The following is a 57671-nucleotide window of genomic DNA, read 5'->3' as shown; positions in this document are numbered from 1 at the left end:
TTCCCATCTCCACTTCTTTCCTCCCTTTCCAACACGATTACTTTATGACTTTTCACCCTGTTTCATGACTTAAAATTTGTTACAAAAATGTAAAGTCCGCAAAAAGCTGAATATGTTAGACTACCAATAGTGACAAAATTCGGAGAATTTTTTATGCATCAGGGGGGATATGTCGATATGCGACGGAAGTTGCTTTTGGCGATGCTCATGTGCGGGGGTGTTTGGTGGATGGGCCATTCTCCGGCGCACGCGGCGGTGAATTATGACAAAATTATTCCCGCCTCCAAGAAATACATCGGCGTTCCGTATCAATGGGGCGGCACGACGGCGAAAGGCTTCGATTGCTCCGGCTTTATCCGCCATGTGTACAGTTCGCTCGGCATTGACGTTCCACGAACGACGACGGAGATGTACCGCATGGGGACAAGCGTGAAGAAAAGCGATTTGCGCACCGGGGATCTCGTCTTTTTCAACACCAGCGGCAGCGGCGTGTCCCATGCAGGAATATACATAGGCGACGGCCAATTTATCCATTCCGCGTCCTCGAAAGGGGTTATGGTTTCCTCGGTGAATGATCCGTATTATTGGGGAAAACGATATGTCGGCGCCAAGCGGGTGCTCGCGTATCGCTTGCAGCCGGGACGGTTTCAAGACATTCCAAGCTCGTATTGGGCCTATGACGAAATTCGCACGCTTTCCGAGGACGGGCTGATCCTCGGGTATGAAAACAGCTACTTTAAGCCGAACGAACCGATCACCCGCGCGGAGGTCGCTTCGTACCTAGGGGAATATTTACAGCTCGACCTTTCGAACCGTTCCGCCATTTTCCGCGATGTGCCTTTGGAGCATTGGGCGGTCGGGGCGATTAACGCCATGCAGAAAAAAGGCTATATTACCGGCAGCGGCGGCAGCTTCCGTCCTGAAGAAACATTGACGCGCGCCCAGCTGGCGGCCATCTTGACAAGAGTATTTGACTTAAAGCAGCCGGCTGTCGATCAGTCCTTCACCGATGTCTCGCCCTCGTTTTGGGCTTATAAGGATATTCAGGCGCTCGCTGCTTCAGGCATTACGACCGGATATGAAGACGGCACGTTCCGTCCTGAAGATACCGTCACGCGCGCGCAGTTTGCCGTCTTCCTCTATCGCGCGGCTCACGAATAAGCGGCAAACGGCCGCATTGTTCTTTTCAAAAAGGCAGATGAGGCTGGGTCCAAACGTCATTTTTTCATGACCTTTGGACTCAGCCTCTTTTTCATTGTTCTTCCTTTTTGTCGAGCGTGCGCTTTAAAAATAAAGCAAATTGCCCTCGCGTGACGTTTTCATTCGGGCGGAAGGTGTCCACGACGGTAATGCCGTTATAAGCGAGCGTGTTAATATCATTGTAGTTCCAGAAATGGAGCGGCACATCTTTAAAGGCTTTCTGCGTTTTCGGCGCATCGTAATAAGCGCGATAGGCGCGAACTAAAATCGAAGCCATTTGCGCCCTTGTCAAATACTCGTTTGGTCGCAGCCTTCCGTCTTGGCCCATGAATCCATAGGCTTCGGCAATGACCATTTCTTTATAGCCAGGATCACTCGGCTTCATATCCTTCGCCTTTGGAACATAGCCTTTAGGAAGCTCCAAGCCTAGCTCATTGACGAGCATTTTTGCGGCATGGCGGCGAAGCAGCCGGTCATTTGGGCGAAAGGTCCCATCCTCATACCCGGTAATCACGTTCTTTAGATAAAGATAGGTCACAGCTGAGACGACCTCGCGATCCGATAGATCGGAAAAGATTTTCACATCGGCTTTCACTACATTCGAGGAAGCGACATAGCCGTCGATTCCATTGCCCTTTACGCGGTAAAAGACATAATGATTGGCCGGATTGGCCGCTGATTCATAAGGGCCGCCGACGATTTCAAGCGGCGTATAGTGAGGCGCTTTGAGAATAATCGGGCCATCGACTCCGTTGCGGATGTTGGAATACGATGCTTGGCTGTTCCATGTATATAGCTTGTCTCCCGCATGGTAATGCTGGGTTGTCTTCGTATCCAGCTGCGGCCAGTGATATTGTTTCACAGGAAAGTACATAATATCCGGCTGGTTTTCATCCGAATACTCGGCCTGAAAGCGGGGAATCCTTTTCACATCGACAAGACTATGGTCGCGAATCACATCAAACACCCGGTCTTGGTACGGTTTTTGATCATGCGGCAAGTTCGGGTCGTTGCGCTTCGATAAACCGTTATAGGCCATCACCGCAAAATACCAATTCTCGATTATATCCGGGTTTTGGTCATTGATTTTCGGAATTCGCGTGCCCGCCCAGTTCCATTTCTCCTTTAAAATTTGCGCGCCGATGTCGATATTGTATGCCGTGTCGTACAATAGCTTTTCTTTATCGATGTTTCTTGCCCGCATTTCCTCATCCGTTAATGTCACCTGCATGATGCCGATGCCGCCATCGCTTGTCACAATCGGGTTGCCGTTTTCGTCAAATTGCTTCATGCCCGTTTCGACATAAGCCATCGCCTTTAAAATTTCCCCCGGAATGCCATAGCGGTCCGCCGCTTCATGCAGACGCTGCTTGATTTCCGCCGTTGTCAGCTCCTTCACCGCATCAAGAGCGGCGGCCGGCTTCACCGGATCGCTGGACTCGGCATGGGCGGCTGCTTGCGGAACAAGCAAAAGGCTAAAAGCGGCGCCTATTTGGATGAACGCACGTTTCATTTCTATTTTCCTCCTCTTCGCGGTTTCATAGATTCATAGATCGCCAGCGCAACGGCTCGCCTATGCGCTTCAGCAACGTCTAAAATCAGATGTCTTTGCCCTACGGATGCCGGTTTTCCGTTCGTCTTTGCGCTGGGTGCATAGGGGCTACGGTGCAGGTCTTTTGTAGATGGTTCGTTTTAAAAATAGCGCCATTTGACCTCGTGTGACATACTCGTTCGGCCGGAATGGATTGGCGACGGTGATTTGATTATCGGCGAGTGTATTGATTTCCTGATAAGCCCAAAACGACGGAGCAACATCCGCAAAGGAATGGTTCGCCGCCGGCTTTTGATAGAGATTTTCATACGCGCGAACGAGCACAGCCGCCATTTGCGCCCTTGTCAAATACTCGTTTGGCCGCAGCCTTCCGTCTTGGCCCAATAGGCCGTAAGCTTCAGCGATCGCCATGTCTTCATAGCCGGCGTCGCCCGGCTTCATGTCGGTCGCCTTGGGCTGATAGCCTTCTGGAAGCTTGAGCCCCAGCTCCTTTACGATCATGCGCGCGGCATGGCGGCGAAGCAGTTTTTCATTTGGGCGAAAGGTTCCGTCAGGATAGCCGGTCACGATGCTTCGCTCATATAGGCGCTGCACCGCCTGCTTGAGTTCTTCATCCTCAAGATCCGGGAAAAGCGGACGGGTGCGGACCGCCGAGTCGATGCTGCCATAGCTGATTTTTAGCGTGGTCGAGCCGCGGTTGAATCCTTTTTGCGCATGTTGGACGGCGCGGAATAAAACGCTGTCGTTCCAGTTCTTTTCGAACAGCCAAGAAACATCATCACTCAGCTTTTGCGGGTCGTACCATTTTTCCGTCACCCCGCTGGAAAGCGTGTCTAAATAGACGGAAGCGTACTGGCCCTTTCCATCCTGCGCATTTATATAGGCGCTCGTTTTCGGGCTGTATAAATAAAGACGTAAATGATAGTACGAAGGATCCAATGTATCGGCTGCATATCCCGTTAATAAAAGAGAGAGAGGCGCTTGAACCGTGTAGTCGTTGCCCAATTGCTGATGCCAGTAGTTTTCCACTCCCGACAGCTCGAACGGAGTCGGCAGCGCCGGATTCATTTGCATATGTCCTTTTAGCGCAAGGTTGGAGCCGAATAGTTGCACATAATCCTCGGCTAAAATTTCAGGAAGCAGCCATTCATACGCTCCGTCGTCATCGGCATGGACAGACGGATAGCGGAACAGCTCGCGCGCAGCCGCGTATTTCGAGCGAAGCCAGGCATTTGGCTGCAGCTGCTCCTTATTAATCAAATAATAATAAGTAAAATGGTGGCCGTACTCATGGGATAGCGTGGTCGCCAGCTGCTCGACGGTCGTGAACTCATTGCCGCCGTATAGCTGAATGACGCGATTGGGCGAAAGCGACAGTTTCGTGCCGCTGATTTGATATTCGGCCAAATATTGGCCAAGCACATTGGCGCCCGCCGGATAATCAGGAAAAATCATCACTTTTCCAAGCAGGGACAGCTCAGGGCCGTGCTTATTCGCGAGCAATTCCGCTTCCAGCGCCTTCAACTGCGCCGTTGTGCGCCATTTGCTGCTGTAGCTTTCGATCGTTACGCCGCTGGCTCCTTTGTAGCGGGCAATCAGTGGATAGAAGTCTTCGTAGCTTTGGATTTGCGCTTTGTTCGTTAAATCAATCACATGGGCATCGGCTGTTTTTCCGCCGACAAGAAACATCGCAAAAAGTAAGAAAACCGCGACCGCATATTTACGCATTCTCTTTTTCTCCCTTATCTATATTTTCTATTTTTATAGTATCATAGATTGCCAGTAGAATGTGACCCATTGATTTCCTAGCCATGTAACGGTTAAACGTCAGCAAGCAAAATGAGCTTTCCTAGCCAGGACTTTCGAATGATGGCTGTTCGTCAGTCGAACAAAAAATAGGCGTTGGCGGACTTTTGTTTTAAAAATGCCTATCAGCCTGCGTCCACCAAACATCAACCGCTGTTGCGATTTCTAACAAAAACGCGCTGAATGAATCAGCGCGTTTTCATCGATTATTTTTGAGGGGAAATGGACAGTGTGTACGGCTGGGTATTCGGACGTGCGAACGAATCCTCCACCGCAAAATAATATTTTCCTTTTTTCAGCGTTACCGTTGCCACTTCGCTGTCGCCTTCGCCGTAATAATCGATTGTTTGCACAAGTCCGCCCTTTTCGTTATAGATGGAAATCATGCCATCGAATGTGCTGGATCCGTCTAATTTCAGCGTAAATGCGCCTTCCTTTGTCACGGTCAATGTGTAATAGTCCTTATCGCCATAATCGACACCCGCGTTTAAGTAGCCGGTTGCTTTATAGGCGCGGCCTTCCTTCTTGAAGCCGAGCGGCTTGGATGGCACGTTGTTTTTCACGACAGATCCGGCATCTTCATCTTTGGCTTGGAACGATTCGATGCCAAAGCGATACGATTGCAGTGACAAGCCGTCCCAAAGGATGCTGCTGGTAATAAAGAAGTAGCCCGTGTCTTTTTTCGCCTTAAACGAACCGTTCACATCGTACAGCGGGCTCCAGCCTGTCGGCCAAAAATCGATCGCTTTTCCTGCTTCACTTTCATCGATGTTCATATTGCCGTTAGTATCTTCCACCACTGTCACGTACGGAATTAATGTGCCGCGCAGCGCCGCTGGCAGGCTTTCCGCGTGATCCAGCTTGTTCGGGCGCGCAAAGAAAGAAAAGACTTCATCGGCTTTGCGATGTTTGTAATAGTAAATGTCCGTATCGTTCGGAAGGACAAAATTGCCGGTTACCGCTTTATTTGGCTGAACCACTGTTGCGCGGATCGGCTCGTTATTATTCTCATTGGCGTCTTTTGGCGCATCCATTTGTTTTTTCCCTGTAAATGTATATGGATCAGAAACCGGTTGGTAGCGGTCGTTGGCAATCGATAAATAATACTCCTTGCCTTTTTCTAGAACGGTTGTGAATTCCGACGTTTTTTGGCCGGTGAAATAGTCATAGCCGTAATACTCGGCAATCGGCAATAAATCATTTTGCTTCGCATCATATTCATAGATCGTCGCCCACGGAGCCATTCCGTCCGGCGTATGAAAAGTAAATTGATAAATTGCCGTTTCGTTCACGGCCACTTTATAAAAATCGCGATCATCACTGAATTGAATATATCCGGACTGCTGGCTGCCGAAATGGTAAGGAAGGGCTTGTTCTCTAATTTTTTGGATATCCTCTTTTTCAAAATAGCGCCATGTCCCATCTTCCACGATCATCAAGTCGGTCCGCTGCTTCGCATTTTGGCTGCGCTGCTGCTGGATCGCTGCTTCTTTGCCCTCTTGTGTCTCTCCCTTTTCTCCTGAATCGTCAAAGGATGGATAGCCGTCTTCATCGGCCGGCAGTTTGACTGTCTCCGCCGTTACATGATACGGGATCGCGGAAGCAGGCAGCCCGCCTCCTGTATTGGCGCTGCTCATTGGATCATAGAAATAAAAGTCATTGACAGGCTCACTGGAGGCTTCCAGCACAAATTCCATCCCCGGCTGCGCTTCAAACGTCAGCGTTTCTCCCTTTCCGCTTCCATTGTTGTTTGCCGCGACAATCGGCATAGGCGGCTCCTGTTTCGTTGCGTTCGTGGAGCGATTTAAATCATCCGCAAGGTAGACGCTTAGCTCCGAATCAACGCCTGGAACAGCGGAAAGCTGAAACTTCACAATGGTTGGTTCGGCAACCGTAAATTTGAAATAGTCTTTATCGGCTTCTTGGGCATTCTTGTCGGGAACAAACGTTAATGAACCGCTGTCAAATGGGAATTGGCTGATGTTGAACGGTTCTGTTTTGGTTGCTTCATCGCCCGGAAGCTGTGCGAGCTTTTGCAGTTTCAGCGTATAATTTGATTTTCCTTCCAAATTATAGTGGCCGTTGACATCCTTGACCCCAATGACAAGCGTGCCGTCCGTCTCAGCTGTGAAAAGCTTTCCTTCCGTTTCGCCAGCGCGGGTAGCATTGACGTTGATCGGCTTGTCCGATTGTTTTTTCCCTTCCGGATAGAAACGAAGAATGAGCTTATAATCGTAATCACTCGCTCCATCCAGAACGGATTGCACGCTTTCGCCCGCCTTCAGGCTGACTTTCACCCAATGAATTTCATCAGGCGTTGTAAAGCTGCCTTTTTTCGTTAACGGCTGAGCGCCCAATTGCAGCGGAGAAGCCTTCGCTAAAATCGTTTCATCCGTCCATTCTTGTTTGGTCGGCAAGTTTTTGATATTGTATTGCAGCGCGGCTACTGGATTCACGAGGCCGTTCGCGTATTTGAGATCATACCCCTTCGCTCCTAAGTCGGTCGCCGTCCGCTCCAAAATCGCTTCAACCTGATACGGCTTTAAGTTTGGATGTTTTGATAAAATAAGCGAGGCCACACCGGCAACAACCGGGGAAGCCATCGACGTTCCGCTTAACTCCGCGAAAGAAGCTCCTTTTGCCGGATCATAGATGGAGCTGTACACATCCACTCCAGGCGCGACGATGTCCACGGAAGGACCGTAGTTTGAAAAGTCCGCCAACTGTTTTTTGCTGTCTGATGCACCGACGCTGATCACCCCTTCGTAAGCGGCAGGAATGGAATATAGATCGGTTGCGTCGTTTCCTGCGGCGGCAACGACCGTTACGCCGGCAGCGATCGCTTTTTCCACCGCTTCTTCGAGAATCGGTGAACTAAAATAGCCGCCAAGGCTCATATTAATGACTTTTGCGCCTTTTTCGATCGCGTATAAAATTCCTTGGGCGATCGTATAGTCGCTCGCTCCTGAACCGCCATTGAATACATCAATCGGCAAAATTTTCACATTTGGATTGATGCCATGCGCACCGATGCCATTGTTCGCGGCCGCGCCAATAATGCCCGCTACGTGTGTTCCATGGGTGTCTTTCACGCCAGGACTTGCCGGATTGACTGCGTTATAGGATGGAAGCAGCTGCGCTTGTAAATCCGGATGCTTCATATCCATTCCTGTATCAATGACAGCGACGGTTACGCTATTTTTTCCGGCAAGCTCGAGCGCTTTATCGATTTGCAGCAAAGAGAGCGGGTACATTTTTTCATTTTTCGGATCGTTTGTTCCAAGCTTTTGATATGTAAAGCTCGGCGTTACGCTTGCCACCGCCTTAAGCTGGGCATAGTTTCTCGCCACTTCCTGCAGCGCCTTTCCTTTTTGCACGGTCACCACATCATAGCCAAGCACTGGAAATGACTTTTTCACATTCGCGCCTAGGCTGCGGTGAACACTCGCAGGGATTTTTTCTTTGTACTTGACGATGAGCGTATCCGTGCTGATTTGTTTTTGTGCTTGTTCTAGCTGCTTGTAAGCCAGCGGCGCTTTCAACACATGGCGCGGCTGCTTTTTCCATTGCTCAAGCGGCGGTGTTGCGGCCGCTTGGGCAAAGCTCGGCAGGACGACCATCGAGGCTAGTCCAACCGAAAGTGCGGTTTTTGTCCATTTTTTCATTAGCATTTCCCCCCTGGAAATTCTCTTCTTTTCTCGTAAAAAAAGAAGCTACGTTTCTATAGACGATCGGATCAAAGAAAAAGTTTCATAGTTTGAAAAATTTATCCTGATAATTACATTATAATCCATATAAGAGAAAAAGGAAGAAATATTTTCCGCGCAGGTGAAACCAAAAACGAACGATGCTATACTGTATGAAGAGACTATTCGACAAGCTTGGAGGAGACTTGCAAATATGTTGTCTTATATTAAACGATTGGTCAATCACGATGAACGGAGACTGAAAAGCTATCAGCAAATCGTCTCTCGCATTAACGAACTGGAACACGAGATTTCTCGTTTATCTGATGAAGAATTAAAAGCCAAAACGCCTTATTTTAAGCAATTGCTGCAGGATGGCAAAACGGTGTTTGACATTCAAGCGGAAGCGTTTGCGGTCGTGCGCGAGGCTGCCAAACGCGTGCTGGGTATGCGCCATTTTGATGTACAGCTGATCGGCGGTTTAGTGCTTGCGGAAGGAAACATCGCCGAAATGCCGACTGGTGAAGGAAAAACGCTGGTCGCTTCATTGCCAAGCTATTTGCGCGCACTGGAAGGAAAGGGCGTGCATGTAATTACGGTGAACGAATATTTGGCGAAGCGCGACCGCGAGCTGATCGGCCAAATTCATGAATTTTTAGGGCTTTCGGTCGGATTGAATCTGCCGATGATGGATGGGGAAGAAAAGAAAAAAGCCTATCGCGCCGATATTACATACGGAATCGGCAGCGAGTTCGGTTTCGATTATTTGCGCGATAATATGGTCTACGATGTGTCACAGCGGGTGCAGCGTCCCTTTCATTACGCGATTATTGATGAAATCGACAGCGTGCTGATCGACGAAGCGAAGACTCCTCTTATCATCGCCGGCAAAACGGAGACGAGCTCGCAATTAAGCTATTTATGCGCGCGCATCGTGAAATCGTTGGAACGAGATGTCGATTACTATTTCGACGAAGAAACGAAGGCGACGAATTTAACCGAAGAAGGCATTGCCAAAATTGAACGAGGATTCGGCATCGACAATCTTTACGATTTGCAGCATCAAACGCTGTATCATTATATCATTCAGGCGCTCAGGGCCCATGTCCTGTTCCACCGCGACATCGACTATATCGTCAAGGATGGAAAAATCCTTTTGATCGATATGTTCACCGGACGGCCAATGGAAGGACGCAGCTTAAGCAATGGATTGCATCAGGCGATCGAAGCGAAGGAAGGACTGGAGCTCACGGAAGAAAATAAAACGCAAGCATCAATCACGATCCAAAATTATTTCCGACTTTACCCGGTTTTATCCGGCATGACGGGAACAGCCAAAACGGAAGAAAAAGAATTCCAAACGTTATACGGCATGGACGTCGTGCAAATTCCGACGAATAAACCGGTTATCCGCGTCGATGAACCGGATCGCGTCTTTATGACCATCGAGCAAAAATATACCGCCGTCGCCAAAGAGGTGAAGCGCGTTCACGAAACCGGACAGCCGGTTTTGATTGGGACGACTTCTATTTTGCAGTCGGAAAAAGTAGCGGAATATTTGCGAAAGGAACATTTGCCGTTTCAATTGTTAAATGCGAAAACGATTGAGCAGGAAGTGCAAATGATTTCATTGGCCGGACAGAAAGGGCAAATTACGATTGCGACGAATATGGCCGGGCGCGGAACGGATATTATGCTGGGAGAAGGGGTCGCGGAATTGGGTGGCTTGTTCGTGCTCGGAACGGAGCGGCATGAGTCGCGGCGCATTGACAACCAGCTGAAAGGGCGGGCTGGGCGCCAGGGCGATCCGGGACGGTCACAATTTTTCATTTCTCTTGAGGATGACATGTTCCGCCGGTTTGCCAAAGAAGAGGTCGAAAAGCTACAGAAGAAGCTGAAAACGGACGAACACGGCCTGATTCTCGACAAGGATATTCATGCGTTTGTCGATCGCGTGCAACGCATTTGTGAGGGCAGCAGCTTCTCCATTCGCGAATACAATCTCAAGCTTGATGATGTGTTGAACGATCAGCGCAGCACGATCTATACGTTGCGAAATCAAGTGCTGGAAACAGAGGATTCGCTCTCGATTGCCGTCCGTATGCTTCGCTCCTATATTCCATATGAAATTGAACAAATGTGTCCAATGGAAGTCGATCCAGAGGAGTGGAACATGCAACGGCTAGCGGCGCAGCTGCGGGAGCTCATTCCGACATCTCAGCTGCAATGGAACGCTCCTGCTGATGATGTGGAAGAAGTGAAACAAACCGCTAACGAAGCAGCGGAAGCCTATATTGAAACACTTCAGCTGTTTGAAAGTGAGCGCGGGCTGCACCAGCAATTGAAGCCGTTCCTTCTTTCCACGATTGACCATCATTGGCTCAACCATCTCGACGCGATGGAGCGTCTGAAAGAGGGCATTGGGCTGCGCTATTATAGCCAAGAGGATCCGATTCGCCAGTTTCAACGGGAAGGATATGAATTATTTGTGCATATGTATCGGCAAATTGAGCGTGATGCTTGCCGCCAGCTGGCTTACTATGTGTCTGATAAAATCCAAACAAACGGAGGACAATAAACATGCTGTCATTTTTTCGAAAGGGAAAATCTAAACAAGACGGATTAGATACGGTCGTCGATTCCAGCGAGCTGTTCGACACCGACGAAACCTCTTCGGCCGACCAAGACATTCATCCGCAGCTTTCCATTCATCCATCCTGGTCGATCAGTGCCGAAGAGCGCTATTATTATCAATTTTTAAACAATGAACAGCAGCCGCTCAAGGAAAACCAGATTTCCCTGTCCGGCATTGAATTAAAGCAGACGGAAAAAGGATATGTCGTTACCGCGTTTGTGCGCAGCAGCTTGGCAAAAGCCATCTCCTTTTCCGACACTACGCTGCTCTTGATCGGACCGAACGGGGAAATGCTGGCGCGCAAAACCTTTCCGCTCGCGGAGCTGGGCGAGCTGCCGCCGCATAGCAGCCGGCCTTGGAAATTCTTTTTCGAGCGCGAGACGCTGCGGGTAGCCGAACTGCCGGCGGTCGACTGGAAAATCGCCTTCGAACTGCGCAAACCAACCGCCCACTCTCTTGATTTATCGGAGAGCTGGGAGAAAAGCTTGGCTGATGAGGATAAAGAAAAACTGCGAACGCTCGTCCAGTCGATTCAACCGCCAAAGCCGGGAGAGATCAATTTCATGGGTCTGCAAATTCAACAGGCTGAAAACGGTGATATCCATGCAACGCTGCTCATTCGCAACGGCAGCGATAAAAACATCCGAATCCAGCAGCTGCCATTGCAAGTGGAAGATGCGGCAGGAGATCTTGTCGCCCAAGGAGCGTTTACGCTCCAAGAGTTTGAAGTAAAAGCCAATACAAGCAAGCCGTGGACCTTTATTTTTCCTAAGGCGCTTGTCGTCAAGGAAAATCCGGATTTCCGCGCATGGAAGGTCATCGTTCCTTCCGGCCAATAAACGCAGAAAAAAACCACCTAAAAAGCAGGTGGTTTTTTTTCTGAGGCTACCAACCGAGGTCCTTGCATTATATTGCTACAGAAGGAAATAATATATTTCTTTCAAGTATATTTTACCATCGGTAGTTTTATATAACAATTGTTTTTTCAAATGTTTTGTTTTCTTTCGATTCCACCGGACACAAGCGCATAGCCAATCATTAGTAAAAACACTAAATCAAGCAAGCCTGTATGGATGGAAATCATAAAAATCGTCGTGATGAACGCATACGGAATAATGGAATACGACTTAAATCCAGACTGCTTCATTTGATTGTACAGCATGGATAAAATGATTCCATATAGCGCAAATCCGATGATAATCGCGATATAACCGCCTTCCACATAAAACTGTCCAAGCAAGGTCGGCGTCGTGGTGCGCCCAGGACGGGTGACATATTTTCCTGTTTCCACTGTAATCGAATTGACCATTTCCGTAATTTCCATGCGCGGAGACAGCTGCTCTCCCGGCAAAATGGTCGAGAAAATGCCTTTATGGAGCTTGCCGTATAAATAGCCATGCTCATCTGTATATTCCATTAATTTGCTTAATACAATTTTCCCGGTGACGCTGGCTTCCGTTAATCCGCGCACCCACTTAGGCGTTTCATTGATCTTGCGGACAAGCATTAAATCGCGGTTCATTTCTTTCTCGCTTAATTCCACATCCGGCCCTTCATGCGTATTAAATTGCTTCGTCTGATCTTCTGTCACCATGCGGAAAAAGCCGAAAAGCGACAAGGCAAGCCCGACGACAAATAAAAAAGCCAGCAGCCAAGAGATCTTAATTCGTTTGATCGTATAGTGGATAACGATTAAACATGTAAAGCAAATGATCGCAATCGGTGTGCGATACCCCATCAGCACCAATAGACAAAGAATCAAAAACAGCACGAACGCATAAATCTGCTTTCGTCTGCGCGTCAGTTCTTTTTCTTTGACAACGCGGTCACAAATTAAAAACAACACCGCGAACCATAAGAAAGAGCTTAAAAAGTTCAGCTTCGGATCTAAGTGGCGGCGGACCGACTCATCAGCGATCCCCACTTGGCCGGTAAACAACATAATCATATAGCTGACAAGCCCGATCAATCCGAGCACATACAAGAAGTAAGTCGTTTTTCCCCGCAGAAATTTCAAGCCGAAGGAAGGGAACGACCAGTTTCGCCTCTGCACGAAATAGACGGCGGCTAAATAAGACGCCAGTCCGACTAAAATGGGCCATAGAACATTTTTTTTCACTTCAAAATACTCTATTTTCCCAAAATCAAATAAACTAACAAAAAAATACAAGATTAAGATAAACGGAAAGAAAAAATAAGGAGAAAACGTATCAATCTTGTTATTCCAATTCTGCAATATTCCTAAACGCTTCATAACGAATTCAGTTTCTACGAATCAGAAACTTGTTTAATCCTCCCTTTCGCTACAATTTCCTTAAATGATTCCACTCGGAAGAGCCAAGCCGCCAGAAAATAAATGACCGCTCCAAGTATAATCATGATGACTAAATACGGAACAACGGAAAGGTGATCCGCATGGAGGCCATGCTTAACAAAGAGAAGAACCGCGCACATCACAAGCGTACTTATCGTGATCTTCGCGTATTCTTTGCCAATGACGCTCAGGCTAAACCCTCCGGCTAGCTTGTACAAAGTCGTAAACGTAATGGCAGAATACACAAATCCGACCAGAGAGGTCGATAAAGCCAATCCGATCGCTCCGATCACATTCGATAAAATCGCGTTAAAAATCGCATTGGCGATGATGGATACCACGCCGGCCCGCAGGATGTAATGGCCCTTTTCAAGCGTATAAAATCCTTTGGCAATGACGGCTTGGATGCTATAAAACAGCACCGATCCCGTGAAAAAGATCGCATATTCGCTTGTCTGGGCGGTCGCAGCGGCGGTAAATGCTCCCCGTTCATAGACGACCTGCACCAATTCCCTCATCAGCACAATCATTCCAGCAATGGTCGGAGCAAGCAGCAAAAACATATAGTTCAGCCCTTTTTCAATTCCCGTTCGAAACAGCTGCATGTCCTCTTTTACTTTCGCTTCCGCAAGCAATGGGAAGACGAGCGTGGCAATGGTCACGCCAAAAATCGCCTGTGGAATATTCACAAGCCGGAACGCATAGTTTAAGTTAGAAACAACCCCTTCTCCAAGTCTTGCGGAAAATAGCGTGTCGATAAATAAATTAATCTGGCCGACAGCGATCGTCAGGCCGATTGGCAAAAATACCTTATAGAAGGAAAAGATTTCCCGCCAATCCGCCGGCTGACTCCACATTAAAAAACGGCGCGGCCTTAAGTACACCAATTTGATGATGAACGAAAGCACGGTGCCGACAAAATAGCCCAACGGAACGGAATAAATCCCCATTTGCCGATACAATAAAATGGCTCCACCAATCGTGCATAATACGACAACCGTTTGTGAAAAGGTTGAAAACGAAAACTTCTTTTGTGAATCAAAATAGCCTTCATAGACCGCATTCACACCGACAAGCGCTACCGATAGAAAGTAAATGACAGCTGTCCAAACGGCAATCTCCGCCCCATGTCCTGTAAAGCTTGGGTAAAGCCAGCGAATAAGGAGCGGTGAAAGAACCGCTCCGCATACAGCGATCACCGAAGAAATCCAAAAGGTCCCTTTGACGACATTCGTTAAATGAGAAAAGCCTTTTCCTAGCTTTTCGTATTTATAATAACTAGGCAAAAAGGCATCCTTCATTCCTGTCAACATAAACAAAATAATGGCATTAGGGATCGTCATGGCGGCAATATACGCGTCGACGACATAGGAATCGCCGAATAAATGAGCGATGGCGATATCGCGCAGCATGCTCGAAAATTTCAAAAAAAACGTAGACAGTAAAAACAAGATGCTCGCTACTCGTAACTTTGACATACAATCCCTTCTACTCTCTAATGGCTTTAATTAGAAATTTCGGAAGGACAAGCTGTCGTTTCCAACGCCAAGGCTCCTTCACCAGACGATAGAACCATTCCATTCCTAATTTTTGGAACAGTAACGGAGCCCTTTTCAAACGGCCCGATACGACATCAAACGATCCGCCCACCCCTTGGTACACTTTAGGGGCGAGCGAATCCATATGCTTCACAATCCAGTATTCCTGCGCCGGGCTCCCCAACGCTACAAATAAAATATCTGGATTGGACGCATTAATCGCGTTGACAATCACATTTTCGTCCTTTTCGTATCCGTGCATCGTGCCGACAATTTGAATGCCAGGAAACCGCTCCTCCAGCTTTTTCTTCGCCTCATCAGCCACCCCAGGTTTGGCGCCATATAAAAAGACCTTTTTCCCATGGAGGGCGGCTTCTTTACAAAGGCGCATCATCATATCAATACCTGTGACACGGGAGCGGATTTTCCCTCCTTTCATCATCGAGGCTAAAATCACACCAATGCCATCAGGAATTTGATAGGTCGCCTTATTCAAAAGGTCGCGAAGCTCCATGTCTTCTTGCGCCTTCATAATTTTTTCCGGATTAATCGCCACAATAAAAGACTTGCGGTTATGGTTTATATCATCTAACAGCTTCGCAGCCAGCTGATCATACGTATCTGTACAAACATCAATCCCTAAAAACTTTTCTTTCATATTGTAATCACCTAATTAGAAAAGGTATGCTTTTCATACTTGGAGCGGTGTTTGGCATCTCCGAGCACATGCACGTCAAATCCGTTTTCCTCCCAGAGGCCGCGCTCGATACAATGTTTTGTATCAAAAATCATGGACGTGCGCATGTGAGCGCCTACTTGCTCAGGCTGCAAATATTTAAACTCTTGATGGTCTGTTAAAATAACGATCATATCGGCATGCGCCACCGCTTGTTCCAGCTCCTGCGTCTGCTGGCTTAACTGATTCTCCTTAATATGCGGGTCATACGCTGTGTAGTCGATTCCCAGCTTCTCTAAATGATGGATGACCTCCAGCGATGGACTTTCGCGCATATCGTCCACATTTCCTTTGAACGCCAATCCGAACACCGCCACTCGGCCGTGCTTAATTCCTTTTTCATTTAAAATTTGCTTAATTTTCAAAGCGGTATATTCTGGCATGCTGTCGTTCGTCTGACGGGAAAGGTGAATCATTTTCGCTAATTCCGGCTGCAATTCTACTAGGAACCATGGATCGACTGCGATGCAATGGCCGCCAACGCCGGGCCCTGGAAAATGGATATTGACGCGCGGATGAAAATTAGCTAAGCGAATCGCCTCCCACACATCAATGCCAATTTTTTCGCTGATTTTCGCTAGTTCATTGGCAAAAGCAATGTTGACATCACGATACGTATTTTCCATGACCTTTACCATTTCGGCCGTTGTCGCGTCGGTTAAATGGATCGTTCCTTTTACGAATGTTTTGTATAATTCAGCTGTTAAACGGCTTGATTCTTCATTGATGCCGCCGATAATGCGGTCGTTATTGGTTAATTCCTCAAAAATTCTCCCTGGAATGACGCGTTCAGGGGAATGGGAAACATAAAGCTCTGTGCCGATTTCCAAACCCGTTTCCCGTAAAATCGGCAGCATGACATCCTCTACCGTGCGCGGCGGTACCGTTGATTCCAGCACGACCAAATTTCCGGGACGGACATAAGGAACGATCGACTGAGTAGCAGCGCGAACATAATCTAAATTCGCTGTTTTATCTGGATTAATCGGAGAAGGAACGGCAATGATGAATACATCGGCTTCTTCCGGTGTTGTCGAAACCGTCAATTTTCCGCTGTCTATCGCTTGATTAAGACGCTCTTGCAATCCATTTTCTTCAATATGCAATTGTTTTTTTTGAATCATGCTGATTGCTTTTTCGTTAATATCAACACCATGTACCTGCAAGCCATGATTGGCAAACATGACGGCTGTTGGAAGTCCAATATATCCTAATCCAATGACACAAATTTTTTTGCTCATACGAAGTCTTTCTCCTTTACTGAAGTACCTTTTTTACAATCAAACTTTATTATAACAAAAAACAAACTGCGATTATATATTTGTAACGAATTTTAAACATTTGCGGCGTTGTCCTATCTTCTGCTGCCCTCCATAGAAGGAGCCTGCACAATCGGCCTTCTTCCGATCGAGATGTAGGTGAGCGGAAATCTTTCCGCTTCTTTGATATCGTAACAGTTCCGGCCATCAAAAATGACTGGTTCCTTCATTTGTTCCACATAAAGTGAAAACGGCAGCGCTTTGATTTCCTCCCACTCGGTTGCAATAAAGGCAATTTCTTGGCCGCACAGCGCCTCAGCAGCAGATGACGCATAAACCACTTGATCTCCAAGTATAGCTTTAGCTTTTTCCATTGCAATCGGATCATACACGGTGACTTGTGCTTGATCGCCAAGCAATTGATGGATGAAAACAAGCGAGGCAGCCTCGCGAATGTCATCTGTGTTAGGCTTAAAGGAAAGCCCAAGAACCGCTACTTTTTTTCCTGCGAGTGAACCGAATAATTCTTTTGCTTTTGTATATAATAATAACTGCTGTTTATTATTGACATGAATGACCGCTTCAAGCAGGTCAAACTGATATTGGAGATTTCCCGCCAGCTGCACAAGCGCTTTTGTATCTTTTGGAAAGCATGAGCCTCCGTAGCCGATGCCGGCTTTTAGAAAATGCGGCCCGATCCGGTGATCCTGCCCAATTCCATAAGCAACATCATCAATATTGGCGCCAACCTTTTCGCAAATATTGGCAATTTCATTAATAAAGCTGATTTTCGTCGCCAAAAATGCGTTGGCGGCATATTTAATCATTTCCGCACTGCGAATATCGGTATGAATAATCGGGATGCCGAACGGTTTGTTAATATCCGCGATCACGGTTGCAGCTTCGGGATCATTGGCACCGATGACAATGCGGTCACCGTGAAACATGTCGTAAATGGCGGAGCCTTCCCGCAAAAATTCCGGGTTGGAAACAACGGTAATATCCGCTTCCGCCGCTTTATGTTCATGAATCATCCTTTGAATGCGATCATTCGTACCGACCGGAACGGTGCTTTTGATGACAACAATCGCTCGTTTGCGAACATAACGGCTAATAGCCAACGCCGCTTCTTCCACATAGGTCAAATCAGCGGAGCCATCCTCTTTTTCTGGCGTGCCAACAGCAATATAAATAATATCAGCTTGTCCATACGCCATTTCTTCATCCGCTGTAAAAAAAAGCCGACCTTGCTCCATGTTTTTTCTCATTAATTCGTCTAAACCAGGTTCGTATATCGGCGAGATTCCTTGCTTCATCATTTGCACTTTCGGCTCATCAATATCATAACAAATCACATCATGTCCGATTTCTGCAAGACAAACCCCCGTAACAAGGCCTACATATCCTGTACCTGTAACAGTGATTTTCACACTATGTTCCTCCTACGATGACATCATCTCATATCCCTCATTCTATAATAACCAAAGGGGAAAAGAAAGCAAATACATGTCATCCGCATACCCCATCCATTATTTTACTTTTAAAAACCCTCTCTGAAACAAAGGTCACAGGAAAATGAAAAATCCGCTATCTATGCATTTTCCACAAAAAAAAAGCTACAGCCATTATAGCTATAGCATATGCGTTGGGCGGCTTGCCAGTTCATCCTTTGACTGACACTGCCATATCTAAATGCTCCTGCCAAAATCGAGTGGACTAAAATAGATGGCTCCTCATCGTTCCTAGTCCTGACTGTGACATGAAGAAATAGGTGCTCTAAAGCATTCTCTTGTTACACGCGCTGCTTTTTCTTTTCTTGAAGCTGTTCAATATAGTAGTTGGCTTCCGCCTTGCAAGAAACGGGAATATCCTCTATTTGCAGCTCTTTTGTCAACTGCTCGATGGTTTGCAACTGCTCTTCAGTCGGCTTTTCTGATAGGACTTTTTCCATGATTTCATTAATTTTCGCGGCTAATTCTTGATGAAAGGACGGGCTTTGCTTTATTTCTTCATCTAATGAATGGAACCAAGCGGCTTGTTTTTCAATATATTGCCGCCAGTGCTGCATAAAGACGGCCGGATCAAACTGTTCTTCCTGCCACTGAATTTGATTCATATATTTTTCAAAAACGAAAGCAATGGAACGGGAAATGCTAATTTTTGTTCCATGAGGAAGATTTTTTAGCATAAAGAAAAAACCTCCAAAAATTTTTTGTGCTGTCACATGATTGTATATATAGCCTTACCAATCGAAATGATTTCCAAGCGGCAACGGCCTCTTTCGATCGTTGCTTGCCAATGAATGACGAATTTGTTTATTACTTTGTACATAAACAACGAAAAATATCCCCGCACCATGGTCTCGCTCGACACGGATGCGGGAATGGCTGGCTTAACAGCTGAACGGCTGTGGAGGCTGATTCGTTCTTCCGAAATGATAAAGAATCGCTTGGACAATCCGTTTGGACGCTTTTCCATCTCCATAAGGATTGGCCGCTTTGGCCATCCGTTCATAGGCCGCTGGATCGTTCAGCAGCTCAAACGCCATTTGATAAATCGTTTCCTCGCTTGTGCCAGCCAGCTTTAACGTTCCAGCTGCGATTCCTTCCGGGCGCTCGGTCGTATCGCGAAGCACAAGCACAGGCACTCCAAGAGACGGCGCTTCCTCCTGCACCCCTCCGGAGTCTGTTAAAATCAAGAACGAGCGTGCCGCAAAATTATGAAAATCGACGACGCCTAAAGGTTCAATCAAATGAATGCGGTCATCTTGGCCGAGAATCTCGTTGGCCACTTCCCGGACGGCAGGATTTAAATGAACAGGATAGACGACTTGAATATCATCATGCTCTTGCACTAACCGTTTAATCGCGCGAAACATATTTCGCATCGGCTCTCCTAAATTTTCCCGGCGGTGGGCCGTCAGCAAAATCATCCGGCTTCCATTCATCCGCTTCAGCACAGGGTGGTCGTAATCGTTGCTCACCGTTGTTTTCAGCGCATCAATGGCGGTATTGCCTGTAATAAAAATGGAATCGCGTTTTTTATTTTCGCTCACTAAATTGTCATGCGCCTGTTGGGTCGGTGCAAAATGAAGATCAGCCATGACTCCTGTCAGCTGGCGGTTCATTTCTTCTGGAAACGGTGAATATTTGTTCCATGTCCGCAGTCCCGCCTCCACATGCCCTACGGCAATTTGATTATAAAACGCCGCAAGGCTTGCGACAAACGTAGTGGTTGTATCGCCATGCACAAGCACTAAATCCGGCTTGACTTCCTTCATGACTTGATCCAATCCAGAAAGCGCCCGGACGGTAATATCGGCGAGCGTCTGGCGGTCCTTCATAATATTCAAATCGTGGTCTGGCGTAATTCGGAACACGTCCAATACTTGATCAAGCATTTGACGATGTTGTGCCGTTACGGTCACAATTGATTGTATATGTTGGTCATGTTTTTCTAATTCTAATACAAGAGGCGCCATTTTGATCGCTTCTGGCCGCGTCCCAAAAATGGTCATCACTTTTAATTTTTGCTTCATATTTTCACCTACAATATTGATGGCTATAAAAAGTCTGTCCCTATTCTAACATGTGCGTTCGGCAATGAAAAGTTGATTTTTACTCAATCTTTGCCAAGGAAAATACGTCCATAACCCTTGCTTCTTTCCAAAATAGAGACATGACGTCGAACAAAGGAGATACACATGAAAACGAAACAGCGAAAATGGCTATGGGTGATCGGAATAACAATGGTTCTCGCCCTCGCTGGTATTGGCGCATATGCTTATTCTATTTATTCCAACGTCAAACATACGGCACAACAAATTTATGAACCCGTTACACCAATCGCTCCCAAAAAACGCACAAAGCCTGTGTCATTAAAAAGGCAAACCCCGATTTCTTTTTTATTGATTGGCGTAGATGAGCGCAAGGGCGACCGTGGTCGAGCGGATTCGCTTATCGTTTTGACCGTCAATCCAAATGAAAAATCCATTAAGCTGCTCAGCATCCCGCGCGATACGAGAGTCGAAATGGTCGGAAAAGGGAAAATGGATAAAATAAACCATTCTTACGCATTCGGCGGCGTCAATATGACCATCGCTACCGTTGAAAAGTTTCTTGATATTCCTATTGATTATTATATGAAAGTCAATATGGAAAGTTTTAAAGATATCGTGGATGCCGTCGGCGGAGTCACTGTAGATAATCCCTTTGCCTTTACATATGACGGCGTGACATTTCCAAAGGGAGAAGTGGCTCTTAATGGAGATAAAGCGTTGAAGTATGCCCGCATGCGCTATGATGATCCTCGCGGCGATTTTGGTCGTGAGGATCGACAAAAACAAATCATTGAAGCCGTGATTCAAAAAGGAGCCAGCCTTTCTTCATTCGTCTATTACGACGACATGCTGGCGGCTATTGCCAAGCATGTCAAAACGAATTTAACACTCGCACAGATGAGGGATATTCAAGAGAGGTACAAAGAGGCACGCCAGCATATGCAGCAGCTCCATTTACAAGGAACCGGAACAAAAATAAATGGCATTTTTTATGTGCTTATTTCTGAAAAAGAGCGGTTGGCCGTGTCGAATGCATTAAAAACCCATTTGGAAGTGAAGCAGCAAAGGAGCGGCTGATGCGATCAGCCGCTCTAAACGGTTGACAAAAGCTTTCATCCCGCGCTCCACTGCCTTCCTTTTCTGCCAACCATTTTCAAGCCCGTCCATTCCCAATTTCAACTGGTCGGATTACCAATACCGCTTCGCTCCCACATAGCAAGAGCTCCAATAAGAATTGCTAAATGAGCTGATCGTTACTCCGGTAGAGCTGCCGCTATGAAGAAATTGATTGTTGCCGATATAGATCCCCACATGGGAAACCGTATTGCCTTCCGTTTTGAAAAAGACCATATCGCCAATGGAAGGAGAGGAAACACTAGTGCCCGCGTTCCACATCGTAGCGACTGTTCGCGGCACCTTGACGCCTTGCTGCTGGAATAAGTAATAAATAAGCCCGCTGCAATCAAAGCCTTGCTCCGGGGTTTGTCCTCCCCATACATATGGCTTGCCCAACAATAAAGCGGCATCCGCTACCAGCTCAATCGGATCGACCTTCTGTACCGAATTTTGGGACTTGAGCCGTTGATAAGTCGTATCATCAACAATCCCTGTCACTTTTAAGCCGGCATTTTGCTGAAATTGCCTCACTGCATCAGCTGTAATCATTCCGTAATAGCCGGTAATTTGCGCAGAGGTGACAAGACCAAGCTGGTTTAGCTTCGTCTGCACTTCCTTCACCAAATCGCCGCTGAACCCAATCGTTATGTAGATGGTCGCCTGATTGCCGCCCGATGGCGCGGTCTCCTTCGGCTGCACCGCTTCCCTCAGCTTGGTGAGCGTCGCATTGTCCACCGTCCCTGTCGCAGAAAGGCCCGCTTGCTTTTGGAATTTTTTCACCGCGTCAGCCGTGATCGTTCCATAATAGCTTGTAATTTCCGGATAAGTGAAGTGACCGAGCTGCTTCAGCTTCGTCTGCACTTCCTTCACTAAATCGCCGCTGGACCCAATTGTTAAGTAGACAGTCGCCTGATTGCCGCCCGATGGCGCGGTCTCCTTCGGCTGCACCACTTCCCTCAGCTTGGTAAGCGTCGTATTGTCCACCGTCCCTGTCGCAGAAAGGCCCGCTTGCTTTTGGAATTTTTTCACCGCATCGGCTGTGATCGTTCCATAATAGCTTGTAATTTCCGGATAAGTGAAATGACCGAGCTGCTTCAGCTTCGTCTGCACTTCCTTCACCAAATCGCCGCTTGATCCAATCGTTAAGTAGATCGTCGCCTTATTAACAGAGGACGTCGACGTCTTTGTCTTTGCATTTGCCGCGTCCTTCAGCTTGGTAAGCGTCGCATTGTCCGCCGCTCCTGTCGCGGGAAGCCCTGCTTGCTTTTGGAATTTTTTCACCGCGTCGGCCGTGATCGTTCCGTAATATCCTGTAATTTCTGAGTAGGTAAACAAGCCGAGCGTTTTTAATTGCTGTTGCAGCGTTTTAACCGCTTCACCAGAAGCCCCTTGCTTTAATGCAGGCTGCGGGCTGGATGCGGTCTTTAATTTTGCATACGTTTGATCGTCGACCACCCCTGTGACTGGAAGCTTAACAGAGGATTGGAAATTTTTTACCGCCGTCTCCGTGATCGTTCCATAATAGCCAGTTGCCGTTGGATACGTGAAAAAACCCGCCGCTTTTAACAGCTGCTGCACTTCTTTGACTTTCGCGTCGCTCATGCCGATTTTCAACTGCGCCGCTTTACCTTCTGTAGGCAGCATAAACAGCGCTGAAGCAAATGCCGATGTCATGATGACGTGCCGCGCCTTCCATTGCATTCTGCTCTCCCTCCTTTAACCGTTCGCCATGTCGAAAAAAGGAATCCAGCACTTGAATTCTTTTTTTCGACTGGCGCTAGTTCTAGTATAACGAAACTTTCTTTTTTATTGAAGGAGACTTTTGTTATAATTCTTGTATAAATGACGAGAAAAGCAATTAGAATGAAAGAATAGAAACGATTCGGGAAAGGATGAGAACAGTTGCTGCAAACAAGTCTGTCGAAAGCGGCGCTGGAGGAAACGGCCCGCCAGCTCCAACGAGAAATAGCCTTTCCTTTGCACGAAGCCGATTTAAAAAAAGGATTGAAGCTTTATCGAGAAGGCTTCGTCTATAACGCTCATTTACTCGATTCTCAAACGGTGCACGCTCACGTATTAGACGAAAAGGTACACCAATTAACGCTTCATTTTACTGATCTTTCACAAGGCCGCTGCGAATGCGGAGCAGCTCCTATATGCTCGCACAGATTGGCGCTCTTTTTTTATTTATACGCAAATGTCGGCCCCGTCGGAGAACTGGTCCGAACGTGGACTCAAAGACAACCATCGATTAAGCTGGCCAAAGCCAGCCAAAGCGGAAAGCCGTCAGGTTCATCGAGCAGTTGGCGGGAACAATTTGAACAGGCTTATCACCGCTTTTTAACTCATTATCGCATGATTGACTATTGGTTCGCCCATCATTTATGCGACCGTTTTTTTCCATCACTGCTCGATAAAGCTCCTGATTTGTCCGTTGAAAAACAGCTTTATCATCTTCACGCTGCACTGTTTACCTTTGAGCAGCTGATCGAATATAGCGAACGGTTTCAGCGATATTCCTACCATCGCTCCTATTGGGAAGCAGCCGCTTCTGACTTCGTAAGCGTCATTCACAATAAATGCGCATCTCTTGCCAGCATGTCCATACCAGCAGCCTATTCCACACTGCTGAAAGAAACTCAAGAATATGTGCATTCTCTCTTATTTACCGGTCCAAATTTGCCGGACTTGCGCATTCGCGTGTATCAAACCGTATGGAACATGCTCGTTCAAGGCGGATTGTCTACGGAGCATGAGCGAGAGAAGCTGCAGCCGAAGCTAGAGCATCCCTCTTCAAAGAAGGAAAGCCTGATCGCTTTAGCCCATCTCGCCTTTTTGCGCCGTCATGATGGAGAAGCATTCGCGTTTCTCAAACAGTCTGATATGCCGGTTGTTTCGTATTTGCTGTTTTGGCTTCGGGAGCTTTCCCATACTCGACAGTGGACGCGGATGAAGGCGTGGTGGCCGCTGTGCCTAGATGCTGTCGCTTCGCTCGAGACCATCTCTCATCATAATAGAACGCAAATTATCAGAGAAGTGCTCCATCTATTGGAACACTATACAGAGACTACTGGAGATGGAACCTACTACGAGAGGATGCTGCAAAAGCTGCTTCCATATAGCGCCTATGATTACAGCTATTTTCTCATGGCAAGCGGCCAATATAAAAAATGGGTCGATTTGCATCTCATCGCCCATATGGAAATTGAAGATATCCACCGCTCGTTTTTGGCCGAGATCGAAAAGAGCGATCGTTCATTATTGCTGCCGCTTTACCATCACGGCGTACAAAAAATGATTCAAATGAAAAATCGCCAAGCTTATAAACGCGCCGTTAAATATTTAAAAAAGCTGCGCTCCTATTACCGGTCATTGGGCAAATATCATACATGGCTCGAATACCGTGAGCGATTGTTGGCCGAAACGAAGCGGATGCGAGCGTTTTATGAAGAAATGCAGAAAGGAAAGTTGCTGAATGATTAAGACCATTACACTTATGGGACGATGGCTTGATGAGGAAGAAGCTTTTTTCCTCTACAGCAACGTCCCTTTGAATCTTTGGCAAACGATCGCTTTTTCCTGGCATGAGGAAAGCTTTTACGGCACGCTTTTGTCGAGTGCCAAAATAGGCCATGAGGAAGGCGTTTTGCTTTCTCCATGGGAAGCGGCTACTTTTTTTGCACTTTCCCCTGAAAATGAGCTGGCTCCGCTTGAGTGGAGCGAAAGCTTGTCTACTTGGCGACAGTGGGCGCAAGAAATGATGGACGATATTTGCGAAATGCGCCTCATGCCCGATTTTTCCGCATGGAAAAAAGGCGGATTCGGTTGGAAACGGAAGGATGGAGCTGATGAAGATCGCTTTTTAATAAAATGGCGTTCGCTTGCGATCAATGAGTGGATCAGACGCGACCGCGAGCTAAACGAAACATGGGAGGAAATTGTTCGCACTTATCCGCTCACTACCAGCCATATCCCCTATTGGCTCACCAATGAAGACGACTGGCTGTATGAAATTGGCTGGAATGGCCAGCGTCCTCCGTTTATGGTAGCGCTGCGCCTTACCGAGCCGATGGAGGATTTCTCCCATTGGTCTCTAGAAACGGTGCTCGTTGCTCATGATGAAACGGAAGCGCTCGTCTGGCACAAGTCCATGGAGTGGCCCAATGGATGGCGGGAACACGAACAAGCCATTCAGCGCGCCCATCGTCTCTGGCTGAAAATCGTACCATGGCTTGCCGATGAAAACGGCGGGCTTTTGGTTGATTTGGATGATGAACAAGCATGGCGCTTTTTATCGGAGGCAAGCGAACAGCTCGTAGAAGCCGGCGTGCGCATTTTATTGCCTTCTTGGTGGGAAGCGGTCAAACAGACACGCCTCACGTTAAAAGCAAAAGTGAAGTCTTCTCCATCATCCAATCCGTCACTATTAGGACTGGATGCACTTGTCGATTTTGATTGGAAAATTGCCACAAACGGTGTGGAGCTTAGTGAAGAGGAGTTCGACCAGCTTGTCGCGCAAAAGCGTCGCCTCATGCAAGTGCACGGACGTTGGATTCAGCTTGATCCTAAGCTGATTCAACACGTACAGTCTTTAATGAAAAAAGCGCGAGAAGAAGGTGTGGCCATTCGTGACATTCTACAGGAAGCCTTCGTACAACAAACACAAAGCGAAACATCCGAAGAGACCGGCGAGCTCCGTCGGTTTGCCATTGAGCTAAATCGCAGTTTTCAAACGCTTGTAAGCAAGCTGACAAACATTGACCGTATTCCATCGGTTTCCATTCCTCATTCATTTAAAGAAACACTGCGGCCATACCAGCAGCGTGGTGTCGACTGGCTGCTCTTTTTGCGCCGCTTTCGTCTTGGCGCTTGTCTGGCAGACGATATGGGGCTTGGTAAAACGGTGCAAATGCTCGCTTACTGGACATACGTGCAGAAGCATGAGGCCAATCAACAGCCGTCTCTGCTCATTTGCCCAACGAGCGTGATCGGTAATTGGCAAAAAGAATGCGAGCGGTTTGCCCCGTCTTTAAACATCTATATTCATCATGGCTCAAACCGCGCAAAGAAAGAAGCGTTCGTTGCCGCGGTCAAGCGGGCCGATCTCGTCCTCACCTCGTACAGCTTGGCTCATCTTGACAGCGACGAGCTAAAATCCATTGAATGGGACACCATCTGTTTAGATGAGGCCCAAAACATTAAGAACGCCGATACGAAACAAGCACGCGCAATTCGAACATTCATCGGCCGTCATAAAATCGCCCTTTCCGGCACGCCGATGGAAAACAGGCTAAGCGAGCTATGGAGCATTTTTCATTTTATCAATCCCGGTTATTTAGGCAGCCAAAAGCAATTTCAACGCCGCTTTGCCATCCCTATTGAAAAGGAACGGGATACCCAAAAAGTGGCGGTGCTGCAAAATTTGATCCGCCCGTTTTTATTGCGGCGTACGAAAACCGATGAAGCGATCGCTCTTGACCTTCCTGATAAGCTTGAACAAAAAGAATATTGCCCGTTGACGGCCGAACAGGCGTCTCTTTATGAAGAGCTTGTTCAGCAGACGCTGGCCGACATCGAAAAAGCAGACCGATTTGAACGGCGCGGCCTTATTTTGCAAATGCTAAACCATCTGAAACAGCTATGCAACCACCCGGCCCTGTATTTAAAAGAAGCCAATCCGGCCAACCTTTTAGCACGCTCCCGCAAATTGGAAAAATTGCTGGAGCTTATCGAGCAAATCCGTGAGCGCGGAGAAAGCTGCTTAATTTTTACGCAATATATCGAAATGGGGAGGATGATTCAACAGTTGATCTCTTCCCATTTTCACGAACAAACGCTCTTTTTAAACGGCAGCGTCCCGAAAGCGGAACGCGACCGCATGATTGAGCAATTTCAACAAGGTGCCTTTCATATGTTCATTTTATCCTTAAAGGCTGGAGGCATCGGATTAAACTTAACCGCGGCCAACCACGTGATCCACTTCGACCGTTGGTGGAATCCCGCTGTCGAAAATCAAGCGACAGACCGCGCTTACCGCATTGGCCAAAAGCGGTTTGTTCATGTTCACAAACTGATTACGGTTGGCACGCTAGAAGAAAAAATCGATGAAATGATTGAGCGCAAGCAAGCGCTGAATAACGAAATTATCCAAAGCGAAGCATGGATCACCGAGCTTTCTAATGAAGAACTACGGGAGCTATTGATTTTGCCAGCCATGGTTCATAAAGGAGCGGAACGATCATGAAAAACACAAGGAGAAAGAAAACAAAGGAAGCAAGCAAGCAAACGGCTTGGGAAAAACTGCGTGAGCAAATGGCGAAAAAAATAGCCAGCCGCCAGCAACACAGCCGGCATACAAACAGCAGCCTCAGATGATCGATTTCATTTTTGCGCCGCATGGATATCGTTCATTCATCCACACGAACAACGGGGGCATGAAATATGATATAGTATATGGATAAGATATGCAGCAAAAGAAAATAGAGAAGCAGCCAGCATGCCGGGCTCGTCTGATAGGATCAAAGGATGGCTCCATCAGCCCGACGGCTGCCTCGGCTCCGGCCGGAACATCGCCAAATACGATATCTGCTGCTTTCGGTAAATATAAAAGGTTTGTAGAATCTGAAAAATTAGCTGGCGTTCGATCGCAAGAAGCTCATGAGCACAGAGACGGACATGCTTTCGCTGCACGTCGCTCCATTCGTAGGACACAACGGAAACCGTTCTTGTTTTTAAATGAAGGGCGACGGCGAACATATAGCGATGATCGACCGATTTGAACAGAAGATGCACACGCGCATTTTCTTGGCACTGAATCACGCGCAGCCATTGTCCGCGGCAAAGCTCCGCGGTCGTGTTCGTCTCCCTCTTTAACAGCGAAAGCGAATAAGAAAAACGATGGGCCGGCCTTGAATGAAACGGCAAAGACCAGGCGCTATGGATTTCTCGAATAAACACGCGGCACGAGGGCTCACAGCGCTTGCTTTGCTTTTTTTCATGCACGGCAATATCAGCTAGATAAAGATTCACGAACATCCTCCTTTCCTTAAAAATCTTTCAGTCAGCAGGTTTTTTTCGAAACCCCTTGTACAGCTTCATTCATAAAACGTAAACGGATCAAATATAATGGGACTATCTATCCTTCAGATGAGTTTGATTGGCAAGCCTCCATTTGCTTGCTGAAAGTTGAGATGGCCTCTATCGAACAAATTTTGTTTGAATGACAATCTCCTAATAAGAGGAGGCAGCTCTCATGATGGAAAAAGGGCCAACCATATGCGGCTGGCCAATATGTGAGGGGACGAATCGAGGAAAACCATTAGATGAGGACATCATCTTTCTGTTTATGGGGAAAATAAGAGGATCCATTTTTAGACGGGATTACTCTTGCGTGCTCCATACGGCGGCCTTGCCACCCATAAAACGAACAGACTCGGCAATAATCTCGGTCACATATACACGTTTTCCCGCTTGATTTTCGTAATTTCGTGTTTGAATGCGGCCCATGACGCCAATAATCGAACCTTTGCGGCAATAATGAGCCGTGTTCTCCGCTATTTTTCGCCATAGCTTGCAATGAATAAAATCTGTATCAATTTCACCGTCCGTATTGCGGAAGCTGCGGCTTACGGCCAGCGTCACATTCGCCATCGCTGCCCCATCTGCCGTATAGCGAAGCTCTGGATCTTTCGTCAAACGGCCGACTAACACGACCTGGTTAATCATTCCATTCCTCCCTTCTATCATTATATATTGGCCGCATTTCTAGCATAAATCATGGCAGTTTGATCCGTAAAATAGCGACTTTTGAATTTTTTTATTTACTTTTTCACAAAATATCGATAAGACTATTTTCTAATGATGCAAAAAACGACAAAAAAATTCAATTTTTTTCATTTTTTTATCTTTTTTCATGTGAAGCTTGTTGATCAATCCCGTTTGTTCATTTTCTTTTTCCAATATGATTGTGTTATAATCTTGTTTGAGACAACATTGACGAGGTGATAAAATGAAAACCTTCAAGCTTGTGGGGGTTCAGGTCATTGACGATCATCTACATCGCCAGCAAATTCCGCTCATTGACGGGCTCATCATCAATAAGGAAGATGGCAGAAACCGATGGCTCGTTGAAACATATATAGATAAACAATATGAACCACTATTCGCAAAACTCCAACGTTCTCAAGATGAAGTTCGCCTCGAAGTGACCATTTCCCACACCGGCAATGATCCAGCTTATATGCTTGCAACCATTCATTCTGTTACATCGATGAAGGAGCATATTAGCGTGCTCATGGAAGGACTTATGATCCGTAATCGAACAGATTTGGCAGAGATTGTGCTTGCCGGGCTTGTTGAAAAAGGATTGCAGGGTGAAGCGCTGCTGAAGGAATTTAAGCATGAGCTTCATGAGCGCCGCGGCATGAAGTGGCGCGAACCTGTAAAAGTGGATCAAGCAACAAAGGGCTAGATGATTCTAGCCCTTTTTTTGTTGCTCTTTTCGGCTGGCTGATGGCGAAATGAAATCCGCCACAAGAACATACCGCTGTTTGGCATTTCCGATAAAATCAAAGGGATAGCAAGTCGTTACCGTTAGCGTCGGCCGCGGCTTCTCCACAAGCACCGTACGGTCGTTTTCCGAAACAATGCGCACCTTTTTCACCCGATAAATAAACTCGCCAGCTTTCGTTTGGACAATCAATTCGTCATTCTTTCCCACGCTTCCTAAGCGGCGAAATACCGTGTCGCGGTGGCCGGATAGCACGACATTGCCTTCTTCGCCAGGTAAAGCGCTTTTTGGATAATGCCCGACCCCTTTGCGAAGCTGCTGTTCTGTCGCTCCATGATAAATGGGGATCGAAATATGAAGCTTAGGAATAAACAAGGTCCCCATGTGCTCATCCAGTTTCGGCTCCGGCTGACCAGTCTTTGTCTCGACAGATGAGATGACGGGCTTAGAGATGGTTTTAGGCTCTGTAGCGATGGGCTGAACGGCACGGTATCCTTCCCAATACGCATACCCATTCCATGCGGCCACCATGCTTCCCGCTATCATCCAGCCAATGGCTACATATTTCCTATACCTCGCTTTTCTCATCTTATTTCACCGTTCTCTCCCGCTTCCGCCAATACATCACGGCTCCAAGCAGAATCATCATCAGACCAAGCAGCATATTCTCCATATATGGCGAGGCCGTATTCGGCATTTTTTCGCCCTGCATTTTCGCTTTCATTTCACCGCCGATTTCCCCAGCGTGAATCAGATTTTCCCCGGCATGAAGGATATACCCTGATTTGAGCATTTCTTCAGACAGCTGCATATCCGCCAAGATCTCTCCTTGAGAGTTGCGAAGCTCAACAAGCAAATCGCGGCCTCCCAGCGTGTTCATATCCAGCAGTTTCTGATAGGATATTTCTTCCTTTTGACCATTCACTAAATAAAATACAGGATGGATTTCTAACGTTGCCAGCATGTCCTCCCAAATAGAGAGCAGCTCCTCTTTTTGTTGCTTCTTCAGCTTCGTCGGATCCTCTATATTGAGAAACCGCTCCATTCTCGCGTCCAGCTTTTTCATTTTCTCGGCCAGAGCTTTTTCATCAAGCGCCATGATATGGTCAAACAAGCGGTTCGCCTCTTGTTCAGTAAATCCGATCGCAGAGAGCATATCATTGATTTGCTGCATCGCCGCATCATGATGCAAATAAAAATGAACCGCCGCATCCAAATCCTCAATAAACGTATAATCCTGCAACGTCTCCCCGAATTGACCGAGCAATGCTTCTAGCTCCTCTTTTGTTAGTTTATGGCGCACAAGCAATTCATTTAATTGCTCCTCCGTAATCGGCGTTCCGAGCCATTGCTTCAGTTCATCCACCGTCGCAAAATCCGCCAGCGTCTTGTCATAATCACTTAAATACTGTTGTAAATCATTCATCGTCCATCCAAAGCTGCTTATGTACGATTGTACTTCTTTCTCGTTCACTTGCGCTGCAGCTGGCTGTCCAAATCCGTCTATACCAATAAAAAAGCAGAAAACGATGACCCAAAGAAGCTTTTTCAACGCTTGTTCCTCCCTTAAAAAAATTCATACGATAGTATTATTTTCCATTATGCATACTCTTATGTATTTACTATCTTTTATTTTTTCAAACATGAAAAAGCTTCTTTGTTTGTGAGAAGTGGATTTAGAAAAGGGGGGCATTTACCGGCAGCACGTCTTCGCCGCTCCCTTATATGAACTCCTGATTGAATGGACATGTCAGCTACATAAGTCACAAGCACAGCAGCTAGAGGAAAGAGGAAGGCCATTTTGAAAATGCCCGGACAAAGCGGATGCCATGCTGGTTATGATTCTCGGCAGGGCTCTCGCATTCGTGAACCATAATAAAAACCATCCATCTTCAAAAAACTAGAAAGAGATGGATGGTTTTGTCTTTCGTCTATTCTTTTTGTGCATATACGGGCGCAAAATATGCGTCGTACAGGGCACGGACAGCTTTATTTACCGCTTCTTCCTTCACGCCAAACATCATGCTTACTTCAGAAGAGCCTTGGTTAATCATTTCAATATTAATCTGCGCTTGGGCAAACGCCGCTGTCGCTTTGGCCGCGACCCCGACAGCGCGCTCCATTCCCTCTCCGACCACCATAATGAGCGCCAAGCCATATTCAATATGAATCTCATCAACCTTTAGCTCCGTTTGAATCCGATCCATAATCCGCTGCTCTTTTTCTCCCTGCAGCTGATTGGCACGCAAAATGACCGACATGTTATCAATTCCAGATGGCGCGTGTTCGTACGAGATGCCTTCGTCCTCTAGAATTTGCAGCAGCTTCCGGCCAAATCCGATTTCGCGGTTCATTAAATATTTGCTTACGTTAACGCTGCAAAAACCTGTATCACTGGCGATGCCGGCAACCGGCACATTCCGGTGGTCCCGCTTGGCGACAATCCAAGTTCCGGGGGCCTCCGGGTTGTTGGTGTTTTTGACGCATACCGGAATTCCTGCTTTATATACCGGCTCGAGCGCTTCATCATGAAATACCGAAAATCCCGAATAAGATAGCTCTCGCATTTCACGATAGGTAATTTCCCGCAATTGCCGTGGATTTTCGACCATCGAAGGATTGACACAATAAATGAAGTCCACATCTGTAAAGTTTTCATACACATCGGCGCCGGCTCCAGCGGCTACGATCGAACCAGTAATATCTGAACCGCCGCGCGGGAACGTGACAATATGTCCTGTTAATGAATAGCCGAAAAATCCGGGGATCACGACAATATTTGAGCATTGCTTCAGCTTGCTCAGCTTTTCATAGGAATCCTGCAGAATTTGGGCATTGCCGGGCTCATCCGTTACAAAAATGCCGGCTTCACGCGGACTTACATAACGCGCTTCCATGCCAAGGCTCCGCAAGTAAAAGGCCATTAATCGGGCATTATGGTCTTCGCCGCTCGCCTTGAGCGCATCAAGCAAACGGAGATGGTCATCATGATAGGCAGCGATTTTTTGCTGCAAGTTGGCTTTCATTTGCTCTATAACCTCCGATGCTTGCAGCTCCAAGCCCCTAGCGATATCCGCATATCTCTCGACAACGGCTTCAATCAAGCTGTCGTATTCGTTTCCTCTCATAACGGCTTCCGCCAAGCGAATCAGTAAGTCGGTCACCTTTGTATCGGCTTTATACCGCTTTCCTGGGGCTGATACAACGATGATGCGCCGTTGCTGATCGGATTGGATAATGCCTGCCACCTTGCGGAACTGCTCGGCGCTCGCCACAGAGCTTCCCCCGAATTTTGCTACTTTCATCTTCCATAACCCTCTCTGTTTAAAGATTATTTATATTTTGTTATCATACCACATTTTTTCCGAAGGAGAAGCATTAATTTCTGATAATTCATTCATTTTTGTTGAATATTTCCCGCGCGTACGTTGGCAATGCCCTCTTTGCATACGCCATACGGAAGCCATGAGCAGTTGGCGCATAAGTGATCTAAATCGTCTGGACGCACGCTGGCAGCGGTCCGCTGCAAAAGCTCTGATTTCCAATAAATCTTATTTTCTTCAAGCCCTAAATGCTTGATCACTCTTCGATCCATCGCGACCACATGGTCATTGGAACGAGGAGAAGCTTGGCATGTCGACTCTCCATGATGCGGACAGGCGGAGCACGCTTCATCGAGCGCCACCACCACTTGAATCGGGAAATCTTTTTCTTCATTGCGGATTTCCTTCACAATCTCTTTCATTTTTTCCACAAACGACGGGCTGTATCCCATGCCGCGGAATCCATGGACGCATAATAAATGATGTCCTCTTAGCCGCAATGGCTTCATATTCGTCTTCCCCCTCCCCCATTTTCGATATCCCTTTCATTATACGCCGAAACTTGGACTTGATGTACGAGATCGTCAGAAGTCGCCCCGGTCTGCGCCGCACTTGGAAACCGAAGTCCTCTCGGCGGACGCCTTAAAAAAACCGCCACAATGGGAATTTTTGTTCGATGATTTTATAAATGCCGCAACGCGTCTCAAGCGTGAAAAACAGCAAAGTCGCTTTGGCCCGCCTCGCTTCAAGTGTATCGCGATGCACATCAAGAATCAGAGATGATCCTTTGGAGAGAATGACCTTTGCCTGCTTCTGCTTGTACCGCTCAATACCGTGAATATGGCGCAGAGCGAGCCAAAAGCATTTATCGCTTTCCGGGGAGCAAGTGGGGATCATATATAATCGCAAAGAAGTACAAACACAAATGGGAACCATTTGCTTGAGTCCTAAAATAAGCTTCGCTGCCTCCAATCGTCCTTCGTAGCCGCATCCATAGTAGGTGCAGCTATGCTCGACAATTTTTAACGGCGACTTTTCTACTATATACGTCGCATTGGTTTCATGGACAATGGTGCATAATTGGCCGTACTCATTGTAGAACGGCTCAAGTGCTTGCGTATCTTCCACGATTTCATAGTATCTTTTCACTCCAAGTTCCCCCTATATTGATAATCATCCAAATTTAGTACGTATGTTCGATTTTTAAACAAAGAAATCTCATCCATTATGACCACCTCCATCTCTATTATACAAAAAATTACAAATTTAAAAATAATTTTTATCATTCCGGCAAAATTTTTCCTCCTCACCAGGCTCTCTATTGACTTTCCATTGCCAACAATGGCATGCTAGATGTACATCACTATATACAAGAACAAGGCAGGGACCCATGGATGGAAGTAACAAAAGAAGAACTATCACAAGTGTTATCTGCGTTGATGCAGCAGCTTATCGGCAGCTGGACGAAAGAAAAAATCCACTCCGATGTGCTTGAAGTGATTATGAAAATGAGAATTGACGCTGGACATGAAGAGGAATATATGCAACTGCTGCTTGGAAATGTGGCTTTTGCGACAGAATCGACCTATGCACTGCAAAATGTTTTGCAAACGATTTTAACCAATCAAGCGTTTCCGACGACGGCTGCTGTTGAAGCGATGATGGAAGAAGCGCAGGCCCGCATTCAAGACCAGCTTCCGACTCTTATTGACCGATATGCTTCCCATTTCTTACAGCTGGAGGAGCACGAGCGCAAAATGCAGCTTGAACGGTCATATTGCGCTATTTTAGTGGCCAATCGCATCAAAACTGATTTTATTTTCAGCTTTATCCATGAGCAAAACCAAGAGATTATGAAAAACTTTTTCACCGTTGATCCAAAAGACATGCTGGAAGCCTTCCATCATTTGAGCGGCGCATATGCGACGCTTCTTTTGGAGGGGCTGGAACTGACCTATTAGAAAGGCTGACCGTGTGTCAGTCTTTTTTATATGTTGTATGCAAAGGTAGTGGAACAGTCTTCAATTAAACGATTAAACTGGGGATGTCTATTTTTTAGACTCCCCAGTTCATTTTAGAGAGGAGCCATGAGCTATGTTAATTGATTTTGACGGATCGATTCTGATAGGGGCCGTCTTATTATGGGGATTTCTTATTGTATTACTTAAATGGAAATTTAAAAAAACGAATCTTTACCTTATTTTCTTTTCCCTATTCTACATTTACCTATGCAATGTATTAAACTATACTCAATTTCCGATTATTTTAGATCCTGAAATGAAAAAGGAAATCAGGCAAAATGTATGGAGAGATGCTAATTTTATACCGTTTAACCTCCATAAAGAAGATATGAAAACATCGCTTCTCAACATTTTATTAACGATCCCTTTTGGATTTGGTATTCCTTTTATTGCAAAGGTTAATTGCAAACGGATCGCGTTATTAGGAGTTTTATTAGGAATTTGTCTGGAATGCTTACAATTAATCATCGCATTAATCGTTGGATTTACTTTTAAATACGTCGATATGAACGATGTCCTATTCAATTTCTCTGGTGCCATTTTAGGATACGGCCTCTTTCAAGCGTTCATGATCCTTTTCAAAGCATGGATACATAAAGGGAATATTAAATTAAACCCATTTTTGAAGTATATTTACGAAATAAATGAAAACGAAAGATTCCTGTCTCGTTAGCGAAGTGGGAGTCGTTCACATCTTTTATGTCATATTCTACAAAACCCGTGAGTATAATCGTTATCGGGTGTAGATTCATCGTTTTATTTTGACAACCTCCCCATATAATGCTATGATTTTCCTGGGGAGAAATTTCACTATATTTTGTATGCGCTTCCTTTGTAAGCGCATATAAGAGAAACAAAGGGGGAATTTGGATGATTTATGCTCAGCCTGGACACCCTGGTTCTCTCATCACGTTTAAAAAACGCTATGAAAACTTTATTGGCGGCAAATGGGTGCCTCCGGTCGACGGGGAATATTTCGAAAACATTTCTCCAGTGACTGGACAGCCGTATTGCGAGGTGCCTCGTTCGAAAGCAGCTGATATCGAGTTGGCTTTAGACGCGGCCCATGAAGCAAAGGAAGCGTGGGGCCGCACATCGGTCACGGAACGGGCCCGCATCTTAAACAAAATTGCTGACCGTATGGAAGAAAATCTGGAAATGCTGGCGGTTGCCGAAACGTGGGAAAACGGCAAACCCGTCCGCGAAACACTCGCGGCCGATATTCCGCTCGCCATTGACCATTTCCGCTATTTTGCTGGCTGCATTCGCGCTCAAGAAGGATCGCTTGCAGAAATCGACAATGATACAGTTGCTTATCACTTTAAAGAGCCGCTTGGGGTCGTCGGACAAATCATCCCTTGGAATTTCCCGATTTTAATGGCGGCATGGAAGTTGGCACCAGCACTGGCGGCAGGAAACTGCGTCGTATTAAAACCAGCAGAACAAACACCAACATCCATCCTCGTATTGATTGAACTCATCGAAGATCTTCTACCAAAAGGAGTCGTCAACGTTGTCAACGGCTTTGGGCTCGAAGCAGGAAAACCGCTCGCCTCCAATCCTCGCATTGCCAAAGTGGCATTCACAGGCGAGACGACAACGGGCCGGCTCATTATGCAATACGCATCGCAAAACATCATCCCAGTTACACTTGAGCTTGGCGGCAAATCACCAAACATTTTCTTTGCCGATGTGGCTGAACAAGACGATGAATTTTTTGATAAAGCGCTTGAAGGCTTTACGATGTTTGCTCTCAATCAGGGCGAAGTGTGTACATGCCCATCTCGCGCCCTCATTCAAGAATCCATTTATGACACCTTTATGGAACGGGCGTTAGAGCGAGTCAAACAAATTAAGCAAGGCAATCCGCTCGATACCGAAACAATGATCGGCGCTCAAGCGTCTTCCGAGCAACTAGAAAAAATCCTATCCTATATTGATATTGGAAAGCAGGAAGGAGCCGATCTGCTCATCGGGGGAGAGCGCAATTTCTTGGAAGGGGAATTACGCAATGGATATTATGTCAAACCAACCGTTTTCAAAGGCCACAATAAAATGCGCATTTTCCAAGAGGAAATTTTTGGACCAGTCGTATCTGTGACGACATTCAAAGACAAAGAGGAAGCGCTCGCCATCGCCAATGAAACATTGTATGGTCTTGGCGCTGGTGTTTGGACGCGCGACGTCAACACTGCTTACCGCTTTGGACGTGGCATTCAGGCTGGACGCGTCTGGACGAACTGCTACCACGCCTACCCAGCTCACGCTGCATTTGGCGGATACAAAATGTCCGGTATCGGACGCGAAACGCACAAAATGATGCTTGAGCATTATCAACAAACCAAAAATCTGCTTGTCAGCTATTCGCCTCAAAAACTTGGATTCTTTTAATAAAAAACGCCGTAAAGATCGACGGCTAAGCAAACATTTCAACAAGGCAGTGTGCAGCTTGCGCGCTGCCTTTTTTGAAAGGAGGGAAAAATGATGGGCGAACAGCCAAAAGTGATAGCGACGGAAGCGGCGCTAGAATTGATTGAAAAGCTAAAAGCGAAATATGGACCGCTGATGTTCCATCAATCTGGCGGCTGCTGCGATGGTAGCTCTCCAATGTGTTATCCGCAAGGCGAGTTGATCGTCGGCGATTCAGATGTGCTTCTTGGCGAAATCGGCGGCTGCCCGTTCTACATTTCGGCGGCGCAGTACGAATATTGGAAGCACACTCAGCTTATTATCGATGTTGTTCCCGGACGCGGTGGCATGTTTTCGCTTGAAGGCCCAGAAGGGGTGCGCTTCTTAACGCGCTCGCGGGTCTTCGGCTAAAAAACGCGCTAGACCCTGCCAAACTAAGAGGGCCGCATGGTCCTTCTTTTTTATGCCGCCAAACAAGCAGATCTCTTCATCTGCCTCGAGAATATTCAGCACTCCTTCCCCTCCTTAGAACCTCTTCTATATTTTCCTATTTCTTCTGATATAAAAGCGTGAGAAAAGCCCTCAGCAAAAAATATGGAATTTCCATTTGATGCAAAATGTTGTAAAATGGGAGTGGCTTTATTGGCTCCATATTTCGACAATCCTGACATCTAGAATCAATGTTTATAGAAAATGATGAGCCCAAAGGCATAGCACCTGGCTTAAGCTAATGAGCAGGCGACAACTACCCAACATGTTTTTATCAAAAAAAAGAAGCGCCCAAAAAAATGGGCATACGTGGCATGGATCTAGTTTCTAAGTTCGACCATTTCATTTAGGCTGACAAAAAAGGAGTGGGAAACGTGATCAATAAATTACGGTGGAAGCCTGTAATCGGGGCGGCAGTTTTACTTTTGTTAGCTGCTAGTATACTGGCCTATTTCTTTTTTTTCAAAACTCTACATATACAAGTAAACGGGATGATCACAGATGGAAATATTGAGCTTCAGGCCAAAGACGTCCGTCTCAAAAAAATCAAAAGCGGCACGAAATCCTCTATTAAATCCAAAGACTATTTTACGATCTATCAGCTCTCATCCACGTCGCTTTCGCGTCATTATGGCACACTGACTGTTACCGTTCGAAAATTAGAGAACAACGATATGTTTGTATTTACCAAGTTTCAAAATGAAACGACGCGACCTAGTACGATTGACTTTTCCCTATCGTTCAAGAAGCCTTTTACAAACTATACAGTGACTCGTTTTCATTCTGAAAAAATTAAGCATGAGCATGATTCCACTTTAGGCGTGGACCCTACATCGACGCCACATGGACTCGTTGAGCTCAAAGGCGATAATGCTTATGCGAATATGGTCATTAGCAAAAATTATAATTCCGTGCCATTCGTCAAACAATACAGTGATACGCGAAAAAGCCAATTGCGTGAATTAATAAAAGAAACAGATGAAACGAAAATCACTGGACAAGGGCAGCGCATTGTCATTCATATGCCTCATGTGGCCAAAAGGCAAAGTTTATCGGAAAGCTGGTTCTTATACTCCTCCCAACCGCTTTTTCAAAACATGGAAAATTTTAAAGAATGGGAAAAGCACACCTTGAAAGAATATAAGAAAATTAACAAATGGTATACCGCTGATGGGCCGTTTGGCAAGCTGCCGTGGTCGATCGAACCGTCTACTAAATTTGGATACGGACGATATTTTTCTCTTGTCCATGATCGACGCTATGCCGATCACTATGAAAAAACAAAAGAAAGATATTTTTACGACTTTATCCTGAACTCAGTGGCCAATTTATTAAATTATGGCGCTCAATTAGGCAAGCCGATTCCAACTGAAATTACGAGCACGTGGCTGAAAAACAATTATGGAATTACCGCTCCGTATTATGATACTCGCTTTAACGAGTATATCGCTATTTGTTTAAAGCGGATCAGCAAGCTATTCAACATTCCGGAATACCAAGATATCGCTCTGTTCTACGCTGATTACTTATTAGACCAGGTGGAAAAAAAGAACTACATCCAAACCGAGAACGGCTATATTATTTGTGATTTCTACGGAAACACGCAAAAGAAAAAGACTCACGCTTCCTTAAATCATTCATTGGGAGAAATGAATTTCCTGCTAGAAAGCTATTTGGAAACAAAAAAAGAAGCGTATTTAACAGCAGCGTTACATATTAAAGCGGGCATTGAAGACATCGGAGACAGATGGATTAAAGACAACAAAGACTTATGGTATCAGTTAAATCCTGACCTTACTTTTCATGGCACCGATTATCCGCTGTTAACATTAGAGGATTTATTGAAGGCCCAAAAGAATTTGGAAAAGGTAGGGGTAGGGAGAAGCCCTGTTTTCGATCGGTTCATCACTTCAAAAACTCAATACCTTGTCAATCACAACATCGAGATGACGAAAGCCGTGATCACTTCTCTTGAAGAAGGAGGATTCGGCGATTTGGTGAAAAATTATAAAAACGTATCGGATTATTAAAAAATGATGGGGTGCTTTTCTGACGGCCCATATAGCTCCCCTGCAAAAGCCAAATCTATTTTTGACGGTCGGAAGGCAAGCCACAGACCGGCCTTTGTCACGCCAAAGCAAGACCGGGCAACAGGCCGCTTACAGACAAATGAATGGCGCAACGGCCGTCCAACCGTCGAATGTTAAAAAGTCCAGTTGCATCGATCTATCAGACAAAAATACAAAAAGTAGCGGCATTTTCATGTTGATCATTCCGCAGCGTGTTTAGCATAGCCCAAAAAAGGGAGGCTTGAACAGGCCTCCCTTTTTTTCCTTCAACATGTTCCATATTCTTATGCTTCATAAAAAATGGAACGTAAATGATAGTCGATGACCGCCTCGATTTCTTGAGAAGATAACTGATGAGGCTGCATAATGCCATGCATGGCTAAGCCGTCAATAAGCGCATAGAGACGCTCTGTTTCCATTTCAATTGGCACATTAGGATTTACTGCTCCAAGACGAATCAATGCTTCAAGCAACGATCGAATTCCAGAACGAAGCTCCTCATACACTTGTTTGCTTAAAGGCTGGAGTTCCTTATCCCATAATGCCTTTTGAGTAAACGCCAACCACACCTCCATTTCCTTTCTTGTTTCATCAGTGAGCGGTAAAAGCTCGCATAGGAAACGTTTTACCGCTTCAAGCGGCGGACCGAAAAAAGGCAAGGCGCTCATTCTTTCTTTTACCCGTTCGGAGACAAGCTGCATAGAAAAGGCTAAAAGCTCTGACTGAGAGGCAAAGTAATGCCGCAATGAACCGACTGAAATCCCTGTCTCTTTTGCAATGTTACGAACCGTTGCTTTTTCCAATCCATCTCTCATAATGACTCTCCAAGTCGCTTCGGCAATCATCTTTCTCTGTTTTTCATGATCCACGATTTTGGGCATACGTATATTATATCACGTTTTTTTAATACAAGTGTGTTATAATATTTTTAGCAAAAATGAAGGAATGTAAAAAGGCTGTAGTCAATGCCCATGTTGACTTTGACTACAACCCGCCTTTTCTGTGCGATTATGCACTCGCTTTTTCTTTTTGGCGCTGATCCGACAAGGTGATTTTTCGCAAGGCTAATGTCAATGCCGCTCCACATACGATGAACACAAGACCAAATAGAAACACGGAATGGAGCGACTCGATGAGCGAATGCTTTAAAATAGGAATAAACGCATCTTTCATTTGCTGAGGCATGCCCGCCAGCATCTCTGGACTAAACAACATCGAATACAGCGACTGTGGATTATCATGAATCATATGGGAAAATTTATCCGCCATTTCCTTCGCCTGTGGCGGAAGCGCCGTTAAAGTTGGCATGAGGCGCTCTTCTAAAATCTGACTTGAACGATGATTCATAATCGCCCCTAAAATCGTCATTCCGAACGTTCCGCCAATGGAGCGGAAAAATTGGCTTGACGATGTAACGACTCCGATTTCCGATTTCGGGAAGGTTTCTTGCAGAGCCAACGTCAAAAGTGGCATCACTAGCCCGACACCTAATCCGAGCACAATCATATAAAATGTCGCTGTCCATTTTGTCGTTCCGATATCCATTGTACTAAGCAGACCAAAACCGGAAGCCATGATGAGCATACCAATGATGAGCTGCGGTTTCACTCCGATTTTATAAACAATTCGACCGCCAATAATGCTTCCGACAATCATTGTGATCATCATCGGAGTCATAATGGTACCAGATTGCGTCGCGCTCACGCCGACAACCCCTTGCATGAAGAACGGAACGAACATAATCGCGCCAAACATGCCGACACTCATTAAAAAGCCAAGGCCATTCAATATCGTAAATGTCCGGTTTTTAAAGAAATGCATCGGCAAAATCGGTTCTTCGGCTTTTCTCTCAACCAACACAAACGCTGTTAAAAAGACGATGGCTACAGCAAATAAACCAATAATTTGCCAAGATGTCCATTCATACTTATCGCCGCCAAACGTTAACGCCAACAGCAAGCTGACAACGCCGATAATCATCGTACACATACCGGCAATATCAAATTTGACAGGTCCTGTTGCTTGATGCTTATTTAGCCCCATCGCAATGAAAATCGTCGCCAAAATCCCGACAGGAAGGTTGATATAAAACACCCATTCCCAGCTCATGTGGTCGACAATCCATCCGCCCACTTGCGGACCTAAAATGGAGGCAAGACCATATAAACCGCCAAACACCCCTTGCCATTTGGCGCGCTCTTTTCCAGTAAACAAGTCCCCGATGATAATCATGGCCATCGGCATCATAATTCCGCCGCCGATCCCTTGCAGGCCTCGATAAATAATCAATTCGGTCATATGATGCGCCATCCCGCAAAGTGCCGAACCCACCATAAAAATGACCAATCCGGATACATAAACGACTCTTCGTCCTAATAAATCCGCCAATTTTCCGGCAATCGGCACGACCGCTGTCGATGTGAGCATATAAGCGGTCGTCAGCCATGTCATCAGGCCAATCCCTCCAAGCTCACCGACAATGCGCGGCATGGCCGTTCCAACAATGGTTCCATCAAGCGCACCGAATAACATCGCAATAATTAATCCTGTGATTAACAAATTGCGATGCTTAATCGCAGATGGCGCATTTAATATAGCTGTGTCTGACATCGTATCTCTCCTATCTATCATGATGTTAGGTCATATCATATATTCATGAACAATGGTACTTGATGTTTATGAACAGAATATGAACTTTAATGATGTTGGGCCATATATTCATGAACGGCTTCTTTTAATGAATCAAGCGCTTCACATAACGGATGAAGCTGCTGACTTTCAATATATAATAAAATCCCTTTCACCACATATTCCCGCGGCGATGATTGCTCATTCATAAATTCCGCCTCAAGCGTATCCAGCGCGGAATGAAGCTGATGATACGTTTTTTTATCAAGCGACAATGACGATAGCTTTTTCTTTAAGCTTTCCATTTGAGCCATCATTTGCATTTTTCGTTTACGCTTTTCCTGTTCAGCCATTTCCATAAAAGAGTGAACGATCTCTTGCTTTAACAGCGGCTCCTCGTGTTCAGAAAAGTGCATGACAATCGCATCAAGCCGACGGACAATAAACGCGGCAATTTCCTTTGCTTGAAACCTATTCGGATGAAACATCATATAAAAGGTGTATTCACGTAAAATGCCGCTTAACATGGCGGCTACGTCATACACATATCTTTCTACTTTTTGGCCATATACTTCAATCAACCGTTGACAATGCCAATTGAATATGCGGGAGCGCTGCATGCGTAAATAGCTATGAAGGTTCTCGTTAATTTTGGGAATTTGCTCCGCCACTACCATTTGAAAAAAATCCTTCTGTGAATGAATGCTTTCTAACTGTACTTCGAGTTGTTTGATCAACACTTCCCTTTCCGATTCCGCTTCTCCCTCGTGCTTCGCATGGATAAACTGTGAAAACAACTGATCTAAATAGTATTTGACAACTGAGAGCATCAACTCTTCCTTTGAGGAAAAATGATGATAAAATGCTCCCTTAGAAATGCCCCAAGCTTCGACAATATCTTGAATGGAAGTGGAATAATACCCCTTTTCAGCAAACAGCTTCATCGCGGTTTTAATAAATTCAACCTTGCGTTGCTTTGTCATTCCTATTTTCCACTCCTAAGTCCAAGACACCTTTTGGTTAGGCAGGCACCCTTTTACAAAGACCTTCGGATAAATGGACAGCTTCGTACGAGGCTTCACCAGCTCGGCATGAATTCCATGCTTCTGAAGCTTTTCCACAAGCTGCTTACAAGACAATTCTTCTTTATATTTTCCCATGAAAATGGCACCTCAATTCGCTCATCGAATTTCGACCAAACAGTCATTCTCATTATAAATACTTTTTCATCATTTATCAAGAATAATATTCAAACAAAAATGACCTATTAGTCAAAATTTTATCGACAAAAAATGACCAAATAGTCAATCTATATATGATCCACAATAAAAATGACCGTTCTGATCTACGCTTTGAATGAACGGTCATCCATTTTGATATTATTCACCTAATGCCTGTTTTGCCAATGCGAGGGCGCCACAAATGCCGGCATTGTCACCAAGTCCCGGCCGCACCACATACTCATCGATATGCTGTAAAATCGCTTCATGCTGAATATAGCCGTTCAAAAAGTCTATCACATAACGGCGAACAGCCGGCAACAGCTGCGTTTGCTTCATCACCCCGCCGCCGACAATGATTTTTTCAGGAGAAAGAGTCAGGATATATTGGGCGATCGCCTGTCCTAAATAAAAGGCTTCAAGCTCCCACACTTCCGTATGGTTCGTCAATTCGGCTCCCTTCTTGCCCCAGCGCTTTTCAATCGCAGGACCCGAAGCCATTCCTTCCAAGCAATCGTTATGAAATGGACAACAGCCGGCAAAACCATCCTCAGGATGACGGCGGACCAGAATATGGCCCATTTCCGGATGCAAGAGCCCATGCAACAGTCGGCCCTCCACGATAGCCCCCACACCGATTCCCGTTCCAACCGTCATATAAAGACAACTATTGGTTCCTTTGGCCGCTCCCCATAATCGCTCCCCTAAAGCAGCAGCGTTGACATCGGTATCAAAGCCGATCGGAACAGGAAAATATTTGGACATCTCCCCTACAAAGTTAAAGTTTTCCCATTTCCGCTTTGGCGTACTGGTAATGTAACCATACGTATGGCTGCTTTTATTTAAGTCAATCGGACCAAATGATCCAATACCGATCGCTTTTAGTTCAAACTGCTGAAAAAAACGGATGACGCTCCGCATCGTTTCCTCAGGTGTTGTTGTTGGAACCCTCTCTCTTTGACGAACGCGGCCATCATCATCTCCGACTGCGCAAACAAATTTTGTTCCACCCGCTTCAATTGCGCCAAGATACATGCTTTTTCCTCACTTTCTGTCCACTTTTTATGGTCACACCAATCCAACCCAGACTTCTCTATGGAAAAAACTAGTCACCCCATGTATAATAAACACCACCACCCTTTAACGGCATTGTTTAGCAGTGCTTCTAAGACTTTCTCGCTAGCAATTATTTCGCTCATCCATGCTTAAAAACCTTCGCTTTTTGGATGTTTTTTCGCGCCGTAAGCCTGGACTGCGATGGTCTTACATACACGCTGCCAGAAAGCTAAATGAAATCGATTCTAGGGTGGTGCGGCAGAACGAAGGAGGCTCATGATGTCCAATAACAGCATGCCGCTTGAAACGATTGGCTTTTTCGTCCATCATACGCAAAATGAACGATACTAAATATGAATAAGGAGAGGATACTTTTGATTCGACTCGCAACAATCGGAACGAACTGGATTACTCAAGAATTTTTACAAGCTGCTCAGCCGATTTCCCAGTTGACATTGACCGCTGTCTATTCCCGCGACGAGGAAAAAGCGAAGCAGTTTGCCGCAAAAACCGGAGCGAAACGCACATTTACTCATTTAGAAGAAATGGCCAAAAGCGATGAGATCGACGCTGTCTACATCGCCAGCCCCAATTCGCTCCATGCCGAGCAAGCCATTTTGCTTATGAATCATGGCAAACATGTCTTATGCGAAAAGCCATTGGCCTCCAATACAAAAGAAATCCAAGCGATGATAGAGGCGGCCAAAGCGAATGATGTCGTATTGATGGAAGCGATGAAAACAACGCTTCTCCCCAATTTCCAAGCAATCCGCCGCCACCTTCATAAAATCGGAAAAATACGCCGCTATTTCGCTAGTTACTGCCAATATTCCTCGCGCTATGACGCCTATAAGCAAGGGATGGTATTAAATGCCTTTAATCCGGCTTTTTCAAACGGCGCATTGATGGACTTAGGCGTTTATTGCCTTTACCCGCTCGTTGTTTTATTTGGAAAACCGCAATCGTTAAAAGCCAGCAGTGTCATGCTGGAATCAGGCGTCGACGGCGAGGGAAGCATCGTCCTTCATTACGGCGATATGGATGCGGTTGTGATGTATTCAAAAATCACGAATTCCTATGTTCCTGCAGAAATTCAAGGAGAAGAAGGAAGCATCGTCATTGATGCCATCCATACTCCGACCAAAGTGGAAATTCGCTACCGCGATGGCCGAGTCGAGGATATTACAGAGCCTCAGACGCATCATCCGATGTATTATGAAGCGCTTGAATGGACGCAGCTTATCACGCGCGGCCAGCGCCAATCAGAAACAAATTCACACGCCCATTCGTTCATCACAGCTGAAATAATGGAGGAAGCGCGAAAACAAACCGGCATTCGATTCCCTGCCGACGAGTCGACCCTTTGCCAATAAAGCAAAGGGTCTCATTTTAAGAAATTTTTCGCTTGAGGCGCGCTGGCTTCCTCCGTTGTTGCCACATCCATACAAGGCATAAGGCGACGAGCGCGCCGCAGGCATCAATCACGACATCCGAAAATAGCGCCGTCCTCCCCGGTTCAAACGACTGATGCCACTCATCTGTCGCCGCATAAACGGCCGCAAAGCTCCACGCCCACACATAGGCCCACCGCTTCGGATACAGCGCTTGAAAAACCAGTACAGCCAAAATCCCAAAAGCAGACAAATGAGCAAACTTACGGATGACAAAATTCAAGGGGGAAGCGGCTCCCTCCCCTTCCTCCCATCCTTCGTGGCCGATCCATTTTTGAAGGATGCGCGCCGTATTTTCCCCTGTAAAATAGGAAGATTCGCTAAAACAATAAATCACCAAACACCATATGCCAACTAAACTCCACCAAATCCACTTGCGAACCATTGCTTTCTCCTCTATTTTTATAATTATTATAATTTGATATTGATTATCACAAAAATATTGTTATACTAAATGTATACGGCGATAAGCGAAAGGAGGAAAAAAATGAAACAAACGATTTGTCCGAAATGCCAGAAGCCGTCTCGCCGCCTCAAGCATTCTCTTTTATGCGGATGCGGTTTTAAGCTCATTCGTTCCAAAGGATAACGCTTGCTACTTATTGCGGCGGATATTGACCGTTGTGAACACGAACTTGTCATAGCGATGTCTGGAAAAAGAATATTCAAATGGAACACCATTATTTAGAAAACCAACCTGCTCGACCTCTAAAATCGGATCATCCGGCGCGCAGTGCAAATACGTTTGATCCAGCTCCGTTGGCTTTGACGCGCGAATTTTCCTATGACAGCCGGCGATCGTTAATCCGAGCCCATGCGTAATATGATTGTAAATGGAAGCGTGCAACACATCCTCGTTTAAACCACGGATGAGCGGAGTCGGCATATACGTTTTCTCAATCACATAAGGTTCGTTTTCCACGATGCGAAGACGAATCAGATGGTAGACAGGTGTTGTCAAATCAATCGATAATTGGGCCGCCACCTCTTTGGAAGGAAATCGCACTTCAAATTTTATGATTTGACTTGTAATTTTTTTCCCTTTCAATAAATTCGTCAGACCGAGATTCTCCTCGCTTGTGACATTGACTAAACCATTATGTGCCGCCGATTTCACGATAAACGTACCATGTCCCCGCTTCCGATACAAAAGGCCTTCCATAACCAAAATATCAAGCGCTTTCTTCATCGTCATCCGGCTACAAGAAAATTCTTGAGAGAGCGATAGCTCGTCTGGAATCGGTTCATCGAGCGAATAAAATCCTTCTTGAATTCTTTTGCGTATTTCGTTTGAAATCTGTTCATATTTAAACATCTTATCACCTGATTTTGTTATCAAAAATGCCGATCATTTTGGATCCATATCATTCATGCTGTATTAAAACACTTTTTTCTGTCAAAGACTTCGGTCGCTTGGAGCCACAAGCACTAGTTCATACATCGGTTTAAATCAGCCTCATATACATATAACCTTAAAGATTGAAGAATCCCGTCTATAAAACCCACGGTCAGAAGCCTCTTATGACAAAAACGACCGGCGAAAATAGCCCAACTCCATTATACAAATATTAATATATCAAGCTACATCTATATAATTCGTGTTCATTGTAAACTGTTCGTTCCCATTATGGCAATCATTTTCTGAATGCCAGCGGCCATTTCATCTTTGTTCTCCTTCTCCCTAAAATCTCACCTCGTGTTCGGCTCGAGTCATCAACAGTTTATTTCATCCCTTTCAATTCGATCGATGGAGCCTTATCGCGACAATAAAATAGAGAAAAAGATGGTCTGAGACCACCTTTTTTCAAAACCCATTGTTTTGTGATAAAGCTTTAAACCAATATCCGCTTTTTTTAATCGATCGCTTTTGATCATTGTTTAAATCGACCGATACAAGCCCGTAACGGTTTTTATAGGCATTGGTCCATGACCAGTTATCCATGAACGTCCACAGATGGTATCCTTTTACGTGAACGCCTTCTTGAATCGCACGGTGTACCCACTTTAAATGTTCTTTAATAAAATCAATACGATAATCATCACAAATCATGCCCGTCTCATCCCGAAATCGTTCTTCTCCTTCAACTCCCATACCATTTTCAGAAATAAAACATTCAATATTTTCATAGTTCTCCTTTATGTTGATTAAAATATCATAAATTCCTTTCGCGTAAATTTCCCAACCGCGGTAAGGATTCATTTTTCTCCCCGGCATCACATAATAGTCAAAAAATCGCTCCGGCATAAACGGCGCTTCCGGATTGGGCAAATAATCCTTCGCCTTGACTCGACGCGGCTGATAATAGTTAATGCCTAAAATATCAATTGTATTCTCTTTGATAAGTGGCAAATCTCCCCCTTCAATAATCGGGAGGTATCCATACTTCTTCAGCAATTCGACTAAATCCCGCGGATATTCCCCTTTCACTACCGGATCTAAAAAGCTGCGGTTAAAAAATAAATCAGCAATATGCGCCGCTTGGACATCAGCTGGATGCTGGCTGCGCGGGTACGAAGGGGTAAGGTTTAAAATAATCCCGATTTTCCCATCTTTCGCTTTACTGTTTCGAAACTCGCGAACCGCCTTCGCGTGTGCGAGAACAGTATGATAGGCTACTTGAACGGCACGGCGAAAATCTACTACATTCGGATAATGAAAATCATATAAATAACCGCCTTCCACTGGAACAATTGGTTCATTATGCGTAAACCATTTTTTTACGCGGTCACCAAACAACTCAAAGCATATTTTGGCATACCGCGCATATGCATCGACCACCTCTCTGCTTTCCCAGCCACCGATTTGCTGCATCGCTAACGGCATATCAAAATGATATAAAGTAACGAATGGCTCAATATCATGGTCAAGCAGTCCATCAATCACTTGCTGATAGAATTGAACGGCTTCCGCATTCACTGCCCCTTTTCCATCCGGAATCAACCGGGACCACGAGATCGAGAAACGAAATGAATTATGCCCTGTTTCTTTCAGCAGCTGGATGTCCTCCTTATAGCGATGATAAAAATCGGAAGTCGTTTCTGGTCCGACTCCATCAAAAAAACGATGAGGCTCTTGTTCGTACCAATAATCCCATATATTAGGCCCTTTTCCTCCCTCGCGGCTCGCTCCTTCTATTTGTGTAGCCGAAACGGCGCTTCCCCACCAAAAACCTTGCGGAAAGCGATACGGAAGCTGTTGTTTTGTTTCTTGTATAGCTTTCATTTCCTCAATCACCTTTCTTCTATTAAGATGCATTTTTTGTCGTTTCATCGCTTCCTTCTTCTTGCTCTTTTTGCAAATTCATTCGATCCATAAACTTCAAAAATGGAAACCAGATGAGCAAAACAATCGAAAAGTTCACTATCTGCAAAAGTCCTCCAGCTAATGAGTTGGTGGCCATGATTCCATTAATAAAGATCGGAACGGTCCAAGGAACAGCGACACCTGTCGGCGGCGGGACCATTCCTGTTGACATCGCTAAATAGGTAACAAGCGTAACGGCCATCGGAGCGATTATCCACGGGAATATAATCAATGGATTCATGACAATCGGCAAACCAAAAATAACAGGCTCATTCACATTAAAAAGACCCGGACCAATCGCTAGCTTACCAATTTGCTTCATTTGCTTACTTTTCATAAAAAACAGCATCGCGATGACAACAGCCAGAGTCATCCCTGTTCCGCCCATGCCCACAGTATAAATTTCCATAAATTGTTTGTTAATAATATGAGGGACCTCCCCTTTGTCCATATAGGAATTTAAATTTTCTAACGATAATGTATTCCAAATCGGATCCATGACGGAATTAATGATAATTTGGCCGTGCAAGCCAAAAAACCATAAAATCTGCGTAATGAAGATAGCGGCTAATGTCGGAACGATGCCGCTTCCTAGTCCGACTAAAGGAGATTGAATCGTACGGTAAATGACATCATGCATATTCGTTTGGAAGCCTTGCGTGACAATAATGTTAATGATAAGAAATACTGATAGTGTGATAAGTGCAGGAATAAGTGCTGAAAATGACCGAGAAACAGCCGGGGGAACACCAGCAGGCATTTTGATCGTAATATCTTTTTGAACAACCCAACGGTAAATCTCGCCGGCAAGGAAAGCAACGATCATTCCTAAAAACATCCCCTTTGCGCCAAGCCGATCAAGCGGGATTACGTTGGCCACGACTTCTTTGCCTTCTGTTTGCCAAACAAATGGTGTTAAAATTAAAAAGGACACTAAGGCAATAGCACCGCCGAAAACCGCTTCTACATCGTAGCTTTTGGCTAAATAATAGCCAATCCCGAATACGACAAATACAGACATGATTCCCATGGTCGCTTGTGGAGCCACACTGAGCGCTGCACTGAAGGTACTAAGCGTCCCTTTGCTCATGACTTTATCAAGAAATGGCAAATTGGCGAGCACTACGGCGATAGAACCAAAAATCGTTAATGGAAACGCCAGCATAAATGCATCCCGCAATACCTTTAAATAGCGGTTATTATTCAACTTGCCGGCGACCGGCACTAAAATGCGGCTAAATGTATCAAACCACGTTTGGCTCATTATTCTCTCCCCCTCAAAATTTAAACATTTCTCTCCTTAAACAGCTGGATAAGTTCTTTCACAAGCTCCTTCATTGTCAACGTAGACATGAGATGATCTTCTGCGTGCATCATCAATAAAGAAAAAGAGGCCGACTTTCCGTTCGCTTCTTCCTGAATCATTTGAAAATGAATGCTATGGGCCACACCTAAATCTTTTTCTGCTTCATTCACAAGCCGCTCTGCTTCTTCCGTATGTCCTTGCCGATATTGGCGAAGTGACTCAATGATTTTGCTCCGCGCATTTCCGCTGTGAAGAATAAGCTGAAAGTTAATTTGTTCTGCAGTTAAACCTTCGAGTAATGGTTGTTCCATTATGAACGCTCCTCTATTAGTTTTATAGCTTGCTCATACACCTTTTTACCATCCGCTAATCCATAGGCCACCATATCGATCACTTCTACGGGAATCCCGTATTTTTTCGCTTCTTTTTGTAATTCGCCTTTCAAAAAACTCATTTGTGGCCCAATTAAAACAACATCGGCTTTCTCCATTTCTTTTTTTGCCTGATCTTGCCCGACGGCCCAAATTTCCGTCTCTTCGCCAATTTCCTTCGCATAAGCCTGCATCTTTGTCATGAGCAGACTAGTAGACATACCGGAACTGCAAGCAAGTAAAATTTTTTTCATAACCATTGAACTCCTTTCTCTTTTTAAGCGCTTTCAATAATAATTATATATTTTTATATTTATTTGTCTATACATTTAATTAAATAAATATCGACAAATCAAAAAAAGATGACGAAAAAAATGGCCTTTTTAATAGGCAGCCTTTTCTTCCGTCACCCTCTGTCATTTTTATTTAACGTAAGGTACTGCCGGCGATGAAACAATTATTTGCAACCGGCCCTTCACAGTAAACGGGTCTAATGCGTAAGGAATCAGCAAATGATCTCCTTTGTTTAACAAATATGCTTTCCCTTTCGCCCACAGCTCCCCGCAGCCGTTTAGAACGCTCATTAACAAAAAGTAACGAATTTGCTTTACGGTCCATTCTGTTTGAATGTCCCATTTTTGCACAGTAAAATAAGCGTTTTCCACAAATGTCACAATGGTCGCTCCGTCTGCTTCTACTACTTTCGGAGGAAAGGAGTCATCCGTATGAGGTACTGTTATGACATCGATCGCTTTTTCCAAATGAAGCTCCCGTTTTTGCCCTTTTCCATCCACGCGATCATAATCATAGATCCGATACGTCGTATCTGAGTTTTGCTGCGTCTCTAAAACAAGCGTACCTTCACAAAGTGCGTGAATTGTGCCGCTTGGAACATAGAAAAAATCACCTGGCTTAATTTTCACTTTGCGGAGCAGCTGGTTCCACTTTCCCTCCTGCATCATATGAAGCAGCTCTGCTTTCGTTTGTGCATGGTGACCGTATATTAGCTTAGCGTCTTCTTTGCAATCAATAATATACCAACATTCCGTCTTACCTAATTCCCCATTCTCATGCTTTTTCGCATAGTCATCAGATGGATGCACCTGCACCGATAAATCTTGGTTAGCATCTAAAATTTTTGTTAACAGCGGAAAACGATCAGACGGAAAATGGCCAAATAATTCAGGATGCCGCTCCCACAGTTTCCCTAATGGCTGGCCTTGGAATTCTCCATTTTTCACGCCAGTCTGTCCGTTTGGATGAGCGGAAATCGCCCAGCATTCGCCCGTTCGATCAGAAGGAATGCGATAGCCGAACCGGTCAGCTAATGCCGTTCCTCCCCAAATCCGCTCTTGAAACATCGGCTCCAAGAACAATGGCTCTTGATTCATTCTGTCTCCCCCTTCGTTTTGTCTTATTGTTCCGTCTCCCCCTGCTTCGAGACGGCTGAACCTTCAATGAACATGTTAAAGCATAAACCATTACTTTACAAATCATTCGTCACCTTTTTCACATACTCCACCGAGAAGCCTCCCACCTCTTAATGGAGAGTAAATAAGGGAGGTTCATAAGTGTCGCGACATCCAAGTACGCAGCTGAAGAATTCAGCAAATCAACTGCGCTTGATTACGCTGCCCAAATACGGTTGCGCCAACAAGAATAGAAAGGCTGAACAAACGATCAACAGGCTTGCGGCGAAACATTCTCTGAAGCGAATCGGTACACTTGGGGCAATGCATCATCTGGATCCTTTCGGACGAAGCTGCTTATGCGACAGGGACAACACGCATGATCGATAGAGGAGATGTGCTATGGCCGTGGCGAACAATGTCAGCCCAGCGGCCGTTCGTGTCTAACTCTCTTCCTTGTTCTCACTCGATCTGCTATTCTATTTTTACAAAACGAACGAAAGAGGGATTAAGCGAATGACACATCCATATGCTCACCGCCTCGCGCAATGGCTGCGAGCCCATCGCCATGAAGCGAATGCTGGACCGATGAAACAATATATGCGCAACCAATTTGAATTTCTCGGAATCAAAACCCCAGAGCGCCGCGCGTTGCTAAAAGAGTTTCTCGCGCAGCACGGCCTTCCGCCGCGCACTGAGCTGGCAGACATCGTCATTAAACTTTGGGAATGGCCGGAGCGTGAATTGCAATATTGCGCACTTGCTTTGCTGGAAAAAGAAAAGAGAAGTCTCTCAAAAACGGATTTAGAATTCATAGAGAAGCTCATTACAAACAAACCTTGGTGGGACACCGTTGATATGCTTGCGGCCAATATCGTCGGACCGCTTTTCAAAAACGAACCAGAGTGTATTCCCGTCTACACAGAACGATGGATGCAGTCCAATCATATGTGGCTGCAACGAACAGCCATTTTGTTTCAATTAAGATATAAAGAAGAGACCGATGAAGCTTTGCTTTACCAGCTTATCCGCCAATGCCGGCAGTCATCGGAATTCTTTATTCAAAAAGCGATCGGCTGGGCGCTGCGCGAATATTCCAAGACCCATCCGGCAAGCGTCCAGCGGTTCGTGGAAAACGAAACATTGGCGCCGTTAAGCAAACGAGAAGCATTAAAGGTGATTCAACGCCGCCGCTAATACAGCCGACAAATAAACGAGCGGATCACGATCAAAACGTGATCCGCTCGTTATGATGGGCATGTCTGCGGGTCATCCTCCGCCAAAGGTTGGTCTACTAGCTTCCACGTTCGCAGCGTCTCATGAGCAATGGGACGCAAATGCGGATGCGGCCGTCCCAGCCAATAGCCTTGGCCAAACGGGATGCCGAGCTTGGTGACCACTTGGAGCTCTTCCTGCGTTTCAATTCCTTCGACAATGAGATGACAGCCTATTTTCCGGGCAAATCCAGCAAGGGTTTCCAGTAAAATGGCCTTGACTGAATGGCCATCAACCTTATGAATAATCGAACGATCGATTTTAATATAGTCCGGACGCAACTCAGCAATCGCCTGAAGGGAAGAATAGCCCGCTCCGGCATCATCAATGGCGATGCGATATCCTTGCTTGCGGTAGTGGCTGAGCACTTTTTTAAAGGAGGCATAATCATCAATCGATTGACGTTCGGTAATCTCAAATACAACTTGCTGCGGCGTAAGCCCTCTTTTTTTCAGAAACGCCAGCGTCTGTCCAGGGGTGAACTGCGGATCATGAATGACATTGGCATTTAAATTAATAAAAAGCTTCCAATTCGGATCGCTCGCGGAAAATCCTTCAATCGCTTTTTGCCGTGCCAGTTTCTCCAGCGCATACAGTTGGTTCTCTTTTTCAGCAAATTCCCATAAACGATGGGGCGTTGCAAAATAGCTTGTCTGCGGTCCGCGCGCCAATGCCTCGTACCCATAAATCTTTTTGTCAAGCAGTGATACAATCGGCTGGTAGTGTGCCGTAAGATGCTGACCGGCCAAAATGTGGCGAAATTCCGTTTGCAGCTTTTGCTGCTCAGCATTTGTTGCCTTTTTTGCCTCGCTTACCGCTTTTTTAACCGCCTCGTACAGCAAATGCTCCAGCGCTTTTTCAGCACCTGAATCAAGCAACGATACTCCCACATAAAAATCAACGGGCTCAGCCCATTTCGCTTGATGAGCCATGCTTGTTTTGAATCGCTGATATATATTATGCGCCAAACAGCGTAAATGAGCCTCCCCTGCTCCACTCTCCATACGAATCAATACCAGCAGATCATCCCCAAACATGCGGTGGGCGCATATGCCAAACGGTTCTTCGTTCTCTAAGTTTGTCATGATTTGTTTGACTGCCGCCAACAGCTTTTGGCACGCTTCCTTTCCATACTTCTGTTCCATTTGGCTGCAATTTTTTATATCTAAATAAATCAGTCCCAATGAATATTCAGAGATGAAATGCGCTGCCTTATCCACGATATTCTCGCGGTTTAAGCTGTCGGTAAGCAGCAGCACCGATGCAAGCTGGTCGTCCATGTTCGGGACTCCTTTCAACACACCAAACTATTCATGCGCAGAACAGTATAGCACACTAATATAACCGGAGCGTGAAGGCTTTGTAAAGGTTTCATGAATCTCATGTTTCAATCATGACGAAGACGGGAAAGATTTCTTAGTGAATTTATCAATTTATTCTCAATAATCCCAATAAAATTAATATCTCCTTTCTAATGCTAATTGAAGGTTACACTATGGTAGAACATCTTACAAAACGCATAATTAATACATAAAGGACGCCAAAAACCCACCACCTTAGAAACTATATACAATGACCAAAAATTAACCTTCAAAAGGGGGACACCATCATGATTTTCCAAGTTGGTATCGGTCAAGCAATGAATAGCGAAAATAGATCCTTTTTCAAGCTTTATTTCCATACATTAATCACTTTCTTTATCAAAAACACCTTTATGTGACAGAGAGATCACCAATTCAAAAAATTATTGTTAAAATGTTATTTTTACCAATGTTATCGTCTAAAAATTTTAATATCCCATTTTTATCGGCGAAGCACAATTTCCAACCAAAAATGCCATTGAACAACTTTTTTCATACACAAGGACAGTACCTAATTTGCTAATACTGTTTTAAGCAATATTAGAGGCATAAGCAAATAACTATTTTCAAGATTCCAATTAATGTGATGAACTATACAATTAATAAAGTAATGCATAATAATGAGTGGAATTAAAGCTTCAACAAAATTTTACATATAAAAGGGTTTATGAAGATGAAAAATATGATATAATTTATAAAAAATATTCAAAAGAGGTGGGGGCTGTCCAAAAAGTCAGGGTAACTGACTTTTTGAAGCCCCTCTCATTTTTTTCATTTTTTAAAAAAGTACACAAAAAAATCGTCCTATCCTGTAAAATGAAGGTACCACCACAACATTCCAGAAAGGACGATTTTTATGAGCAATCAAATGATTACTACTGAAATTATAACACGCAAATGACACTTTTTCCAGAGACAGAGGAAAAAAAGCCCTCTAAAAGACCATTAGCCCCTACTTTTAAACCCTATGACAATCGTCAAACTCAAGTGATTTTTGATATTGAAGCCCTTATACCAGAACATCACGTCGCACGAGTAGTGGACGAAATGGTGGAATCTGTACCAGATGAGCTATTGTTTTCTCATTATAAAGGTGGTGGCAGAAGTTCCTATCATCCCAAAATGATGCTTAAAATCATTCTGTATAGTTATTCCCAAAAGATTTATTCCTGCCGTGGAATCGAAAAACTAATAAAAGAAAATCTTCCTGCCATATGGTTAGCTGCGATGCAACAACCCGATTTCCGCACGATCAATGAGTTCCGCGGAGAACGGATGAAAGCCTTGATGGATGAGTTATTTGAAGCCATGATTCTAAAATTGATTGAAGAAAAGTACATCACAATGGAAAACTACTTTTTGGATGGCACCAAGATGGAAGCCAACGCCAATAAGTATTCTTTCGTGTGGAAAAAATCAACAGAGAAATGGGAAGCAACATTAAAAGAAAAAATTCAAGAAACACTTGAGTACATTCATGAATTGACACCATTAGAAGCTGGAACGGGAGAAAAGGAAACCGAACAACGTGAAGAGATCACCGAACATCATTTAGAGACAGTCGCTAAGGAGATAGAAGAAAAAGTTGAAACGCTAACAGAGGAAATAGAAAAGGAACCAGAGACAAAGATTCGTAAGGAAAAGCGCCAAGAATGCAGGAAATGGAAAAAACCTTTAAAGCTGATTCGGGAAAATTTCTTACCACGACTAGCTACATACAAGGAACAGAACGAAATCTTTGGCGACCGTAACAGTTATTCCAAAACAGACAAAGACGCAACCTTCATGCGCATGAAAGAAGATCATATGAAAAATGGTCAGCTCAAGCCAGGGTATAACGTGCAAATAGGGACAGAGAATCAGTTTATCTTGTTTTATACGATTCACCAACGACCTACAGACACGCGTTGTTTTATCCCACATTTGGAGAAACTGGCGGCTACTTCTTTACCGATGCCCAAAACAGTCATCGCGGATGCAGGATATGGCAGTGAAGAAAACTATGTATATGCGATTGGTGATGAGAAAGAGCCTCGATTGGATTTTCTCATTCCTTATGGATCCTATGT

The 57671-nt window shown here is 45.4% G+C and carries 48 protein-coding genes; 17 read left to right on the top strand and 31 right to left on the bottom strand.

Annotated features, from left to right (window positions below; translation table 11 throughout):
- Positions 1 to 177 precede the first annotated feature (177 nt).
- Positions 178 to 1161, top strand: coding sequence for a C40 family peptidase (locus tag GGQ95_RS16770; protein WP_183187185.1), 984 nt, complete (start codon positions 178 to 180; stop codon positions 1159 to 1161).
- A gap of 91 nt (positions 1162 to 1252) precedes the next feature.
- Here the strand turns inward: GGQ95_RS16770 and GGQ95_RS16765 are convergent, their stop codons facing one another.
- The 3 genes from GGQ95_RS16765 to GGQ95_RS16755 all read right to left on the bottom strand — a co-directional run bounded on the left by GGQ95_RS16765 (position 1253) and on the right by GGQ95_RS16755 (position 8223).
- The gene (locus GGQ95_RS16765; RefSeq protein WP_159720513.1) at positions 1253 to 2713 is read right to left on the bottom strand and encodes an S-layer homology domain-containing protein; all 1461 of its coding nucleotides are present in this window, start codon (positions 2711 to 2713) and stop codon (positions 1253 to 1255) included.
- A gap of 147 nt (positions 2714 to 2860) precedes the next feature.
- Positions 2861 to 4480 (bottom strand): S-layer homology domain-containing protein, encoded by a 1620-nt coding sequence (locus GGQ95_RS16760; RefSeq protein WP_183187184.1) that lies wholly within the window; start codon positions 4478 to 4480, stop codon positions 2861 to 2863.
- Between the two features lie 284 nt (positions 4481 to 4764).
- Positions 4765 to 8223, bottom strand: coding sequence for a S8 family peptidase (locus tag GGQ95_RS16755; RefSeq protein WP_183187183.1), 3459 nt, complete (start codon positions 8221 to 8223; stop codon positions 4765 to 4767).
- A gap of 235 nt (positions 8224 to 8458) precedes the next feature.
- Between GGQ95_RS16755 and secA2 the strand changes: the two genes are divergently transcribed.
- Entirely contained in the window at positions 8459 to 10822 is a 2364-nt protein-coding gene (gene secA2, locus GGQ95_RS16750) for an accessory Sec system translocase SecA2 (RefSeq protein ID WP_183187182.1), read from the top strand.
- A 2-nt stretch (positions 10823 to 10824) separates the two neighbouring features.
- Positions 10825 to 11718, top strand: a complete 894-nt coding sequence (locus GGQ95_RS16745; RefSeq protein WP_044742437.1) for an accessory Sec system S-layer assembly protein — start codon at positions 10825 to 10827, stop codon at positions 11716 to 11718.
- A 146-nt stretch (positions 11719 to 11864) separates the two neighbouring features.
- On the opposite strand, the gene GGQ95_RS16740 is transcribed toward GGQ95_RS16745, so the two are convergent.
- The 7 genes from GGQ95_RS16740 to wecB all read right to left on the bottom strand — a co-directional run bounded on the left by GGQ95_RS16740 (position 11865) and on the right by wecB (position 20264).
- Positions 11865 to 13133, bottom strand: coding sequence for an oligosaccharide repeat unit polymerase (locus GGQ95_RS16740; RefSeq protein WP_044742436.1), 1269 nt, complete (start codon positions 13131 to 13133; stop codon positions 11865 to 11867).
- A gap of 14 nt (positions 13134 to 13147) precedes the next feature.
- Positions 13148 to 14671 (bottom strand): murein biosynthesis integral membrane protein MurJ, encoded by a 1524-nt coding sequence (gene murJ / locus GGQ95_RS16735; protein WP_183187181.1) that lies wholly within the window; start codon positions 14669 to 14671, stop codon positions 13148 to 13150.
- A gap of 10 nt (positions 14672 to 14681) precedes the next feature.
- The gene (locus GGQ95_RS16730; protein ID WP_183187180.1) at positions 14682 to 15389 is read right to left on the bottom strand and encodes a WecB/TagA/CpsF family glycosyltransferase; all 708 of its coding nucleotides are present in this window, start codon (positions 15387 to 15389) and stop codon (positions 14682 to 14684) included.
- Between the two features lie 11 nt (positions 15390 to 15400).
- Positions 15401 to 16708 (bottom strand): nucleotide sugar dehydrogenase, encoded by a 1308-nt coding sequence (locus GGQ95_RS16725; protein WP_183187179.1) that lies wholly within the window; start codon positions 16706 to 16708, stop codon positions 15401 to 15403.
- Between the two features lie 113 nt (positions 16709 to 16821).
- On the bottom strand, positions 16822 to 18156 hold the full coding sequence (locus tag GGQ95_RS16720) for a UDP-glucose dehydrogenase family protein (protein WP_183187178.1): 1335 nt from the start codon (positions 18154 to 18156) through the stop codon (positions 16822 to 16824).
- Positions 18157 to 18518: 362 nt separating this feature from the next.
- Positions 18519 to 18914, bottom strand: coding sequence for a hypothetical protein (locus GGQ95_RS16715; protein WP_044742431.1), 396 nt, complete (start codon positions 18912 to 18914; stop codon positions 18519 to 18521).
- 204 nt (positions 18915 to 19118) lie between these two features.
- Positions 19119 to 20264 carry a non-hydrolyzing UDP-N-acetylglucosamine 2-epimerase gene (gene wecB, locus GGQ95_RS16710; protein ID WP_183187177.1) on the bottom strand — a complete coding sequence of 382 codons (1146 nt, stop codon included), beginning with the start codon at positions 20262 to 20264 and terminating at the stop codon, positions 19119 to 19121.
- Between the two features lie 165 nt (positions 20265 to 20429).
- On the opposite strand from wecB, the gene tagU reads away from it, so the two are divergent.
- Positions 20430 to 21362, top strand: a complete 933-nt coding sequence (tagU, locus tag GGQ95_RS16705) for a polyisoprenyl-teichoic acid--peptidoglycan teichoic acid transferase TagU (RefSeq protein WP_044742429.1) — start codon at positions 20430 to 20432, stop codon at positions 21360 to 21362.
- A gap of 111 nt (positions 21363 to 21473) precedes the next feature.
- Here tagU and GGQ95_RS16700 read toward each other — a convergent pair whose 3' ends face one another.
- The gene (locus tag GGQ95_RS16700) at positions 21474 to 23102 is read right to left on the bottom strand and encodes a C40 family peptidase (protein WP_183187176.1); all 1629 of its coding nucleotides are present in this window, start codon (positions 23100 to 23102) and stop codon (positions 21474 to 21476) included.
- 201 nt (positions 23103 to 23303) lie between these two features.
- On the opposite strand from GGQ95_RS16700, the gene GGQ95_RS16695 reads away from it, so the two are divergent.
- The 3 genes from GGQ95_RS16695 to GGQ95_RS18635 are packed head-to-tail and all read left to right on the top strand — an operon-like array spanning position 23304 to position 27776.
- The gene (locus tag GGQ95_RS16695) at positions 23304 to 24884 is read left to right on the top strand and encodes a hypothetical protein (protein WP_080861622.1); all 1581 of its coding nucleotides are present in this window, start codon (positions 23304 to 23306) and stop codon (positions 24882 to 24884) included.
- Positions 24877 to 27645 carry a DEAD/DEAH box helicase gene (locus tag GGQ95_RS16690; RefSeq protein ID WP_183187175.1) on the top strand — a complete coding sequence of 923 codons (2769 nt, stop codon included), beginning with the start codon at positions 24877 to 24879 and terminating at the stop codon, positions 27643 to 27645. Before GGQ95_RS16695 ends, GGQ95_RS16690 begins: the two co-directional genes overlap by 8 nt.
- Positions 27642 to 27776: a hypothetical protein gene (locus GGQ95_RS18635; protein WP_255375086.1), complete on the top strand. Its 135-nt coding sequence runs from the start codon at positions 27642 to 27644 to the stop codon at positions 27774 to 27776. The genes GGQ95_RS16690 and GGQ95_RS18635 overlap by 4 nt, the downstream gene beginning before the upstream one ends.
- A gap of 159 nt (positions 27777 to 27935) precedes the next feature.
- Here the strand turns inward: GGQ95_RS18635 and GGQ95_RS16685 are convergent, their stop codons facing one another.
- Together GGQ95_RS16685 and ssb are read right to left on the bottom strand one after the other, a co-directional pair.
- The gene (locus tag GGQ95_RS16685) at positions 27936 to 28430 is read right to left on the bottom strand and encodes a hypothetical protein (RefSeq protein WP_159720550.1); all 495 of its coding nucleotides are present in this window, start codon (positions 28428 to 28430) and stop codon (positions 27936 to 27938) included.
- Between the two features lie 351 nt (positions 28431 to 28781).
- Entirely contained in the window at positions 28782 to 29126 is a 345-nt protein-coding gene (gene ssb / locus GGQ95_RS16680; RefSeq protein WP_080861607.1) for a single-stranded DNA-binding protein, read from the bottom strand.
- A 283-nt stretch (positions 29127 to 29409) separates the two neighbouring features.
- Between ssb and GGQ95_RS16675 the strand changes: the two genes are divergently transcribed.
- Positions 29410 to 29871 (top strand): YwpF-like family protein, encoded by a 462-nt coding sequence (locus GGQ95_RS16675; protein ID WP_044742424.1) that lies wholly within the window; start codon positions 29410 to 29412, stop codon positions 29869 to 29871.
- Between the two features lie 6 nt (positions 29872 to 29877).
- Here GGQ95_RS16675 and srtD read toward each other — a convergent pair whose 3' ends face one another.
- From srtD to GGQ95_RS16650, 5 genes are all read right to left on the bottom strand, one after another.
- Positions 29878 to 30498 carry a class D sortase, LPxTATN-specific gene (gene srtD, locus GGQ95_RS16670; protein ID WP_183187174.1) on the bottom strand — a complete coding sequence of 207 codons (621 nt, stop codon included), beginning with the start codon at positions 30496 to 30498 and terminating at the stop codon, positions 29878 to 29880.
- Position 30499: 1 nt separating this feature from the next.
- Positions 30500 to 31462 (bottom strand): processed acidic surface protein, encoded by a 963-nt coding sequence (locus GGQ95_RS16665; RefSeq protein WP_052660930.1) that lies wholly within the window; start codon positions 31460 to 31462, stop codon positions 30500 to 30502.
- 379 nt (positions 31463 to 31841) lie between these two features.
- The gene (locus GGQ95_RS16660) at positions 31842 to 33215 is read right to left on the bottom strand and encodes an aspartate kinase (RefSeq protein ID WP_183187173.1); all 1374 of its coding nucleotides are present in this window, start codon (positions 33213 to 33215) and stop codon (positions 31842 to 31844) included.
- Between the two features lie 92 nt (positions 33216 to 33307).
- Positions 33308 to 33742 (bottom strand): DUF1284 domain-containing protein, encoded by a 435-nt coding sequence (locus tag GGQ95_RS16655; RefSeq protein WP_080861599.1) that lies wholly within the window; start codon positions 33740 to 33742, stop codon positions 33308 to 33310.
- A gap of 133 nt (positions 33743 to 33875) precedes the next feature.
- Complete coding sequence (locus tag GGQ95_RS16650; RefSeq protein ID WP_080861596.1) at positions 33876 to 34382, bottom strand: competence protein ComK; 507 nt, start codon at positions 34380 to 34382, stop codon at positions 33876 to 33878.
- 245 nt (positions 34383 to 34627) lie between these two features.
- Here GGQ95_RS16650 and GGQ95_RS16645 point away from each other — a divergent pair, with 245 nt between their 5' ends.
- From GGQ95_RS16645 to GGQ95_RS16625, 5 genes are all read left to right on the top strand, one after another.
- Entirely contained in the window at positions 34628 to 35194 is a 567-nt protein-coding gene (locus GGQ95_RS16645; protein ID WP_080861592.1) for a hypothetical protein, read from the top strand.
- A 133-nt stretch (positions 35195 to 35327) separates the two neighbouring features.
- Positions 35328 to 35927 (top strand): VanZ family protein, encoded by a 600-nt coding sequence (locus tag GGQ95_RS16640; protein WP_183187172.1) that lies wholly within the window; start codon positions 35328 to 35330, stop codon positions 35925 to 35927.
- A gap of 197 nt (positions 35928 to 36124) precedes the next feature.
- Positions 36125 to 37645: an aldehyde dehydrogenase gene (gene adh / locus GGQ95_RS16635; RefSeq protein ID WP_183187171.1), complete on the top strand. Its 1521-nt coding sequence runs from the start codon at positions 36125 to 36127 to the stop codon at positions 37643 to 37645.
- Between the two features lie 93 nt (positions 37646 to 37738).
- On the top strand, positions 37739 to 38074 hold the full coding sequence (locus GGQ95_RS16630; RefSeq protein WP_044742418.1) for a DUF779 domain-containing protein: 336 nt from the start codon (positions 37739 to 37741) through the stop codon (positions 38072 to 38074).
- 452 nt (positions 38075 to 38526) lie between these two features.
- On the top strand, positions 38527 to 40182 hold the full coding sequence (locus GGQ95_RS16625; RefSeq protein ID WP_183187170.1) for a hypothetical protein: 1656 nt from the start codon (positions 38527 to 38529) through the stop codon (positions 40180 to 40182).
- 323 nt (positions 40183 to 40505) lie between these two features.
- On the opposite strand, the gene GGQ95_RS16620 is transcribed toward GGQ95_RS16625, so the two are convergent.
- From GGQ95_RS16620 to GGQ95_RS16600, 5 genes are all read right to left on the bottom strand, one after another.
- Complete coding sequence (locus GGQ95_RS16620; protein WP_183187169.1) at positions 40506 to 41102, bottom strand: TetR/AcrR family transcriptional regulator; 597 nt, start codon at positions 41100 to 41102, stop codon at positions 40506 to 40508.
- 127 nt (positions 41103 to 41229) lie between these two features.
- Complete coding sequence (locus GGQ95_RS16615; protein WP_044742415.1) at positions 41230 to 42831, bottom strand: MDR family MFS transporter; 1602 nt, start codon at positions 42829 to 42831, stop codon at positions 41230 to 41232.
- A gap of 86 nt (positions 42832 to 42917) precedes the next feature.
- Positions 42918 to 43832 (bottom strand): TetR/AcrR family transcriptional regulator, encoded by a 915-nt coding sequence (locus GGQ95_RS16610; RefSeq protein WP_183187168.1) that lies wholly within the window; start codon positions 43830 to 43832, stop codon positions 42918 to 42920.
- 15 nt (positions 43833 to 43847) lie between these two features.
- On the bottom strand, positions 43848 to 44009 hold the full coding sequence (locus GGQ95_RS16605; RefSeq protein WP_183187167.1) for a hypothetical protein: 162 nt from the start codon (positions 44007 to 44009) through the stop codon (positions 43848 to 43850).
- A 219-nt stretch (positions 44010 to 44228) separates the two neighbouring features.
- Entirely contained in the window at positions 44229 to 45104 is an 876-nt protein-coding gene (locus tag GGQ95_RS16600; RefSeq protein ID WP_183187166.1) for an ROK family protein, read from the bottom strand.
- A 395-nt stretch (positions 45105 to 45499) separates the two neighbouring features.
- Here GGQ95_RS16600 and GGQ95_RS16595 point away from each other — a divergent pair, with 395 nt between their 5' ends.
- The gene (locus GGQ95_RS16595; RefSeq protein WP_183187165.1) at positions 45500 to 46498 is read left to right on the top strand and encodes a Gfo/Idh/MocA family protein; all 999 of its coding nucleotides are present in this window, start codon (positions 45500 to 45502) and stop codon (positions 46496 to 46498) included.
- A 16-nt stretch (positions 46499 to 46514) separates the two neighbouring features.
- Here the strand turns inward: GGQ95_RS16595 and GGQ95_RS16590 are convergent, their stop codons facing one another.
- From GGQ95_RS16590 to manA, 7 genes are all read right to left on the bottom strand, one after another.
- Positions 46515 to 46961 carry a VanZ family protein gene (locus GGQ95_RS16590; protein WP_183187164.1) on the bottom strand — a complete coding sequence of 149 codons (447 nt, stop codon included), beginning with the start codon at positions 46959 to 46961 and terminating at the stop codon, positions 46515 to 46517.
- Positions 46962 to 47171: 210 nt separating this feature from the next.
- Positions 47172 to 47891 carry a GntR family transcriptional regulator gene (locus tag GGQ95_RS16585; RefSeq protein ID WP_044742410.1) on the bottom strand — a complete coding sequence of 240 codons (720 nt, stop codon included), beginning with the start codon at positions 47889 to 47891 and terminating at the stop codon, positions 47172 to 47174.
- 489 nt (positions 47892 to 48380) lie between these two features.
- A complete protein-coding gene (gmuD, locus tag GGQ95_RS16580) occupies positions 48381 to 49799 on the bottom strand; it encodes a 6-phospho-beta-glucosidase GmuD (protein ID WP_066150840.1) in 1419 nt (472 codons plus the stop codon).
- A gap of 22 nt (positions 49800 to 49821) precedes the next feature.
- The gene (gene celB, locus GGQ95_RS16575) at positions 49822 to 51144 is read right to left on the bottom strand and encodes a PTS cellobiose transporter subunit IIC (RefSeq protein WP_044742409.1); all 1323 of its coding nucleotides are present in this window, start codon (positions 51142 to 51144) and stop codon (positions 49822 to 49824) included.
- A 20-nt stretch (positions 51145 to 51164) separates the two neighbouring features.
- Positions 51165 to 51497, bottom strand: coding sequence for a PTS sugar transporter subunit IIA (locus GGQ95_RS16570; protein ID WP_183187163.1), 333 nt, complete (start codon positions 51495 to 51497; stop codon positions 51165 to 51167).
- Positions 51497 to 51811: a PTS sugar transporter subunit IIB gene (locus GGQ95_RS16565; RefSeq protein ID WP_066150514.1), complete on the bottom strand. Its 315-nt coding sequence runs from the start codon at positions 51809 to 51811 to the stop codon at positions 51497 to 51499. The genes GGQ95_RS16570 and GGQ95_RS16565 overlap by 1 nt, the downstream gene beginning before the upstream one ends.
- Positions 51812 to 51979: 168 nt before the next feature.
- Positions 51980 to 52948 carry a mannose-6-phosphate isomerase, class I gene (gene manA, locus GGQ95_RS16560; RefSeq protein ID WP_183187162.1) on the bottom strand — a complete coding sequence of 323 codons (969 nt, stop codon included), beginning with the start codon at positions 52946 to 52948 and terminating at the stop codon, positions 51980 to 51982.
- 180 nt (positions 52949 to 53128) lie between these two features.
- On the opposite strand from manA, the gene GGQ95_RS16555 reads away from it, so the two are divergent.
- A complete protein-coding gene (locus tag GGQ95_RS16555) occupies positions 53129 to 53356 on the top strand; it encodes a hypothetical protein (RefSeq protein ID WP_183187161.1) in 228 nt (75 codons plus the stop codon).
- A gap of 126 nt (positions 53357 to 53482) precedes the next feature.
- Positions 53483 to 54163 (top strand): DNA alkylation repair protein, encoded by a 681-nt coding sequence (locus tag GGQ95_RS16550; protein ID WP_159720572.1) that lies wholly within the window; start codon positions 53483 to 53485, stop codon positions 54161 to 54163.
- Between the two features lie 50 nt (positions 54164 to 54213).
- Here the strand turns inward: GGQ95_RS16550 and GGQ95_RS16545 are convergent, their stop codons facing one another.
- The gene (locus tag GGQ95_RS16545; RefSeq protein WP_159720574.1) at positions 54214 to 55521 is read right to left on the bottom strand and encodes an EAL domain-containing protein; all 1308 of its coding nucleotides are present in this window, start codon (positions 55519 to 55521) and stop codon (positions 54214 to 54216) included.
- Between the two features lie 978 nt (positions 55522 to 56499).
- On the opposite strand from GGQ95_RS16545, the gene GGQ95_RS16540 reads away from it, so the two are divergent.
- Positions 56500 to 57671 (top strand): IS1182 family transposase (locus tag GGQ95_RS16540; RefSeq protein WP_183187160.1); only part of this gene is annotated, 1172 nt, incomplete at its 3' end.

The sequence above is a fragment of the Anoxybacteroides rupiense genome (genome assembly GCF_014196195.1).
In the GTDB taxonomy this organism is placed as follows: Bacteria; Bacillota; Bacilli; order Bacillales; family Anoxybacillaceae; genus Anoxybacteroides; species Anoxybacteroides rupiense.
Note: the sequence above shows the minus strand (reverse complement) of the source record. Positions and strands in the feature narration are given on the sequence as shown.

Excerpts from the sequence above, each read along its gene's own strand:
- GGQ95_RS16770 (WP_183187185.1), top strand. The coding sequence starts at position 178 with ATGCGACGGAAGTTGCTTTTGGCGATGCTCATGTGCGGGGGTGTTTGG.
- GGQ95_RS16765 (WP_159720513.1), bottom strand. The coding sequence starts at position 2,713 with ATGAAACGTGCGTTCATCCAAATAGGCGCCGCTTTTAGCCTTTTGCTT.
- GGQ95_RS16760 (WP_183187184.1), bottom strand. The coding sequence starts at position 4,480 with ATGCGTAAATATGCGGTCGCGGTTTTCTTACTTTTTGCGATGTTTCTT.
- GGQ95_RS16755 (WP_183187183.1), bottom strand. The coding sequence starts at position 8,223 with ATGAAAAAATGGACAAAAACCGCACTTTCGGTTGGACTAGCCTCGATG.
- secA2 (WP_183187182.1), top strand. The coding sequence starts at position 8,459 with ATGTTGTCTTATATTAAACGATTGGTCAATCACGATGAACGGAGACTG.
- GGQ95_RS16745 (WP_044742437.1), top strand. The coding sequence starts at position 10,825 with ATGCTGTCATTTTTTCGAAAGGGAAAATCTAAACAAGACGGATTAGAT.
- GGQ95_RS16740 (WP_044742436.1), bottom strand. The coding sequence starts at position 13,133 with ATGAAGCGTTTAGGAATATTGCAGAATTGGAATAACAAGATTGATACG.
- murJ (WP_183187181.1), bottom strand. The coding sequence starts at position 14,671 with ATGTCAAAGTTACGAGTAGCGAGCATCTTGTTTTTACTGTCTACGTTT.
- GGQ95_RS16730 (WP_183187180.1), bottom strand. The coding sequence starts at position 15,389 with ATGAAAGAAAAGTTTTTAGGGATTGATGTTTGTACAGATACGTATGAT.
- GGQ95_RS16725 (WP_183187179.1), bottom strand. The coding sequence starts at position 16,708 with ATGAGCAAAAAAATTTGTGTCATTGGATTAGGATATATTGGACTTCCA.
- GGQ95_RS16715 (WP_044742431.1), bottom strand. The coding sequence starts at position 18,914 with ATGCTAAAAAATCTTCCTCATGGAACAAAAATTAGCATTTCCCGTTCC.
- wecB (WP_183187177.1), bottom strand. The coding sequence starts at position 20,264 with ATGAAGCAAAAATTAAAAGTGATGACCATTTTTGGGACGCGGCCAGAA.
- tagU (WP_044742429.1), top strand. The coding sequence starts at position 20,430 with ATGAAAACGAAACAGCGAAAATGGCTATGGGTGATCGGAATAACAATG.
- GGQ95_RS16700 (WP_183187176.1), bottom strand. The coding sequence starts at position 23,102 with ATGCAATGGAAGGCGCGGCACGTCATCATGACATCGGCATTTGCTTCA.
- GGQ95_RS16690 (WP_183187175.1), top strand. The coding sequence starts at position 24,877 with ATGATTAAGACCATTACACTTATGGGACGATGGCTTGATGAGGAAGAA.
- GGQ95_RS18635 (WP_255375086.1), top strand. The coding sequence starts at position 27,642 with ATGAAAAACACAAGGAGAAAGAAAACAAAGGAAGCAAGCAAGCAAACG.
- ssb (WP_080861607.1), bottom strand. The coding sequence starts at position 29,126 with ATGATTAACCAGGTCGTGTTAGTCGGCCGTTTGACGAAAGATCCAGAG.
- GGQ95_RS16675 (WP_044742424.1), top strand. The coding sequence starts at position 29,410 with ATGAAAACCTTCAAGCTTGTGGGGGTTCAGGTCATTGACGATCATCTA.
- srtD (WP_183187174.1), bottom strand. The coding sequence starts at position 30,498 with ATGAGAAAAGCGAGGTATAGGAAATATGTAGCCATTGGCTGGATGATA.
- GGQ95_RS16660 (WP_183187173.1), bottom strand. The coding sequence starts at position 33,215 with ATGAAAGTAGCAAAATTCGGGGGAAGCTCTGTGGCGAGCGCCGAGCAG.
- GGQ95_RS16655 (WP_080861599.1), bottom strand. The coding sequence starts at position 33,742 with ATGAAGCCATTGCGGCTAAGAGGACATCATTTATTATGCGTCCATGGA.
- GGQ95_RS16645 (WP_080861592.1), top strand. The coding sequence starts at position 34,628 with ATGGAAGTAACAAAAGAAGAACTATCACAAGTGTTATCTGCGTTGATG.
- GGQ95_RS16640 (WP_183187172.1), top strand. The coding sequence starts at position 35,328 with ATGTTAATTGATTTTGACGGATCGATTCTGATAGGGGCCGTCTTATTA.
- adh (WP_183187171.1), top strand. The coding sequence starts at position 36,125 with ATGATTTATGCTCAGCCTGGACACCCTGGTTCTCTCATCACGTTTAAA.
- GGQ95_RS16630 (WP_044742418.1), top strand. The coding sequence starts at position 37,739 with ATGGGCGAACAGCCAAAAGTGATAGCGACGGAAGCGGCGCTAGAATTG.
- GGQ95_RS16620 (WP_183187169.1), bottom strand. The coding sequence starts at position 41,102 with ATGCCCAAAATCGTGGATCATGAAAAACAGAGAAAGATGATTGCCGAA.
- GGQ95_RS16615 (WP_044742415.1), bottom strand. The coding sequence starts at position 42,831 with ATGTCAGACACAGCTATATTAAATGCGCCATCTGCGATTAAGCATCGC.
- GGQ95_RS16610 (WP_183187168.1), bottom strand. The coding sequence starts at position 43,832 with ATGACAAAGCAACGCAAGGTTGAATTTATTAAAACCGCGATGAAGCTG.
- GGQ95_RS16605 (WP_183187167.1), bottom strand. The coding sequence starts at position 44,009 with ATGGGAAAATATAAAGAAGAATTGTCTTGTAAGCAGCTTGTGGAAAAG.
- GGQ95_RS16600 (WP_183187166.1), bottom strand. The coding sequence starts at position 45,104 with ATGTATCTTGGCGCAATTGAAGCGGGTGGAACAAAATTTGTTTGCGCA.
- GGQ95_RS16590 (WP_183187164.1), bottom strand. The coding sequence starts at position 46,961 with ATGGTTCGCAAGTGGATTTGGTGGAGTTTAGTTGGCATATGGTGTTTG.
- GGQ95_RS16585 (WP_044742410.1), bottom strand. The coding sequence starts at position 47,891 with ATGTTTAAATATGAACAGATTTCAAACGAAATACGCAAAAGAATTCAA.
- gmuD (WP_066150840.1), bottom strand. The coding sequence starts at position 49,799 with ATGAAAGCTATACAAGAAACAAAACAACAGCTTCCGTATCGCTTTCCG.
- celB (WP_044742409.1), bottom strand. The coding sequence starts at position 51,144 with ATGAGCCAAACGTGGTTTGATACATTTAGCCGCATTTTAGTGCCGGTC.
- GGQ95_RS16570 (WP_183187163.1), bottom strand. The coding sequence starts at position 51,497 with ATGGAACAACCATTACTCGAAGGTTTAACTGCAGAACAAATTAACTTT.
- GGQ95_RS16565 (WP_066150514.1), bottom strand. The coding sequence starts at position 51,811 with ATGAAAAAAATTTTACTTGCTTGCAGTTCCGGTATGTCTACTAGTCTG.
- manA (WP_183187162.1), bottom strand. The coding sequence starts at position 52,948 with ATGAATCAAGAGCCATTGTTCTTGGAGCCGATGTTTCAAGAGCGGATT.
- GGQ95_RS16550 (WP_159720572.1), top strand. The coding sequence starts at position 53,483 with ATGACACATCCATATGCTCACCGCCTCGCGCAATGGCTGCGAGCCCAT.
- GGQ95_RS16545 (WP_159720574.1), bottom strand. The coding sequence starts at position 55,521 with ATGGACGACCAGCTTGCATCGGTGCTGCTGCTTACCGACAGCTTAAAC.